The following is a 57,671-nucleotide window of genomic DNA, read 5'->3' as shown; positions in this document are numbered from 1 at the left end:
AGAATACTTTTTTGAAGCGATTAAAGTGATACCTGAAATCAAAAAGGTAAAAGGAAGAGGACTGATGTTAGGAGTTGAATTTGACTTTGACGTGAGTGCTTTGAGAAAGAAAATGATTATCGAAAAATATATTTTTACGGGTGGAGCCAACAATAAAAACTTGTTGAGAATCCTTCCTCCGCTAACGATTACTACTGACGCTATTGATACTTTTATCGTGGCCTTACAGGAATCATTAGCTGAATTACAAGCATAAGTTTTTTTAAACTTAAAAAACAAAAAACAATGAACACAATACTTCCAATCGAAAAAAGAAATGCCGTTTTAACCACAATGGCAGCTTTGTTAGAGCAAGAAAGAGAAGCGTTAAAAAGCATCAACCAACAGGATTTAGCCAATTATAATGGTGAAGATTTAGCAATGGAAAAACGTTTGCTGGTTGACGATGCTAAGGTTGACGGCATGATTCTTTCTGTACAACAATTAGCCGGTCAGGAAGATCCTGTGGGACAGGTTCGTTATGAATTTACTCATGACAACGGCATGAGAATCAGCAATAAAACCGCTGCTTTTGGAACTATTTTAATCATATACGAATCCCGTCCGGATGTAACCGTTGAAGCGGGAGGAATTGCTTTTAAATCAGGAAACAAAATCCTTTTAAAAGGCGGAAAAGAATCTTTGCTTTCTAATCAAAAGATTGTTAGTCTTTGGCATCAGGCCTTAGAAAGCAATGGAGTTTCGACTGACTGGGTAGAATATTTGAATTATGACCGAGTTCAAACTCAGGCTTTTCTTGAAAAACCAACACAAAGAGTCGATTTAATCGTTCCTCGCGGTGGTGAAAAACTGATTGAATTTACTAAAAAACACGCCAGCTGTCCGGTAATTGTAAGTGGTCGTGGAAATAATTTTGTGTATGTCAATGCCGATGCCGATTTAGACAAAGCAATGAACATTGTTATCAATGGAAAAACCTCAAACATATCAGTTTGCAACGCTTTAGATAAAGTTTTAATTGATACGAATTTGCCAAATTGGGAAGCTTTTGCAAAACAATTAGTAAGCGAATTAGAGAAATTTAAAGTTACAGTTTTGGGTGATGATTCAGTTGCCAAAGCTACAGGAATACAAGCCATTGAAAACGATTTGATTTGGTACGAAGAATTTTTGGATTACAAAATTGTTATCGGAACAGTAAACTCTAATCAGGAAGCAATTGCTAAAATCAATAAATACTGCGGCGGACACTCTGCTTCCATTATAACTGAAGACAAAGCAATTGCTCAGGAATTTATGGAAAGTATTGATGCTTCATCTGTTTACCATAATGCCTCTACCCGATTTACTGACGGTGGACAGTTTGGTCTTGGAGGAGAGTTAGCAATCAGTACCGATAAATTACACCAACGCGGACCAATTGGTTTACAGCATTTGGTAACCAATAAATGGTATATTTACGGCGAAGGACAAATTCGTTAGTTTGCAGTGTTCGGTTGTCAGTTGTGAGTTGTCAGTTCGAGCGCAATCGAGAACAAAAAAGATTTAAATACTACTTTGTGAACCTTGTTTTATAAAGTAAAAGAAATAAAAAACTTTGTGCACTTTGCGATTAGCTTTGTGTACTTTGTGGTTAAAAAAGCCCTTTGCGGTTAAAACGATGGCTAAAAAAAGAATTTTATTAAAATTAGGAAGCAACACCTTAACCAAAGAAACCAATCATATTTCGAGAGGAAAGATTGAGGATATTGGTATGCAAATAGCGGCTTTAAACGATGAATATGAATTTATCATTGTAAGTTCCGGAGCCATTGCTGCAGCCAAACAATTTGTAAAATTAGACAATAACGACAAAGATGTTTTTGTAAAACAGGCTTTGGCTTCTATTGGTCAGCCACATTTGATGCGGATTTACAATGAAAACTTCAAGGATTTAGGCTTGAATACTTCGCAATGTTTGCTTTCGTATTCTGATTTTGAAAAAGAACAAACCAAGAAGAACATCGTAAACACCATCAATGTATTAGTCAAAAACAATTACATCCCGATTATCAATGAAAATGACACCGTTGCTACGGATGAAATTAAATTTGGTGACAACGATAAATTAGCTGCTTTAACAGCAGTTTTGCTGAAAGTAGATATTTTAATTATTGCCACGAATACTAACGGTATTTACACCAAAGCATCGATTCACGATGAATTTCCTGAAACCATTGAATTAGTAAATGATTTAAAGGTTTTGCAAAAAGAAATTGGGGATTCAAAATCTTCCCATGGAACCGGCGGAATGCAGTCTAAAATTGATTCGGCTGCCATTGCCAAAGAAGCAAAAATCGAAACCTGGGTGGTAAACGGCTTAGAAGATAATTTTATCTTAAAAGCTTTAAAAAACGAAATTGCATTTACGAAGATTGTATAGAAAATGTTGATTCGGTTAATCGTTAATTCGGTTAATCGATTAAACAAATAACCGATTAAACTATAAGATAATGAACTTTTTATCCATACAAGACATAGACTCACTCGACAAATGGGTGAAACAAGCGCTCAAAATCAAAAAAAATCCGCTTAAAAAGAAAAAATTAGGAAAGAACAAAACCTTAGGGATGTTGTTTTTTAATTCCAGTTTAAGAACCCGTTTGAGTACGCAAAAAGCAGCTATGAATTTGGGTATGAACGTAATTGTAATGAATTTTAACAGCGAAGGCTGGACACTGGAATTCGAAGACGGAGCCGTGATGAATCAGGGTTCGTCAGAGCATATCAAAGAAGCCGCAGCCGTTGTTTCTCAATATTGTGATATCATAGCTATCAGAGCTTTTGCAGGATTGGTAGACAAAGAAAAAGACAATGCTGAAACGGTAATTTCCGGTTTCATGAAATACGCTTCTGTGCCGGTTGTGAACATGGAAAGTGCTACAGGACATCCAATGCAATCTCTTGCTGATGCGATTACAATGGCGGAACACAAAACCAAACACAGAGCAAAAGTGGTTTTAACCTGGGCTCCGCATCCAAGAGCTTTGCCTCAGGCAGTTCCAAATTCTTTTGTGGAAATGATGCAAAAGCAAAAAGACATGGATTTTGTAATTACGCATCCGGAAGGCTACGAACTGAATCCTGAAATCACTAAAGATTCAGTAATTGAATACGATCAAAATAAGGCTTTTGAAAATGCTGATTTTATCTATGCCAAAAACTGGAGCAATTACAAAGAATACGGAAAAATCACTAATACTGATCCAAACTGGACCGTTACTGCTGAGAAAATGGCTTTAACTAACAATGCTAAATTCATGCACTGTTTGCCTGTTAGAAGAAATGTAATTGTTACTGATGAAGTAATCGACAGCGAGAATTCAGTTGTTATCGAACAAGCTAATAACAGAACGTATTCAGCTCAGTTAGTTCTACAAAAAATATTAGAAAATGGAAAAAAATAAGCAACCATTATCTATCATAAAAATCGGTGGAAACATCATTGATAATCCTGCAGAATTAACTAATTTCTTAGCAGATTTTTCTAAGATTGAAGGCAATAAAATCTTGGTTCACGGTGGCGGAAAATCAGCTACTAAAATGGCGCAAAGCATCGGCTTAGTCCCTCAAATGATTGAAGGAAGAAGAATTACCGATAAACCAATGCTGGATGTAGTGGTTATGATTTACGCTGGAGAAATCAACAAAAATATAGTAGCCCAATTACAGGCTAATAACACCAATGCAATGGGATTTTCGGGTGCTGACGGAAATTTAATCCAATCCACCAAAAGAAATCATCCAACCATTGATTACGGTTTTGTAGGCGATGTTCAAAAAGTAAATACCCCTTTATTGCAAACTTTAATCAATAGCGGAATTGTTCCTGTTTTTTGTGCCATTACGCACGATAAAAACGGGCAATTATTAAATACTAATGCTGACACTATTGCCAGCGAATTGGCCATTGCAGCTTCAGAAGTTTTTGAAGTTACTCTGAATTATTGTTTTGAAAAAGCCGGTGTTTTAACAGATGTTGAGGATGAGGATTCAGTAATTCAGCAAATCAATTCTGAACTTTATTCGCAATTAAAAGAAGAAGGTGCCATTCATTCGGGAATGATTCCAAAATTAGACAACTGCTTCAACAGCCTGTCCAAAGGAGTGCAAAAAATAAAAATTGGTCATCACAGAATGTTACAAAATAAAGCGGCATTGCATACTACAATAACTTTATGAAAAACATAGCAACTCTTACCCAAGAAGCCATTGCGTTATTAAAGGCGCTAATTGAAACCCCTTCCTTTTCGAGTGAAGAAGATCAAACAGCACTTTTAATCGAAAATTGGTTTACTCAAAATAACATTCCTTTCGAAAGAGAAAACAATAACATTTGGGCTTTCAATAAAAATTTTGACAAAAACAAACCAACTATACTTTTAAACTCCCATCACGATACGGTAAGACCTAATAAATCGTACACTAAAGATCCATTTAAAGCCATCGTTGAAGACGGTAAATTATTTGGTTTAGGAAGTAATGATGCCGGAGGTTGTCTGGTTTCTTTGATTGCAACTTTTACACATTTTTATGCCAGCGAAAATTTACCTTACAATATCGTAGTGGTAGCTTCGGCAGAAGAAGAAAGCAGTGGTAAAAATGGATTGAACAGTGTTTTAAAACATTTACCGGAATTAGAATGCGCCATTGTAGGGGAACCAACATTAATGCAATTAGCAGTAGCCGAAAAAGGTTTATTAGTTTTGGATGTTAAAGTAAACGGAACAGCCAGTCACGCGGCCCACAATAATCCTGACAATCCAATTTATAATACATTGCCGATAATCGAATGGTTTAAAAACTACCAATTCGAAAAAATATCCGAGGTTTTAGGTCCTGTAAAAATGACCGTAACTCAGATCAATGCAGGAAAACAACACAACGTAGTTCCGTCAGAATGCGAATTAGTGGTAGATATCCGCGTAAACGACTGCTACAATAACACCGAAATTTTAGCGACTGTCAGAGAAAATGTGAATGCCGAAGTAAATCCGCGTTCAATGCACTTAAATGCTTCTTCTATCCCGGTATCTCACGGATTAGTACAGGCAGGAATTGCATTAGGCCGCACTACTTATGGCTCTCCTACCCTTTCAGATCAATCCGTTTTATATTGTAAATCCCTAAAATTAGGACCTGGAGACAGTTTACGTTCACACTCAGCGGATGAATTTATTTATATCAATGAAATCGAAGAAGGAATCGAATTGTACATCAAAATACTTTCTGATTTCTTTAAAAATATTTAGTAGCTAATCCCGCTATCAGCTTTATCTTTCCCTGCTTAAAGAAAGCAGGAAAAGGATATCGCTTCTATCGGGGCTAAGGATTTAGGAAACTAAGTCAATTTATAAAAATAAAAACTTTTTGAATCTTTGAGCTTCCTTTGCGAAACTCTGAGAAACAAAAAAATTACAGTTTGCATTTTTAAACACTATAAAAAATGACCCAACTTAATTACATTCAGGAAATTAAGCAAATACTTGCCAAAGCAAGATTTAATGCCTACCAAACCATCAATTCGGTAATGGTCGAGGCATATTGGGAAATTGGAAAAAGAATAGTGGAACAGGAACAAAATGGAGATAAAAAAGCTGCTTATGGTGAGTCTGTCTTAAAAGAACTTTCCATCAGTCTTACTGCCGAATTTGGAAAAGGTTTTTCTTCTGCAAATCTTCGTAATTTCAGGCAATTTTACCTTACTTATCCTGAAAATTCAATTTGCTACGCACTGCGTAGCAAATTGAGTTGGACACATCATAGATTAATAATGAGAGTCGAAAATGAAATGGCTAGAAATTATTATCTTCAGGAGAGTAGCGCACAAAATTGGAGTTCAAGAGTTTTAGAACGCAATATCAATACACTCTATTATCAAAGATTATTGTCTTCTCAAACACATTCTGAAATAATAAAAAATGAAGATAGCTCTCCAAAAATAGGCGATTTCATAAAAGACCCTTATGTTTTTGAATTTTTGAATATTACGCCAGCATCAAATGAATCTGAAAATGAAATTGAAACTGCTTTAATAGAAAATCTGCAACAATTCCTGATGGAATTAGGAAAAGGTTTTTCTTTTGTAGCCAGACAACAACGTATAAGTACCGAAACAGATCACTTTTATATCGATTTGGTTTTTTACAATTATTTACTAAAATGCTTTGTTTTATTCGATTTGAAAATAGGGAAACTCACTCATCAAGATATCGGTCAAATGGATATGTACAGACGAATGTACGATGATGTAAAAAAACCTGAAGGAGACAATCCTACAATTGGTATTATTTTATGTACTGAAAAAAGCGAAACAGTAGTAAAATATTCGATAATGCAAGAAACACCACAGCTTTTTGCAACTAAATATATGCCTTTTTTACCTACTGAACAGGAATTGATAGAAGAAATAGAAAGAGAGAAGATTAAACTAAAATTATTAGATAAATTTAAATAATTCAAAATAAAAACTTTGCGAATCTCTGAGTAATCTCTGAGTATCTTTGCGAAACAAAAAACACAATTATGAAACTTTGGGAAAAAGGAATACCTACTGATAAACAAATCGACTTATTTACTGTTGGAAACGACCGTGAATTAGATTTGATTTTAGCCAAACATGATGTAACCGGAAATATCGCTCAGGCCAAAATGCTTGCTAAAATTGGCTTGATTACCAATCAGGAATGTGAAGATTTATTAGGAGCATTGGCAGAAATCCAGGAAGATATCAAAGCCGGAAATTTTACTATCGAAGATTCATTTGAAGACGTACATTCAAAAGTTGAATATTTACTTACCCAAAAAGTAGGTGATGCCGGAAAAAAAATCCACACTGCCCGTTCCCGTAACGACCAGGTTTTAGTGGATATGAATTTGTACTTAAAAGAAGAAGTGCTGCAATTAAAACAACAGGTGAAATCACTTTTTGATTTATTAATGGCTTCTGCAGAAAAATACCAAAACGTTTTATTACCGGGTTATACGCATTTACAAATTGCAATGCCGAGTTCGTTTGGTATGTGGTTTTCAGCTTATGCTGAAAGTTTAATAGACGATATGAGTATGCTGAATGCTGCTTTAAAAGTAGTCGATCAAAATCCTTTAGGTTCTGCTGCAGGATACGGTAGCTCCTTCCCTATTGACCGAACGTTTACCACACAGGAAATGGGTTTCAGCACTTTAAAATACAATTCAGTTGCGGCACAAATGAGCCGCGGAAAATCAGAAAAAACAGTTGCTTTTGCAATGGCAAATGTAGCAGGGACTCTTTCAAAATTTGCTTATGACGTATGTTTATACATGAGTCAGAATTTTGATTTTATTGGCTTACCGGCCAATCTGACTACAGGATCAAGCATTATGCCTCATAAAAAAAACCCTGATGTATTTGAATTAATCCGTGGAAAATGCAACAAGATTCAGGCATTACCATACGAATTAACTTTAATTACAAACAACTTACCAAGCGGTTACCACAGAGATTTACAACTTTTAAAAGAAGGTGTTTTTCCTGCCATTCAAAACTTAAAAGCTTGTTTGGATATTGCTATTTTCTCCATTCCGGATATCAAGGTTAAAGAGAATATCTTAGAAGATAAGAAATACGATTATTTGTTTACCGTTGATACTTTGAACGAAATGGTTACAGCCGGAATTCCATTTAGAGATGCTTATAAAGAAGTAGCACTACAAATCGAAGCCGGAAATTACAAATCACCAAAAGCGACCAAACACTCACACGAAGGAAGTATCAACAACCTTTGTTTGAATGAAATAAAAGAGAAAATGGAGCAGGCTTTGTAAATACGATTCTTTTCAAAACTAAAAGCCACGAATTCACTAAATAATATTGGTGAATTCGTGGCTTTCTTTTTCTATGACTAAATTATTAACTAAAGCACACAAAATAAAAATCTGTATTAATCTGTGTAATCTGTGGCAAAAAAATTAACCGCAAAGCACACAAAGCTTTCCGCAAAGAGATTAAAGAAAATTTGTATAATTTGTGGTAAAATTTTAACAGCAAAGAATATCAAAACTTAAAAATCTTTGCGAAAAAACTTTGTACTCTTTGCGTTAAAAAAACAGCTAAACAAACTCCTTCAATCTTTCTGCATCAATATCAGAGTGCGAAGCATCATAAACTGCCTTTCCGTCTTTAATTAAAAGAATTTGTGGCGATTCGTGGTAAACATTAAATCGATTGGCTATTTCATTTGAAATCTCACGATAATTTAATAAATCTAAAAAATACGGCGTAACTATATCCTGTAAAGCAAATTCACTTTCAAATTGCTTCAGAGCCATTCTACTGATACTGCATCGGGTACTGTGTTTAAAAATAACCGCTGGTTTTTCATTAGAATTAAAAATAATTTCGCCTAATTGATTTAAATCGGTTAGATTTTCCCAATTAATTTTGGATTCCTGTTGTTTTGGAGCTTCATCGCTCCCGAAGATATTTTTTAAAAAACTCATATTTCGACTTATTTTCTGACTTTTTGACATTTGAAACTGATAAAAATCAGCTTTTAAATGCCTTTTTGTCCTTAAATTTACTATGGAATATAATTTGTCCCAACCTCTTGCAAAGTTAAGTAATATTAGTTGAAACAAAATCTATAAAACAAAATGAACATCAATAAATTTACAATCAAATCGCAGGAAGCCATTCAGCATTCGCAACAATTGGCTCAAAGTAATGGTCAGCAACAAATAGAAAACGAACACATTTTCAAAGCTATTTTTGAAGTCGATGAAAATGTGGCTCCTTTTATTTTGAAAAAACTCAATGTCAATGTGCCATTGTTTTTGCAAATTCTGGACAGTACTATTCAAAGTTTTCCTAAAGTTTCCGGAGGTGATATTATGCTTTCCAGAGAAGCAAATAAAGCCTTAACCGAAGCCGAAATTATCGCTAAAAAAATGAACGACGAATACGTTTCTATCGAACATTTAATCTTGTCTATTTTTGCTTCAAAATCGAAAGTAGCTCAAATCTTAAAAGATCAGGGCGTTACCGAAAAAGCATTAAAAGCCGCCATTGAAGAATTACGAAAAGGCGAAAGAGTAACTTCTGCTTCTGCCGAAGAAACTTATAATTCTTTGAATAAATACGCTAAAAACCTCAACGAATTAGCCCGATCAGGAAAACTGGATCCGGTTATTGGCCGTGATGAAGAAATTCGACGTGTATTGCAAATTTTAACCCGAAGAACTAAAAACAACCCAATGCTTGTGGGTGAACCCGGTGTGGGTAAAACAGCCATTGCTGAAGGTTTGGCACATCGTATTGTAGATGGTGACGTACCGGAAAATCTGAAAGAAAAAATCGTGTATTCTCTCGATATGGGAGCATTAATTGCGGGAGCCAAATACAAAGGAGAATTTGAAGAACGTTTGAAATCGGTGGTGAAAGAAGTAACTTCTGCCGAAGGGGATATTGTTTTATTTATTGACGAAATTCACACGCTTGTAGGTGCCGGAGGTGGCGAAGGTGCTATGGATGCGGCTAATATTTTGAAACCGGCTTTGGCTCGTGGTGAACTGCGCGCTATTGGGGCTACCACTTTGGACGAATACCAAAAATATTTCGAAAAAGACAAAGCCCTTGAAAGACGTTTCCAAAAAGTAATCATTGAAGAGCCGGATACCGAAAGTGCTATTTCGATTTTGCGTGGTATCAAAGAAAAATACGAAACACACCATCAGGTACAAATTAAAGACGAAGCGATTATAGCTGCGGTAGAATTGTCGCAACGCTACATTACCAATCGTTTTTTGCCGGATAAAGCCATCGACTTAATGGACGAAGCCGCTTCAAAAATCCGAATGGAAATCAACTCAAAACCTGAGGAATTAGATGTTTTGGATAGAAAAGTAATGCAGCTCGAAATCGAAATTGAGGCGATTAAACGTGAAAATGATGAAAATAAACTCAAAATTCTTGGCTTGGAATTGGCCAATTTAAAAGAAGAACGCAACAAGATTTTTGCCAAATGGAAATCAGAAAAAGACATCGTTGAAAACATTCAGGCGGTTAAAAAAGAAATTGAAGATTTTAAATACGAGGCTGAACGTGCCGAACGTGAAGGTGATTACGGAAAGGTAGCCGAAATCAGATACGGAAAAATCAAAGAAGCTCAGGAACGTCTGGAAGCTTTTAGTAAAGAATTACAGGAAAATCAATCAGGAGGAAGCTCTTTGATAAAAGAAGAAGTAACCCGTGAAGACATTGCCGAAGTGGTGGCCAAATGGACCGGAATTCCGGTGGTGAAAATGTTGCAGGGCGAAAGAGAAAAACTCCTGCATCTGGAAGAAGAACTACACCGTCGTGTGGTAGGTCAGGAAGAAGCCATAGAAGCCGTGAGTGATGCTGTACGCCGTAGCCGCGCCGGATTGCAGGATATGAAAAAACCGGTTGGTACTTTCTTATTCCTTGGAACCACGGGTGTGGGGAAAACCGAATTGGCAAAAGCTTTGGCCGAATACCTGTTTGACGACGAAAACGCCATGACCCGTATCGATATGAGCGAATATCAGGAACGTCACGCTGTGAGCCGTTTGGTAGGTGCGCCTCCGGGATATGTGGGTTATGATGAAGGTGGACAATTGACCGAAGCCGTGCGTAGAAAACCGTATTCAGTAATTTTGTTGGACGAAATTGAAAAAGCGCATCCGGACACCTTTAACATCCTGTTGCAGGTTTTGGACGAAGGACGTTTGACAGACAACAAAGGACGTTTGGCTGATTTTAAAAACTCCATTATCATCATGACTTCTAATATGGGAAGCCAGATTATTCAGGAGAAATTTGAAAACCTTAAAGGCGGAATTGAAGCCGCTACTGAGGCTGCTAAAACAGAAGTATTGGGATTATTGAAACAAACCGTTCGTCCGGAATTCATTAACCGTATTGATGAAATCGTGATGTTTACGCCGTTGACCAATGCCAATATTGCGCAAATTGTAGGATTGCAACTGAAATCGGTGACTAAAATGCTGGCACAACAAGGTATTACGATGGATGCTACTCCGGAAGCGATTGCTTACTTATCCGAAAAAGGATTCGACCCGCAGTTTGGCGCCCGTCCTGTAAAACGTGTGATTCAAAGAGAGGTTATGAACCAGTTGTCTAAGGAAATCCTTGCCGGTAAAATCACTACCGACAGTATCATCCTTTTAGATGCCTTTGACGGTCAATTGGTTTTCAGAAACCAAAGTGAGGCAGTCAATTAATAGTCATTGCGAGCGATAGCGAAGCACCCGAGCGCAGCGAATTGAGCTTTAGCTAATCTCACTAAGTAGCTCAACTTTTTGTGATTGCTTCGTTCCTCGCAATGACAGACAAGAAACATAATTTTCATAACACCAGTCCTAACCGATTGGTGTTTTTTTTTATTTAGGAGCAGAACGATGGTTTTTCATAACAGCTTCCCTCCTGCTGTACGCTCTATCTCTTGCGTCCGCTATCGCTTCCTCAAGAGGATGCCGCTTCCATCAGAGCTATTTAGAACTTTTGTTTTTCGAAGAAATAAATTATCTAGATTGTCCCGTGTTCCTTAATTTACAAAGTCAGAAACATTAATATAGCAAAAAACCTGAGTGGTAAAGACCGGCTCAGGTTTAAATAACTAGTTATTGATTTCGAGAGGTTGCCGAAGCAAAGTAGTCTTAAAATATCTTTTATACCGCAGATCACCGACCCACCATATTCTAATCCTTCTTTTGTTGTTTTATTCCCAATACCTCCTATGGGAACTACAAAATTAACCAAAAAATTCAAATAAAAATTATATTTTTGGATTATGGAAAAAGCATTTATAAAATCAAAAAATATTACAAAACTAGATTTATCAAATTCTGGTTTAAAAGAATTTCCAAAAGAAATTTTTGAATTAAAAAATTTAAGAAAATTAAATTTAAGCAATAACAATATAAAAGCTATTCCCAAAGAAATATCTAATCTTAAATTATTAGAAGTTTTAGATTTATCAAATAACAGAATTACAAATTTCTATGCCAAAATATGTGAATTAAAAAAACTTAAATCACTGAATTTAAACAACAATAAAATAAGTTCTATACCAAAGCAAATTTCAAATCTTAAAAAATTAAGAAATTTAAGTATCGCAAACAATAAAATAACAGCATTACCAGAAGAATTCTCTTGCCTAGATAATTTAAATTCACTCAATATATCAAAAAATTTATTGACTGAATTTCCAAATCCAATATACTTTTTAAAAAATATAGAATCTTTGTGGATAACAAACCTACCCATAAAAAAATTTAACATTCCTTTTATTACAGAAAATCTTAAAAAGCTAAAATCTATATTTGCCTATACTTTTATTATTGATAAATCTAACATTGATTATGATTATCTTGAAATTTCAAAAATAAAAGGCAACTGTATTGATAAAGTAAAAGAAATAAGTTCAAACTATAAAATTAGAACATATTCTAGCCCTGCAAGTAGCAACAAAATGATTGCTAGTATAGAGAAAACAGAAAAACCAATGATCTTTATAAGTTATTCTCATAAAGACAAGAAAGATTGGTTATCAAAAGTACAAACTCACCTAAAAGTTTTAAATCATCAAAATATAGATTTTGATTTTTGGGACGATACAAGAATAAAAGCTGGGCAAAAATGGAAAGAAGAAATAGAAAAAGCACTTAATAGGTCTATTGCTGCTATATTAATAATTTCCACAGATTTTCTTGCTTCAGACTTTGTCCAAAAAAAAGAAATTCCTCAATTATTGAATAGTGCTAATGAAAAAGGAACAAAACTGATTTCACTAATAATAAAACCATGTAGATTTAAAAATCAAATTGGTTTAAATGATTTGCAAGCAATTAATGACCCTGATAATTCTTTAATTAATTTATCCGAAGGAAAACAAGAAGAAATATTAGTTAAATTGACAGACAGAATTGAAGAAATAATTCTTGAAAACCGATAAAGGCAGATTGCCCCGATAGCGGAAATGTTTTCCGCAACAGTGAGCTAATAAAATCAACCAACGTAAATCTTGTGGAGATGCTTCCTTCGTCAGCATGACAAGTTTGTGGATAATTGAGATGTTAGAAAAACCGAAACAAAAATACTTCCCGGCTCTGCATTCTATGATAAAAAACAACTTACAAAAAATAACTTATGCCACTTATCAATCCCTCAGCTAGCGCAAGCGTCCCGCTTGTGCCCGAAAAGAAAAGACAGTTAAGTAACTTTTTCAACAACATAAAAAATAATCTATGGCACTTATCAATCCGCACATTAATTTTAACGGAAATGCCGAAGAAGCATTTCTTTTTTACCAATCAGTATTTGGTGGAACGTTTACAAAAATTATCCGTTTCAAAGATTTAGCAAGTGATGCATTTCCTGTTCCGGAAAAGGAGTTAAATAAGATTATGCACATTGCTTTACCCATTGGCAATAACATTTTAATGGCTAATGATGTTCCGGAAAGTATGGGACGGGTAAACGAAAATGAAAACAGGTCTAAAATATCCATTAGTGCCGAAAGCCGTGAAGAAGCAGAAAAATTATTCAACGATCTTTCAGCAGGAGGAACCATTGAATGTCCAATCGATGACAGTCCCTGGGGTTCTTATTTTGGAATGTTTAGGGATAAATTTGGCATTGAATGGATGGTGGATTATACTCCAAAAATATAAAAGCATGTTTCAATTTATATGAAAAACAGCTTAGAATTATAAAAACTCACAGATAAATCGGTTTTATCTTTACGCATCACTTCGCATAACGGACAGTCATAAAAAATCACTGACAGCAAGGAAACACTTCGACTAACTGCATTTCATTTGGGACAAATTATCTGCAATCAAAACAAACAAAAAAGCTTAGTCAAACATTACATTGTTTGGCTAAGCTTTTTTTATTTTGATTAATTTATCGTTTTCAATAAATTACCTAATGTAGTGGATTACAAAAATTCTCCGTGTTGAGAAATATCCAAACCTAATTCTTCTTTATCTTCAGTAACTCTTAATGGAGTGATTTTGTTAACAATAAAGAATAATGCGTAAGAAGCACAGAATGCAAAGATAGATACAATTACTAATGCAGTTAATTGGTTGACAAATAAAGTAGATTCACCAAAAATAAGACCTTGATCAACAACAGCAGCATTTACATCTTTAGAAGCAAAAACTCCAGTTAACAACATACCTACCATACCACCAACACCGTGACAAGCAAATACATCTAAAGCATCATCAATTTTACCTTTAGGGAATTTGCTCACCATAAAGTTACTTGCAATACTACTGAATAAACCGATGAAGATAGCATGTGGTAAACTTACAAATCCGGCAGCAGGAGTAATCGCAACTAAACCTACAACAGTTCCAATACAAGCTCCCATAGCAGATAATTTATGACCTAATATTTTATCCATAAATACCCAAGCCATACCAGCAGCAGCAGCAGCAACTGTAGTTGTTCCTAAAGCCTGAACAGCTAATCCGTTAGATCCCAAAGCAGAACCAGCGTTGAAACCAAACCATCCAAACCACAATAAACCTGTTCCTAATAATACATAAGTAATACGAGCAGGATTAACTTTTTGTATTTTTCTTTTTCCTAAAAATATAGCTCCAGCTAATGCAGCCCATCCTGCACTCATGTGTACTACTGTACCTCCGGCAAAATCTAATACTCCCATTTTGAAGAATAATCCATCAGGATGCCAAGTCATATGACATAATGGTGCATAGATTACTAAAATGAACAAAACCATGAACAACATATATGCCCAAAAACGTACTCTTTCTGCAAATGCTCCTGTAATTAAAGCAGGAGTAATGATAGCAAATTTAGCCTGAAACAAAGCAAATAACATAAAAGGAATAGTTCCTGCTAAACTCCATGCTGTATTAACACCAACACCTTGAAAAAACGGATATGATGTAGGATCACCTATGATTCCGCCAATTGTCGTTCCAAAAGACAAACTAAATCCTACTACAATCCATAAAACTGTTACAATAATCATTGCCATAAAACTTTGCAACATTGTACTGATAACATTTTTCTTACCAACCATACCACCATAGAAAAATCCTAATCCAGGAGTCATGATTAATACTAAAGCTGTAGCTACGATCATCCAGGCAGTATCTCCTGTGTCAAATTTAACAGCTTCTGAAGGAACTGGATTTCCAGTTAAAATAAAACTTGAAAATAGTGTAACGACTAATAAAGCAATCATTATCACACTTAAACTAATTTTTCTCATATTGTTTTGGTTTAAATTTTTACCAAAAATATAAAACTACTAACACACCCCCCAAAAAACCACGGTAAATGTTTTCACTTTTATTATTAATTCATTTTATACCCTATTATTTTACGGGTACACCCTTCAAAATATATAAAAAATAACGATTTGTTAAATTCGAATACTTAATTTTTTAAGATTTTCAGAGAAAAAATCAATTTTACTCAATAATTTTTAAAGTAAAATCTTATTGTTTTTTATTTTTCGCAAAATAAAATCTATTTAAGCTGTTTTTGTATTCGCAAAATCAAAATTTTAAAAACAAATTGCAGTAAATATTCAAATCATTGAATAATCGTCAAAATTGCTTCTTGAATAAAATCAACAAACCTCATTAAGAAGTATTTACATTTTTTTAGTAAATTATAAAGCTAAAATATTCTTGTATTTCAAAATTTATTATTTTTAATAAAAAATATCCTATATGCTAGTAAAAGTCTATGGAAGTGCCGTTTTTGGAGTAGAAGCCACAACTATAACAGTTGAAGTAAATATCGATAAAGGAATAGGCTACCACTTAGTTGGTTTACCTGACAATGCCATCAAAGAAAGCAGTTACCGAATTGCAGCCGCATTAAAAAATAACGGTTATATCTTACCCGGTAAAAAAATCACCATCAATATGGCTCCTGCCGATTTACGCAAAGAAGGCTCTGCCTACGACCTTACTCTTACTCTGGGCATTCTCGTTGCTTCAGGACAAATTCAAGGAGATGAAATTGACCAATACATTATTATGGGTGAATTATCTCTTGATGGTAGTTTGCAACCAATAAAAGGCGCTTTACCAATAGCCATTAAAGCCAAAGAAGAAGGTTTTAAAGGTTTCTTTCTTCCGAAACAAAATGTAAAAGAAGCAGCTATAGTAAAAGGACTGGATGTTTATGGTATTGAAAACGTACAGGAAATCATTGATTTCTTTCAAGGAAAAGGAAATCTGGAACCCACAAGAATCGACACCAGAGCCGAATTTTACAAAGATTTGGATTTCCCTGAATTTGACTTTTCCGATGTTAAAGGTCAGGATAGTATAAAAAGATGTATGGAAATTGCCGCGGCCGGTGGACATAACATTATTTTAATAGGTCCTCCCGGAGCAGGAAAAACCATGCTTGCCAAACGCCTGCCCAGCATCCTCCCTCCTATGACATTGCACGAAGCACTGGAAACCACTAAAATTCACAGTGTGGCGGGAAAACTCAAAGAAGTAGGATTGATGAATCAACGCCCTTTTAGAAGTCCTCATCATACAATTTCAAATGTAGCGCTTGTTGGCGGCGGTAGTTACCCCCAACCGGGTGAAATATCAATGGCTCATAATGGTGTACTATTTTTAGACGAACTACCTGAATTCAAACGGGATGTTTTAGAAGTCATGCGCCAACCTCTGGAAGACAGAGAAGTAACCATTTCGAGAGCCAAATTCACCGTAACCTATCCTTCCTCATTTATGTTAGTTGCCAGTATGAACCCAAGTCCGAGTGGATTTTTTAACGATCCAAATGCCGCTCAAACTGCTTCTCCTTATGAAATGCAACGCTATTTAAGTAAAATTTCCGGTCCATTATTAGACCGAATTGACATTCATATAGAAGTAACCCCTGTTCCTTTCGAAAAATTATCCGACAATCAAAAAACCGAAAATAGCATGAGCATTCGAAAAAGAGTGACCGCGGCCAGAGAAATTCAATCGGTACGATTCGAAAAAATGCACAGCATTCACTACAATGCACAAATGAGTACTAAACACATTCGCGAATATTGTGTTTTGGATGAAGATTCTAAAACTTTACTAAAAAACGCTATGGAACGTTTAAATCTTTCGGCCCGGGCTTATGACCGGATTTTGAAAGTAGCCAGAACTATCGCCGATTTAGATGCTTCTGAAGATGTAGTTTCCAATCATATTGCAGAGGCTATACAATATAGAAGCCTTGATCGTGATGGCTGGTTGGGCTAGTCCTTCTGTAAAGATAAAACACAAGCCGACTTTAACTTCTAACTCCTGATACTACTTCCCAATACAGAAATTAGCAAAGATATTTCCAAGTAATTCATCATTAGTCACCTGTCCGGTAATCATTCCGAATTGATACAAAGCTTCTTTGATATCAAGAGCCATGAGGTCGCTGGAAAGATTGGTTTCCAGTCCGTATTTTACTTTTTGGATTTCTTCTAAAGCTTTTAATAAAGAATCATAATGTCTTGTGTTGGTCACAATAGTTTCGTTGTTGCGTAAAGCTCCGGTGTTGACAAAAGACAACAATTGGTTTTTGAGTTCTTCGACTCCGATGTTTTGTTTAGCAGAAATTAATAGAATATTTTGGATTTCAGATTTTAAATTTTGGATTTGAGATTCTGAAAGTAAATCCTTTTTGTTACCAATAATAACTAATGGTTTTAGTGGAAACTGATTTTTTATTTTTTCGAGTTCCAGCTGAACATTTTTAATACTGCTTTCTGAACACTGAACACTGTCCACTAAATAGACAACCACCTGAGCCTGTTCGATTTTTTCAAAAGTTTTTTTGATTCCGATGCTTTCTACTACGTCTTGAGTTTCACGAATTCCGGCCGTATCGATAAAACGAAATCCGATTCCTCCAATGACTAATTCGTCTTCGATAGTATCACGTGTTGTTCCGGCAATATCCGAAACGATGGCGCGTTCTTCGTTCAACAAAGCGTTTAAAAGTGTTGATTTCCCAACATTTGGTTCGCCTACAATGGCTACAGGAATACCGTTTTTGATGACGTTTCCAACAGCAAAGGAGTCGATCAGTCGTTTTAAAACAAATTCGATTCGGTTGATTAATTCGTTGAACTGAGTTCTGTCAGCAAATTCCACATCTTCTTCGGCAAAGTCTAATTCGAGTTCGATTAAAGAAGCAAAATTCAATAGTTCTTCACGTAGTTTGGCAATTTCATTCGAAAATCCACCGCGCATTTGCTGCATTGCAATTTGGTGACTGGCTTCATTATCTGAAGCAATCAAATCGGCAACGGCTTCAGCTTGCGATAAATCGAGTTTCCCGTTTAAAAAAGCGCGCAGCGTAAATTCGCCCGCATCGGCCATGCGACAGCCTTTTCGGAGCAATAACTGAATAATTTGTTGCTGGATATAAGTAGAACCGTGACAGGAAATTTCAACGGTATTTTCTCCTGTATAAGAATTAGGACCTTTGAATACAGAAACCAATACCTGATCCAGTGTTTTAGCGCCATCAACAATATGTCCTAAATGCAAAGTATGCGTTTTTTGCTTAGTTAAGTCTTTTTCCTTAATTGATTTAAAAACAGAGTTGGCAATACCTATCGCATCCTGACCTGAAATACGAATAATAGCTATAGCTCCGGCACCCGAAGCTGTAGCCAGTGCTACTATAGAATCCTTGTTTAGCATTTTCTTAATTATTGGCTGCAAAGGTACTAAATCTAATGAAGTATTATTGAAAGGCTTAATATAAAAGCACATTTTGTTGGGAATTAAAGCGTTAAAATTGTATCTTTATTCAATCAGTCGATGTCTAATTTTTTAAGTTGTTTACAATGAAACGCATCTTATTTCCTACCGATTTTTCCGAAGCAGCAACCAATGCTTTTGTACACGCCTTAGAGTTTGCTAAAAGTGTTGATGGTGAGTTAATATTGTTGCACGCTTTTGATTTGCCTGTTTTTGACAGTCAGTATTTCCCTGAAAATTACATGCTGATATACGAATCAGTAGAATTGACGGAGTTTGAGGTTTTCAAGGAAGAGTTGCCTAAACTGCATGCAATTGCTCAACAACGTAATTTGAGTTCTATTAAAATGACACACCGACTCATGGATGGCAATTTATTAGCAACTATTGAAAGAGCGATCAAAGAAGATCATATTGATTATATCATTATGGGAACCGAAGGAGCTAAGAATTGGTCGGATTTATTGTTAGGCACTCAAACTACAGCAGTAATCTCTGATGTGAGTATTCCTGTTTTGAGTATTCCTGCCAATGCAGCATTTAAACCCATAAAAAATATTGTTTTTACCACCCGTTTCAGACCCAAAGATAAAATTGCTTTGAGAGAAGTTTTAGTAATTGCTAAAAAAATGAAAGCAAAAATTAAATGCCTTTACGTTAAAAAAGACAGTTCTGATGTGACTAAAGAAACCATTAAAGAATGGGAAACTGAATTTGCCAATGAACCAATTGATTTTAATGTGATTTTTAGTGAAGAAGTCAAAGAAAGTATTTTGGATTTTATAATGTTTAAAGAGGTAGATGTTTTGGTGATGTTAACCTATAAACGCAATTTTTTCGAAAATTTATTTCATCATAGCCTGACCAATGATTGTGCGGCTCATTTGGACATACCTGTTTTGGCGATTCCAATAAACTGATTCGTTTTGATAATTATTTTTAGCTATTAATTTACGATTTTTTAACCGCAGATTCACAGATTTGTTTTTAATATGCGAATCTGCGGTAATTTTTTAAATAACAATTAGCTAAAATTGGTCAATTTGCGATTGAGCTAGTTTATATTTGTGTCTCATTTGATAGATTATGGATATTTATAAGCATAAGGCTGAATTTTTTACGGCTGAATTAAGCAAAATCAATACCAAGTACAATACAATCAGTTTGTTTCGGTTGTTGAGTGTCTTTTTGTTTTTAACTTCACTTTATTTTTATTTTCAAAAAACTCAAATTTTATGGCTGTTTTTGGCAGCATTATTTTTTGCTGTTTTTTTGATTTTAATGCGAATCCATTCCCGATTGTCTTTTCAGCGACTTTTAAAGAAGGCATTATTAAATATCAACGAAGATGAAATTTCGTTTCTGAAAAGAGAAAAAATCCCTTTTGAAAATGGTGTGGAATTTCAGGATTTGCATCATCCTTATGCTTATGATTTGGATATTTTTGGAGCACATTCTTTGTTTCAGAATCTAAACAGAACTGCTACTTTTATTGGTAAAAAAACATTAGCTGAAACTTTATTGCATAAAGCAACAAATGATGAGATTCTGGAAAATCAGCAGGCTATAAAAGAATTAACTGAAAAGTTAGACTGGCGGCAGGAGTTTTTGGCTTTCGCCAAAGTAAGTCAGGATAATCAATCCAGTTATGAAGGTTTGTTAAAGTGGAGTAAAAACTCTGGTTCAACATTATCTAAAAGTACAATTGTATTGTCTTATGTGAGTCCTGCTTTATTTTTTGCAGCATTTCTAGGTTATTTGATAACCGATAATCTGGTTTGGGTAAAGTGTCTTTCGTATTTGTTTATTTTCAATTTAATTATCCTTGGAAAATTTGTGAAACGAATTCAGTTAGAAATTGCTAATTCGGGAAAAATAGATTCCATCATTCATCAATACAGTTTATTAGTAAAAAAGATTGAATCGGAAACATTTCATTCTCAAAAATTAATCGATTTACAGCAAAGACTCCAATTCAAATCGGCTAACGCCAGCACACATTTGAAAAAACTGTCAGAGTTGTTTTCGAGAATGGATACTATTTCGAATTTGATTACCGCAACATTGTTCAACGGAACTTTTCTTTTTAATCTTCATGTGTTAAAAGCATTGCTGGAATGGAAAAAAGAACATGCTGAAGTTCTTGAGGACTGGCTGATGGTTATTGGTGAATTTGAAAAATTAAACAGCCTGGCTAATTTTTCATATAACAATCCTGATTTTGTTTTCCCAACAATTAATTCCGACTATAAAATTGGCTTTTCTAATTTGAGTCATCCTTTATTGAATCCAAAGACCAGAATAGGTAATGATGTTCATTTTTATCCGCAGTCGTTTATGATTTTGACGGGTTCTAATATGTCCGGGAAAAGTACTTTTCTGAGAAGTTTAGGAATCAATATGGTTTTAGTAGGTACTGGTTCAGTAGTTTGTGCTACTCAGGCCGATATCCATCCGTTGCCGGTTTTAGTTTCGATGCGATTATCAGATTCCTTATCGGACAGCGAATCCTATTTCTTTGCTGAAATAAAACGCTTGAAGCAAATTATGGACGCTTTAGAAGAACAGCCTGCTTTTGTTTTGCTGGACGAAATTTTAAGAGGAACCAATTCGGATGATAAACGCAACGGAACAATAGAAGTGCTTAAAAAAGTAATTGCTAAAAAAGCCATAGGAGCTATTGCTACCCATGATATCGAGGTTTGTTTGACTACCAATGATTATCCCGGTATTTTAAGTAATAATTGCTTTGAGGTCGAAATCATAGATAATGATTTGCATTTTGATTATAAATTACGCGAAGGAATTTGCCGAAATAAAAGCGCTACTTTTTTAATGAAAAAAATGGAGGTTATTTGATTTTATTTAGCCACTAATTCACGAATGTTTTTTTTAAATATTTATGTTCATTGTATTACACAAAAAAAATGGGCATTCATAAACTTTTCTGATTACTGTAGATTAATGGTTAAAACGATTTTAGAGATTTGAATTCATTACTGCATTTACGACTATTGGAAATAAAAGTGTCGTAGCATTTAATGAATTAGTGGAATTAAAAGAAAAGATTTGTTTTTTCGTGTATTCGTGGCTGTCAAAAACGAAAAAAAACCGCTTTTCTAGGAGGAATCGCGGTTTTTTAAATATAAAAAATGGTTGGTTAATAGTTCGCAATGATAAGTATTATATTTGAAAATCAAAAATAAAACCTGTTTTTTTCTTAAATATTTCTTAACTATTTAGCATTACCGGCATCACCAGCATGGTAACTGTTTCACCTTCTTCTAATCCGTCAACAGGAGTTAAAATCCCGGCACGGTTAGGTAAGGACATTTCCAGCATAATCATATCTGATTGTAAGTTAGTTAGCATCTCAGTCAGAAAACGAGAGTTGTAACCTATTTGCATATCATCACCCTGATAATCACAAGTCAGTCTTTCTTCGGCTTTGTTTGAGTAATCAATATCTTCAGCAGAAACATTCAATTCAGCTCCGGCAATTTTTAAACGAATCTGATGAGTTGTTTTGTTCGAAAAGATAGCCACACGACGTACAGAACTCAAAAACTGAGAACGGTCAATCATTAATTTATTTGGATTTTCTTTTGGAATAACCGCTTCGTAATTTGGATATTTCCCATCAATCAAACGACACATTAATACGTAGTTGTCAAAAGAAAAAGTAGCATTCGAATCGTTGTATTCGATTTTTACTTCAGCATCAGATGTTGACAGAATATTTTTTAAAATAGTCAAAGGTTTTTTGGGCATAATAAAATCAGCAACATGAGATGCGGTAACATCCGTACGGGCATATTTTACTAATTTGTGAGCATCTGTAGCCACAAAAGTTAAACCTTGTGGAGAAAACTGGAAGAATACTCCTGACATCACCGGACGTAAATCATCGTTTCCGGCAGCAAAAATGGTTTTGCTTACCGCTGTCGCTAATACATCAGCAGGAACTAAAGTTACAGATGGTTCGTCTAAGTTTACTGCTTTAGGGAATTCTTCTCCAGGAGCATAAGCTAAAGCATATTTTCCTGAATTAGAGCTGATTTCTATAGTGCTGTTTTCTTCAACGGTAAAAGTAAGTGGTTGTTCCGGGAATGTTTTTAAGATTTCCAAAAGTAATTTAGCCGGTACAGCAACGCTTCCTTTACTGGTAGAATCGATAGATAAAGTCGCCGACATGGTAGTTTCTAAATCAGAAGCAGAAACGGTCAATTCATTGTTGTCTAATTCAAATAAGAAGTTGTCCAGAATAGGCAGGGTATTGCTACTATTGATAACGCTTCCTAAAACTTGTAACTGCTTTAATAAGTACGAACTCGATACTATAAATTTCATATGAAGATTATATTTGTTTTTTATTGAAAATGGTATCCTTTATCAGAATTTGCAAATGATACATTTTTACAAATATATCGTAAACAAATCTAGTTTAGAAAAATTTTTATTAACATCTATCTGCTGTATTTACGCTTTCTTAAAAAGCTAAATACGGCTCCAAAAATGCCTAAAATTAGAATTGGAAGCCCGATAGTTATGACTTGCGTCTGGGTGTAGTTTTCAAAAACCTTCTCTTTGTCTAACAAAGGCAAATCTAAATCCTTGCTTCGAATGTTAATAAGTCCGCTGTCATCAAGGAGATAATTCACAGAGTTAAGCAGGAAATCTTTGTTGTCGTATAAATTCCCCGAACGTTGATCAAATCCTAATTCTACAGGAGCATAATTTTTATCCAATTGATTTTTGATGATATCACCATCCGAAATCACAATCATTTTATTCTCTTTCCCTTCGGTTTCAAAATTGTTTTGTTTGAAAGCTAAAACCCTGTTTTCAAATGCCGAATGAAAGTTGCCTTCTAATAAAACCGCCATCGGAATATTTCCGGTATTGATGTAATGATTCGGACTGGTTTCTTCGGCTACAATATTCAAATTAATTTCAGAAGGCGTCCCTGTTTTTTTAGAATATTGTGAAGATTGTAACAAAACCGTTTTCTTGATTCCGTTTTTCAAAGTATCAATTGCATTAGCAAAATCAAATTTAATTCCGCCCAGATTTTTTACAATCGGATGCTGACTTACAGGGTAAACTAAAGGTGCAAATTTCCAGTTGAAAGTTTGGTACTGTGTTGCGCTGCCTTGTTCACCTGTTGCCAGTTTTATTGGGCTGCCTTGTTCGTCTTTTACAATATCAGGATTAATTCTGATTCCGTATTTAAAGAACATATCGTTCAGATTCAAATTTCTGGGAAAAGCCAGTGTGGCGCCTGCGTCATTGTACAAACTATCCATTTCTGCTGTTGTTTGGTCTATAAGCCACATACTTTTTCCGCCATTGATGACAAACTGGTCTAAGACTTGTTTTTCGGCATCCGTAAACGCTTCCGTTGGTTTGGCAATAATGGCTAAATCGTATTTTTTTAAAGCGTCTAATGTTCCAATTGGATTTTGGGCAACCGAATCCAAAGTAAATGGTCCAATGTGGTAACTTTCCCTTATTTGTAAAAGAAATTTAGCAATTAAAACATCCTGAATTTCGCCGTTTCCTTTAATTACGGCTATCTTTTTTTGTTTCTCTTTAGTGATTTTATTTAAAGCGTCGGCAATGGAGTATTCCAAATGTTGTACTGAACCAATTACTTTTTCGGTAGTTGAGACTCCCATAATGTTTTTTAACAATGGGATATTCACCTCTTTGTTGTGATAGACAGCTATTGCCCACGGAAAAACCATCGCTTGCGATTGTTTTCCTTTGTCGTCAACGGTAATGTTTACAGGAGTCAGACCTTTCATGTACAACGCTTTGATGTTATTCATGCTATCGTCTTCATTTTCTAAAGGATTCACAAATTCGAAAACAATATTCGAATTGTAAGCCTGAAATTCTTCCAGTAATTCTTTGGTTTCCTGTTGTAATCTTTTGAATTCAGCAGGCAAATCGCCTTCCATGTAAATTTTTATCGAAAGCGGCTCTTTGACCTCTTTGATAATGTTCAAAGAAGTTTGCGATAAGGTATATCTTTTGTCTTTGGTTAAATCAAAACGATGAAAAAAGTAATTACCAACAATATTTAGTACTAACAGAATAGCTATTGTAATTACAACTGATTTTAAGTTTCTTTTTTTAGCAGTTATCATTACAATTTAAAAGATTTAAGTTGGTAAACAGTAAACGAAAGAAAAGCCAGTGTAAGACTTATGAAATAAATTAAATCGCGGGTGTCAATAACACCACGGCTCATACTTTTAAAGTGATTTTGCATTCCTAAAACTGAAATTTTTGAAGAAAATGACGGAATAACTGAAGCAAATCCTTCCAAGCCAAAATAGAAAAAGAAGCATAAAAACACGGCTAGTATAAAAGCTACAATCTGATTGTCAGATAAGGAAGAAGTGAATATTCCAATTGAAGAATAAGCGCCAATTAAGAACAAAAGTCCAAAATAAGAACCGATTGTGCTTCCCATATCGATATTTCCTTCCGGCATTCCTAAATTGGAAATTACCCAAACATATATAAAGGTTGGTACAATAGCGATGATGATTAACAACATTGCACCAAGGAATTTCCCATTAGCGATTTGCCAAACAGAAAGAGGTTTTGTTAACAATAATTCCAAAGTTCCCTGTTTTCTTTCGTCAGAGAAAGAGCGCATGGTTACCGCCGGAATCAGGAAAATTAAAATCCATGGTGCCAAAGTGAAAAACGGGGTCATATCGGCAAATCCTGAATTTGGAATGTTGTAATCGCCTTCAAAAACCCAAAGAAATAATCCATTGGTAATTAGAAAAATAGCGATAACTAAATAACCTATGGGCGAACCAAAAAAGGATTTAATTTCACGTAATAATAGGGTTTTCATATATGTTTATTCGTGTATTTGTTAATTTGGTTATTTGATTTTTTTAATTCTTAAATTCAATAGTTACGGCATCACGATAATTCAATCCCAATAAGCTATTAGCCGAACCAATTTTGGAGGGATTACTTCTGAAAATGGCAATTTCAAGATAACCAGCTTCGTTAAAAATGGCCAGTTTTTCTCCTTCGTAATTCTTAATAGGGTATTTGTCAGATATGGCAATCGCAGAATAATTCGGTAAAATGGTTTTGATGTTTTTAGTCTTCATCTGGATTTCATAAGGACGTCCTTTGGCTACTTCCAGAAATTGTTTTTTAGTGATATTGGTCACTACATTTCCAAAATGATCGATATAGATAACATGTCCTTTCAGACTGTTGGAATCATTAGCAACTACCGCTTTCATTTCGGTTATTTCTTTTAAAGAGCTGATTTCTTTTCCAATAACATTCAGTAAACCGCCTCGGGCAATATGACAGGCTACGGTAACAAAAACATCCAGTCCCGAAGCGTCACTTGGTAAACGGTCGTGGATATTAATGGCTACAATTTTTTGCGGGACAATCTTTTGCGAAAGCATACTTAAAATCCCGTTATCGGCTGCAATAAAGTACGAATCGTTCCATTGCATTACAATGTGTTGATTTTCTTTATTCAATTCCATATCCACACCAATAAGATGAACGGTTCCTTTGGGAAAACTGGAATAAGAAGCTCCAATAATGTAACTGGCTTCTACTATATTAAACGGATCTATATCATGCGAAATATCAATAATTTGGGCTTCCGGATACTCGGATAAAATTTTCCCTTTCAACGAACCAACAAAGTGATCTTTCAAGCCGTAATCGGTAGTAAGGGTAATTATTGACATATTTTTGTTTATAACTATTGGTGAAATCTAAAATTAATTTTCATTAAATTTGAGATATGCAAAGCTAATAATTAGTAAATTCATACAAAGCAAAAAAGCAAAAACAAATTCGAAATAGTAACCAAATAAAACCTAAGGTCCGGGAGCCTTTTGGATTAGATTTTTAATTGATTTAGTAATATTCTAAAATTATACCTTTTGAACGAAAGAATCATCGAGCTCATAGACATCGCTCCAAAAGAGTTTTGGGGTGCTCAAGACACTCATCTTGAAACCATTAAAAAATACTATCCAAAATTAAAAATAGTTGCCAGAGGAACAACTTTAAAAGCATTTGGAGAAAAAGACATTCTGGACGAGTTCGAAAGGCGTTTTCAAAGATTAATGCTTCATTTTACACGTTACAATAATATTGATGATAATGTGATTGAACGCGTAATTTTAGGAGATATTCAGGACGACCGAAAAATGAGTCCTAATGACAAAATTTTAGTACATGGAGTAGGAGGAAAAATTGTAAAAGCAATGACTCCTAACCAACAATTATTGGTTGACACCATCAACAAAAACGACATGGTTTTTGCTGTGGGACCGGCAGGAACAGGAAAGACGTACACCGGAGTAGCGATGGCTGTAAAAGCATTGAAAGAAAAACAGGTAAAACGTATCATCCTTACCCGTCCGGCAGTAGAAGCCGGGGAAAATTTAGGTTTTCTTCCGGGAGATATGAAAGAAAAACTGGATCCGTACATGCAGCCACTTTATGATGCTTTGCGCGATATGATTCCCAACGAAAAACTGGAAGATCATATTGCCAAAGGAATTATCCAGATTGCACCATTGGCATTTATGCGGGGACGAACACTGGATAATGCTTTTGTAATTCTGGATGAAGCTCAAAACACGACTCACTCGCAGATGAAGATGTTTTTAACCCGTATGGGAAAAAATGCCAAATTCATGGTTACCGGAGATCCTGGTCAGGTTGATTTGCCTCGCAGAACCATTTCAGGTCTAAAAGAAGCTTTATTAGTCTTAAAAGACATTGAAGGCATTGGAATTATTTATCTGGATGACAAAGACATTGTACGTCACCGATTAGTTAAAAAAGTAATTGATGCTTATAAATACACTGAGAACGTTGATTAATCAATAAAAAACTACGACTTTAAATTGAGTCGTAGTTTTTTATGGAATTTTTTAGGCACAAAAAAATCCCTGACGTGAAGTTAGGGATTTTTTTTGTGAGATAATTTTAGCTTAACCGTTCATTTTGAATAATCCTTTGTAATTTTCCCAGTGTGAATATATTAGAAAGATATTACCCAAAAGAATACCAATACCAATAGGAAGATTATTTGGAGTTAAGAAGTAATTGATTAGTACAATATTAATAATTACCGGAAAAATTACAATATTAGCTAAAGTGGTAAATTTTCCTAACAGAAAAGAAAGACCACATAAAAATTCAACTGATTTTGCCAATGGCATCAGGTAAGTTGAAGCAATAAGCCCCACCTGAAATGCTTTGAAATCACCTGTTGAAACGGGCTCAGGGCTTGGCATAAAAAAGTAGCTTAGAGAAGTACAAAGGAATATAGCTCCCATTAACGTACGAACAATTAGGGTTGCGATTTTCATGATATATTGGTTTTATGGGTTAACAAATCAAAAAATTCTGTCGCGGTTCAGCACTTTCATTGTTAGCAAAAACTCATTCCCCAAAACCGTTTCAATCAGAAAAACTGGCATTTTTTATTATTCAACACGATGAGTATCGTATTGGATTTTATAACGTATAGTAAATTTACAAAAAAATAAACTGATTTTTCTGATATACGGAAAATATTATTTATAAAAATGTTAATTTAATAATCAATTATATGTTTCTTATGAAAAAAGCAGAGAATTAAGTCTATATTCACCTTTGTTTACTGATATGAAAATCATTTTTGTTTACTCTTTTATGTAATACTTTTTATAAATAAAAAATCCTCCCCAACCGATTAACAACAACCACCAAATTTGAAATAAAAACACAATAATATCCATAAAAACATTCCATCCTACTTTTAGTGAATCCAGTAGGCGTATTCCAATATTAGGTTTGTAATAATTGTAATCTCTGGTATTAGCAATCATTTCCTGTTTCACTGATTCACGTTGGTATATTTGAATCGTTAAGGTGCTGAAATTAATTTGATCCTGTATGGATAGATTTTCTAATTTAGCTAAATCTTTTTGCTCTTTTTGGTTTGCCAAATTGTTTTCGGCATCTATAACATCGTTGATTTTTTTACCTTTTGTATCAATGGCTTTTTCAACTCTTTTTTCTTGAGTAGCACTTCTTTTTTGTGCGAGTTGGTTTGAAAGCATTTTTATGGAAACATCGTCAGCTTTGATCACGCGATAATCCAGAAAATCAATTTGTTTTGCAATACACTTGATCACGGTATCCAAACGTTTATTAGGTACTCTAATGGTGATATTGTTTTCAATATTATATCGGGTTGTTTCCAGAGTACTGTCCTGGCTGATTTTAGTTTCAAATTGGTCAATAATATTGCTTTGTAAATTAGTATAAGCGACAAATCCATCAAATTTATGGGTGATATTTTCAATGGTGTAGGTGGTTTGAGGAACATATTTTACTCTGAATTTTATATCGGCAGTACGGACGAATTTTCGGGTACTGTCCTGTTTTTCTACTGCAGCAGAGGAAGAAACTGCTGCTTCTGCAACAACATCGTTTGTTGATTGTTCTTCTAAGGATTCACTTTTTTTACAGCTTATCAATAATGATGTAAAGGTGAGAACCATTAAACTACTTTTTACCATTTTGTTCATAGATTTGATTGATTTAAAGGAGATGATTTTTAATTGTTTGTTTTCCAAATTTCATGCTTAAATACGCTATCAAATATAAGAGTTTTAGGTAAGAAAAATCTTTTTCAATAATTATTTAACCAAACTGTAGTTTTGTATAATTTCTTCTGTAGAAGCTGTTTTTTTTTATTGTAATTTTACTTTTTAAAATTTTACCTTGAGAACATCCTTTAAACAAGACATAACGCATCTCGTTGCTATTAAAAAACAGCTTTTATTATGGTCACAACAATTTCGGGAAGTGACTTTTTTAGATAGTAACCAATACCAGCAAGAGCATACCAGTTACGATTGGATTTTGGCTGTAGATGCTTTTACTTCAATAAAAACAGATTATTTTAATGCTTTTGAAGATTTAAAACAATACCAACAATCCGTTAGAGATTGGATTTTTGGCTATTTGTCTTATGATTTAAAAAATGATACAGAAAATTTAGTTTCGAATAATTTTGACGGTTTAGATTTTCCGGATTTGTTTTTCTTTCAACCTAAAAAACTCTTTTTAGCCAAAGGAAATCAACTCGAAATTAGGTATTTGAATTTTTGTGATGATGAATTTGAAATTGATTGGGAAGAAATCAATTCTATTACAGCTGATTTTGATACATTGAATATCGATATTAATATTCAGCAACGAATTTCAGCAGAAAGTTATCAGGAAAAAGTATCTAAAATGCTGGAACATATCCATCATGGCGATTTGTATGAGGCTAATTTTTGTATGGAATTTTATGCCGAAAATGCTCAAATAGATCCTTTAGATGTCTTTTGGAAGCTGAATAAAATTTCCAAACCGCCTTTTGCAGTGTTCTTTAAAAATTATAAGCAATTTTTACTATCAGCATCACCCGAGCGTTATCTGAAAAAAGAAGGCAATTTGTTGATTTCGCAACCTATAAAAGGAACAGCAAAGCGATTTTTAGATCCAATTGAAGACGAAGCATCAAAAAATAAATTAGCCAACGATAACAAAGAGCGTGCTGAAAATATTATGATTACCGATTTGGTGCGAAATGATTTATCACATACGGCGCAAAAAGGTTCGGTTCAGGTAACTGAATTATGCGGGATTTATTCCTTTTTACAAGTGCATCAGATGATTTCCACCATTACTTCAAAACTCGATGTACAATACACCGCAGTAGATGCTTTGAAACATACTTTTCCAATGGGGAGTATGACCGGAGCTCCTAAGATTTCAGTGATGAAAATTATCGAAGAACTGGAAGAAACTAAAAGAGGTTTGTACAGCGGAGCTGTGGGCTATTTTACTCCTGAAGGCGATTTTGATTTTAATGTCGTTATCCGAAGTATTTTGTACAATCAGCAAAATCAATATTTGTCATTTTCGGTAGGAAGTGCAATTACGTCACTTTCTGTTCCTGAAAAAGAATACGAAGAATGTTTGCTGAAAGCCAAAGCCATGTTTGAAGTTTTAAAATAAATGCGATGCTCGATAAACTCAAAAAACATATCAGTCAAAATTTTCCTTTTTTAGCAAAGACTAAACTTCTTTTGGCTACCAGCGGAGGAATTGACAGCATGGTAATGGTGCATTTATTCCGGGAATTAAATTTTTCAGTCGCACTGGCTCATTGTAATTTTCAGTTGCGGGGATTTGAGAGTTTTGGAGATCAAAATTTTATTCAGGAATACGCTAATGCAAATGAAATTCCGCTTTTTTTAACACAGTTTGATACCGAAGCTTTTGCAAAAGATTATAAGCTTTCGACTCAAATTGCCGCTCGTGAACTGCGTTACAATTGGTTCTATGAGCTTTTAGAAACCGAACAATACGATTATATTCTGACTGCTCATCATGCAGATGATGCTATCGAAACTTTTCTAATTAATCTGAGTCGGGGAACCGGTTTGGAGGGTTTGGTTGGGATTCCGGCTCAAAATGATAAAGTGGTTCGTCCGCTTTTGCCTTTTAGCAGAGAAGAAATTCTAGCTTATGCCCAAGAAAATAAAATTCAGTGGCGGGAAGACAGCAGTAATGCTTCTGATAAATACCTACGAAATACAATCAGGCACCATTTGGTTCCTTTGTTGAAAGAATTGAATCCACAATTCATGGAGTCTTTTCAAAAAACACAATCTTATTTGAAAGAATCTCAGGAATTAGTGGAAGATGCTGCTATTATGGTTTACCAACAAGTGGCAAAAGAAGAAGGAGAAACTATTGTTTTTGATTTGAATCAGCTGCTACGATTACCTAATTACCAATCCTATTTGTACCAATGGTTACATGAATTTGGTTTTACCGCCTGGAAGGATATTTATGCCTTAGTTCAAAGTCAATCCGGTAAACAGGTTTTTTCGGCTGATTTTCGATTACTGAAAGACAGAAACCAACTAATATTAAGTCCAATAGTTGATGAAACAAATGATGAACAGTATTTTATAGAAAAAAATGTTAGAGAAGTTAATATTCCCTTAAATCTTACTTTTTGCGAAGCAGATGCTATTTTAGAAGCTTCAAATTCAATTATATTTGTTGACGAAGATAAATTAGTGTATCCTTTAGTTTTGAAACAATGGGAAGAAGGTGATTCTTTTCAGCCTTTTGGGATGAACGGAAAGACTAAAAAACTGAGTAAACTTTTTAAAGACGAAAAATTATCTTTACTGGAAAAAGGAAATTGTTGGGTTTTATGGTCGGCAAATCAGATTGTTTGGGTGGTTGGCATACGGCAGGACGAACGATTTAAAATCAATAATTCCACAAAAAATATATTAAAAATAGCATTGCAACAATGAAAAAACTATTATTTCTACTTACCGCTTTTTTGGTTTTTATCAATGTAAATTCACAAATTTTAGATCCTGTAAAATGGACCACTAAAATGGAACAAAAGTCAGAAGGTGTTTTCGTATTGACTTTTAATGCGGTAATTGAGAAAGAATGGCACATGTATTCTCAGTTTACTCCCGATGGCGGTCCACTGCCTATGGAAGTTGTTTTTAAAAATCAGTCGGGAAATTATAATTTGGTTGGCAAAGCCAAAGAGAGTAAAACCAAAACGGCTTATAACGATATTTTTGAGGTTAATGAAACTTTTTTTGAAGGTAAAGCTCAAATTCAGCAAGAAATTAAAATAATAAATCCAAAGTTAGATAAAATCGAAGTTGAATTGAATTATCAGGCTTGTAAAGAGGTTTGTATTAATTTGAAGAAGAATTTTACGTTCTCAATTCCTTCGAATGTAATTGCAGCTGCGGTTCCAAATCAAAATAAGAATGTTTTGGAAGCAGTAGCTCAGAACACAAATACTGTTGATACTATAAAAGCCGACTCGATAACTCCCGGTCTTGGTGCCAGTAATGTTATTGAAACTCCCGAAAAAGAAGCTGTGACTACAACAACTGCAACAGCTTCAAGAAGTCTTTGGTCTATCTTTTTTGTTGCTTTTTTGTTTGGTTTTACAGCTTTGTTAACACCTTGTGTTTTTCCGATGATTCCAATGACCGTTAGTTTTTTTACCAAACAGAGTAAAACACGAGCAAAAGGAATTCGAAATGCCATTATTTACGGAATTTCAATTATTGTAATTTATGTTTTATTAGGTTCTATTATTACCGCTGTTTTTGGAGCAGGAGCTTTAAATGCTTTATCAACCAATGTTTGGTTTAATCTGTTGTTTTTTGTGCTATTGGTTGTTTTTGCAGCTTCATTTTTAGGAGCTTTCGAATTGGTATTACCTAATTCCTGGGCAAATAAATTAGACAGTCAGGCCGACAGAGGAGGAATAATAGGAATTGTATTTATGGCATTAGCCCTGGCGGTCGTGTCGTTTTCCTGTACAGGACCTATAGTAGGAAGTTTACTGGTTGAAGCAGCGTCTAATGGAGGTTTAGCACCAATTGTAGGGATGCTTGGTTTTTCTACAGCATTGGCTTTGCCATTTATGTTGTTTGCTTTTTTCCCGGGTTGGCTGCAATCGTTACCTAAATCAGGTGGTTGGTTAAATACCGTGAAAGTAGTTTTAGGATTCCTGGAATTGGCTTTGGCTTTTAAATTTTTATCGAATGCCGATTTGGTTTTGCAATTGCATCTATTGGAAAGAGAAGTGTTTTTAGCGATTTGGATTGCTATTTTTGGAACTTTAGCATTGTATTTATTTGGAAAGATAAGTTTGCCGCATGATAGTCCGATTACACATATTTCAGTTGGACGATTAGGAATGGGATTATTGGTGTTGACTTTTACTATTTATTTAATTCCCGGACTTTGGGGTGCTCCTTTGAAAATAATCAGCGCATTTCCTCCACCAATGGAATACAGTGAAAGTCCAATGGGATTGAGTGTTTCCGGTGGGAATTCGACTAAAATTGATTTGCCCGAAGGAGGAAAAATAGGTCCTCATGGTTTGCTGGTTTTTGATAATTACCAATATGGATTGGCTTATGCTAAAAAAGTAAATAAACCCATTATGCTTGATTTTACAGGATTTGCCTGTGTAAATTGCCGAAAAATGGAAAACAATGTTTGGTCTGATAAAAAGGTTTTACCTATTTTAAAAGATAAAATTGTGCTTATATCATTGTATGTCGATGATAAAAGAGCATTGCCAAAAGCACAACAGTTTGTTTCTCCAACCACAGGTGCTGAAATTGAGACCATCGGTGATAAATGGACTGATTTTATGATATCCAGATACAAAACCAATACCCAGCCTTTGTATGTATTAACCGATTTAGAAGGGAATAGTTTAAATACAGAGCAGCAAACAATTAGCTATGTAGGTGTTGATGAATATTACAATTGGTTGAATGCAGGAATCGCGAAGTTTAAATAAAAAATACCCCAAATAGTGTCTAACTTTTTGGGGCATGTTCATTTTTAATCGGATTCTATTTTATTGTAACAACCCTACTCTGCTTTCCATCCTTTTTATTAATTCAAAAAATGCCCTCAAAATAGTTACACCTTTACAAGGAACATCTAAATTTGCATCTATTAAAAAATCCTCAGTACAAATCAACAGATACAAATGATAACAATAAATCCAACCCACAAATATTCATTAGAAAATATACTTTTTGTATTTGCTTTAGAAATGGAAGCAGGCGAAATTTTTCACCATCACAACAAGTTGTTCACTGGTATTGGAAAACTCAATGCCTCTTACGAATTAACTAAGGCTATTCATCAAAAAAAGCCGGAATTAATTGTGAATTTAGGATCTGCCGGAAGCAGTCAATTTAGCAAAGGAGATGTAGTTTGCTGTACCCAGTTTGTACAACGCGATATGGATGTGAGAGGTTTGGGTTACGAATTGTATGAAACTCCTTTTTCGGGTGTGCCAACGGTATTACAATATGGTTTACCTATGGAAAGTCTTCCTGCGGGAATTTGCGGTACCGGTGATAGTTTTGAAATGGGACATAGCGAAACGAAATATGACGTTGTGGATATGGAAGCCTATGCTCTGGCAACCATAGCTATGAAAGAAAAGATTCCATTTTTATGTTTGAAATACATCTCAGATGGTGCTGATGACAATGCAGCCGACGACTGGACGGTTTTAGTACACAAAGCTGCTGTTGCTTTTGGTGAAATTCTCCAAATTAATCGCTACTAATAGTAAATCAAAATGATTGCTGCTTTGTAATTTTCCCTTTGAAAGTCAATTCTATTACTCATAGTACAATACAAAAATGGACGCAGCTGTTTTAAAAACAATAGAAGAAATTATTAAAATTCCATTTGTTGAAGAGGAATTTGAAGTTGGTGCTGTTTGTTTTGAAACTGACGAAGATCTACGACCTGATTTCAAACTTCAGTTTACTATTGATGATGTTGTCAATTATATTTATGCTATTGTTTTTCGGTTGTATTCGAAAGAAAATACAAAAAACTTATCCATTTTAGACTTAAAAATTCCTTATCCTAAAAACGCTGCTTCTTTTTGGGAAGATAGCAGTATTGGAAAGAAATTCCGCCAGCAACAAATCATCAAAGAGCTTGAATTTACTGCTGTCAGCCAATTGAATTGGGAGAGCATTTAATCTTATTTATTACAGTTTTATGATTTGCATCATAAAAGCAAATTACTGTTCTAAGTTAGTTTTGAAAAAAATTAAATAGACTCTTATGAACAGTGAACAAAAACAATTAATTAAAGCGACAATCCCCATTTTACAATCTTCCGGTGCAATTCTTACCGACTATTTTTACAAGCGAATGTTTGAACATAACCCCGAATTAAAATCGGTTTTCAATATGGGAAATCAGGCTAATGGCAAACAAAAGCACGCACTTGCCGGAGCTGTTTTGGCTTATGCTTCGCATATCGATAATCCGTCTGTATTGATTGATATTTTAAAAGGAATTGGAAACAAACACGTAAGTTTAAACATTCAGGCTCAGGATTATGCTATTGTTGGCAAGCATTTAATTGCTTCGATACAGGAAGTTTTAGGAGATGTAGCCACTCCAGAATTAGTAGAAGCCTGGACAACGGCTTACAATGAACTGGCAAAAATAATGATTGACATTGAAGCCGGTTTTTATCTTAAAAACACCCAAACTACGGGAGCCTGGAACGGCTGGAGAAGTTTTGTAATTAAAGACATCGTAAACGAATCCGAAGAAATAAAATCATTTTATTTATATCCGTCGGATGGCAAAGAAATTGTTTCTTATACCGCAGGACAATACATCAGCGTACAGTTTTTTGTTGAACAATTAGGACTGTTACAACCACGACAATACAGTCTTTCTACAGCTTTTAATCCAGAATATTACCGAATTTCTGTAAAAAGAGAAAACGCCATTTCAGAACAACCAGAAGGGATGGTTTCTAACACATTGCATCAGTTAAATGTGGGTGATACGGTAAATGTATCGGCTCCGGCAGGAAATTTTTATTTGCAGGATGATAAAGCACCGATAGTTTTAATAAGTGGCGGAGTAGGAATAACACCTTTATTGAGCATGCTGGAGACCAATGAAAAAAATACCAAAAACAAAACTGTTTGGGTGCATGGCTGTCGAAACAATGCCGTTCATGCTTTTAAAGATAGTGTAGCTACTATCGAAAAAGAATCCGATTGGTTGGAAACCTATATCTTTAATGAAAATCCGGATGAAAATACCGAACATAAAATCATAAAAGGAAGAGTGGATTTGAAAAAATGCAAAGAAGCAATTTTACTAGAAAATGCCCGCTACTATTTATGCGGACCAGCTCCTTTCATCAAAGCACATTATGAAACTCTGATTGAGTTTGATGTTGATAAAGCGAATATTTTCTATGAAGAATTTGGTCCTCAATCTGTTTCCTTAAATTAAAATAGAAGTAAATGAAGAAAGCCGTTTCAAAATTAATATTGAAACGGCTTTATTTTTACAATTAGCTTAGTTCATAACTCCTGATGATTTCTCTTTATTCCCAATTTCAAAATTCCTAATTTGCGGCTTCAAATTTAGAAAGAGAAAATGAAGGTCTGTATTGCCGAAAAACCAAGTGTAGCAAGAGAAATAGCAGCCGTTTTGGGTGCTAACACCAAACATGACGGCTATTTTGAAGGCAACGGCTATGCAGTAACTTACACCTTTGGGCATTTATGTACGCTAAAAGAACCTAATGATTACAAGCCCCACTGGAAAAGTTGGGATTTGAACAACCTCCCGATGCTTCCCGAAAAATTCGAAACTAAGGTGGTGGAAAATTCCGGAATCCAAAAGCAGTTTAAAATTATAAAAAGTTTGTTTGACAAAGCCGAATTGGTTATCAATTGCGGGGATGCCGGACAGGAAGGAGAATTAATTCAACGCTGGGTGATGAACGAAGCCAACTATAAAGGCGAAGTACAACGACTGTGGATTTCCTCCTTAACAACTGAAGCCATAAAAGAAGGTTTTGAAAATTTAAAACCAGCCACAAATTACGACAACTTATTCTATGCCGGTTTTTCCAGAGCCATTGGCGACTGGCTATTAGGAATGAATGCGACGCGTTTGTACACCCTAAAACACGGTGGTTACAAACAGGTTTTGTCCATTGGTCGGGTGCAAACACCTACATTAGCAATGGTGGTGGAACGTTTTAAGGAAATCGAAAATTTCGTTCCTCAGCCTTATTGGGAATTACAAACTTTGTACAGAGAAACACTTTTTAGTTATGAAGAAGGTCGTTTTCTTAAAAAAGAAGATGGAGAACTTTTAGCCAACAAAGTAAAAGAAAGCGAGTTCGAAATTGTTGCTGTCGAAAAAAAGAATGGAAATGAATATGCTCCAAAATTATTTGATTTAACAGGTTTACAAGTGTATTGCAATACTAAGTTTGGATTTTCGGCAGATGAAACCCTGAAAATTGTCCAGACTTTGTACGAACAAAAAGTAGTAACCTATCCCAGAGTAGATACTACTTTTTTGCCTGGTGATATTTATCCAAAAGTACCCGGAATTCTTCAAAAACTAACTAATTATTCAGCATTGACAGAACCGCTTTTAGGAAAGAAAATTAAAAAATCGCCTAAGGTTTTCAATGATAAAAAAGTCACCGATCACCATGCTATAATTCCAACAGGAATACAAAATAACCTGCCGCACAACCAGCAACAGGTGTATGATATTATTGTAAAGCGTTTTATTGCTGTTTTTTATGATGATTGTCTGGTTGCCAACACCACAGTAATTGGAAAAGCAGCTGATGTAACTTTTAAAACAACCGGAAAAGAAATTCTGAAAAAAGGATTCCGAGTTGTTTTTGAAGATCCTAACGCAAAAGAAAAAGAAGCTGATTTGTTACCGAGTTTTATTGTGGGAGAAAAAGGACCGCACGAACCTTCATTTCTTCAAAAAGAAACCAAACCGCCCAATCAGTTTACCGAGGCAACTTTACTGCGTGCTATGGAAACTGCAGGAAAGCAGGTCGATGATGAAGATTTACGCGAATTGATGAAAGAAAATGGTATTGGACGCCCATCAACACGGGCGAATATTATCGAAACACTTTTTAAGCGCCAGTACATCGTTCGAAATAAAAAACAGGTATTGCCAACGCCAACGGGAATTCAGCTGATTGATATCATCCAAAACGATTTATTAAAATCGGCGGAGTTGACCGGTTCTTGGGAAAAGCAGCTAAAAGATATCGAAAAAAGCACTTTTACCGCTGCTGCGTTTATCAATAATATGAAACGAATGGTGGATGCTTTGGTGTATGAAGTTCGAAGTGAGACTACCCGGGCTAATATTTCGCATGCCGGAAATATTCAAAAACAAGAAGCAGCTGTCGAGAAAAAGAAAGCCGCCGGAATTACAGCTGAATCCTGTCCGAAATGTAAAAAAGGAACATTGTTAAAAGGAAAATCAGCTTTCGGTTGTAGTTCCTACAAATCCGGTTGCGATTTTGTATTGCCTTTTGCTTTTGCAGATAAAAAAATATCCGAAAACCAATACTTACGATTGCTTCAAAAAGGTTCTACCGTAAATTTAAAAGACTTTAAAACCGATACTGGTATTATCGAAGGTTTATTACGATTTGATGAAAATTTCCAATTGGTATTAGAACCTAAAAAAACTATCGAAAAAGTACCATCGGATGTATTATCCTGTCCAAAATGTCAAAAAGGAACCATCATAAAAGGCAACACAGCTTATGGTTGCAGTGAATATAAATCTGGCTGTGATTTTAAAGTTACTTTTGAAGTTGTCAGAGAAAAACTTCAGAATCAAAAAGCTACAAAAGAATTAGTTTATGCTATTTTATGTAAAGAAGCCCGATAAAACAACTACTCATACATAAAATAGCAATAAGCTCCATTTCTCTTTTTTTATTTACCAATCCAATTTAACTAATGCCACGGCTTGTCGCATTAATTGCAAAGGCACATTCATTTTTCCCGAACGAATTTCCACTTTTTTGGTAGTCACACATTTCAATTTTCCTGACTTTTCCAAAACAGCAATTTGTTCCGAAGTTGGATTTTGTGGTGAACCCATTTTTTTCCAAACCTCGTAGGAATTACTATTTTCTCTGTCGATAAGATAAACGTTTAAAGTAGCTTTTCTGGCAGGAATGTTATTCAGAGTCACCTCAACCGTTTCGGCCGAACCTTTTTCATCTTTATCATGGTAATTCCAAACCATCACAGCCGTAGATGTAGCATCAGCACTGGCTAATGCCCCTATATCTGATTGATTGTCACGGATACTCTTAGTAAGTACCGTTTCCAAAGGATACATTCGGTTACTCATAGCTTCAATTCGTTGTCCTTTCATCATCCCAAACATTCTGAACACATTCAAAACCGGTTTATCCACTCCGTTTGTTGCCAAATCCCTGAAACCATAAAACCAGGGTTGGTTTTCAAATTCGAAAGACCAGGAAACAGCTCCTAAAAAATTAGCTTTGGTTTTATCAGCTAATAAATATTTACGTGCAAAAGAAGCAGCGGTATAACTCGAATACATGGTTCCGTTTCGATAGGCATTTTCAGGATTTGTAGCCATACCGCAGGCAGCACAACCTTCAGGATCCGACTCTCCAATAATAACCGGTAAATCCTTAGTCTCAGGATAAGACATTGTAATATTAAAACCTGCCTGAATATCTCTCAACTGTGGAGCCATATCCATAATAACTGTTCCATCCACTAATCTGGGACGACCTTTAGCATGAAAAAGAATCGCTTCTAATGGCGAACCCACTTTTCCCGTGGCATAATTAGTTCCTGAAATACAATGTTTGATAAAATTATTCATCCATTCTGTAGCTCCTTTTCCGGAAGTTCCCGCAATATTCAAACCACCTATTTTTGCTGTTGGCAATGCTCTTTTAACCCCATCAGCTGCATAATCATACAATTTAAAAAACTCTTCCTGAGTTCCTTTCCAATAATGCCCGTTAGCCTCGTTCCACACTTCCCAATACCAACTCTCTACTTCTTTCTTTCCATAACGCTCAACAGAATGTTTCACCCATTCGTAAACAAGATTTCTCCATTTATCATAATCCTTTGGCGGATAAGCCCAACCGGTAATAATATCGGTATAAGGGTCTCCGGGCTTCCAATAATGTCTGTACGGACTCGGATGAGTAGATAAAGCTTCGGGCATAAACCCTATTTGTGCCAAAGGCTTCATTCCTCTTTTTACATAAGTATCAAAAATACTGTCTACAATTTTCCAATTATACACCGGATTTCCATTAGCATCTTCGGTATAAGCATTAGTAGAACCCCATTTCAAAGCTGCCACACCATCACCACTAACAAGCAAACTATGCGTCCGAACATAAACAGGAACCGGACTCAAATCAGCAATTTCAGAAAGTAGCTTTTTACCGTCTTTCATATAGGTGTAATTGGGCTCGTCATAGCCAAACCAAGCCCAAACGGGTTTCATCGGTGCTATTGCTTTTTTTAGATCAACTGTTATTAAAGCTTTGTTTTCTTGTACAGCCTGAGCATTACTGGACAAGAACGAAAAAGCACATACAGCCAGCAAAAGGTAATTGGAGATTTTTAGCATAGTTAAATTGGTTTTGGTAGAATAGAAAACTAAAATAGTACTTTTTATTTAAAATCATAAAACCATTTGGATATTAATCCATTACAAAATTTATTTCCTTTAGAAAAGGACAAAAAAAAAACTCCGGATTGCTCCGGAGTTTTATATAGTTTAAATAGAAAATCTATTTTATCATTTCAATTTTTTGTACTTCTTCTTCGTTAATACTATCAAAGAAACCTTGCTCATTCATCCAGTCATCGCTGAAAACTTTACTCATGTAACGAGAACCGTGATCAGGGAAAATAGCAATTACATTACTGTTTGCATCAAATTCTCCTTCTTCGGCATATTGTTTTATTGCTTGCAAAACTGCTCCTGAAGTATAACCTACAAACAAACCTTCTTTTCTGGTGATTTCTCTTGCTGAATGCGCACTTTCTTCATCTGTTACCTTCATGAATTTATCGATAACATCAAAATCTGTTGCTGATGGGATTAAATTTTTACCCAAACCTTCAATTCGGTAAGGATATATTTCTTCTGTATCGAATTCTCTGGTTTCGTGGTATTTTTTCAATACCGAACCAAAAGCATCTACTCCAAGAACTTTAATATTTGGGTTTTGTTCTTTTAAGAATTTAGCTGTTCCTGAAATTGTTCCTCCTGTTCCGCTGCAGGCAACCAAGTGTGTAATTTTACCGTTGGTTTGTTTCCAAATTTCCGGCCCTGTACTATTGTAATGGGCATCAATATTCAATTCGTTAAAATACTGATTGATATAAACGGAACCTTTTGTTTCTTCGTGTAATCGCTTAGCAACACTGTAGTAAGAACGCTCATCATCAGCCGAAACGTGTGCGGGACAAACATAAACCTTTGCTCCTAAACTACGAAGCATATCTATTTTATCTCTTGATGATTTAGAGCTTACCGCTAATATGCAATTATATCCTTTTATGATGCTCACCATGGCTAAACTAAAACCGGTATTCCCGGATGTAGTTTCGATTATGGTGTCTCCAGGAGATAATATCCCTTTTTTTTCTGCTTCTTCAATAATGTATAAAGCAATCCTATCTTTTGAGGAATGTCCCGGATTAAAAGCTTCTACCTTAGCATAGAAATTACCTTCTAAATTTTCGGTGACTTTGTTTATCTTGATAAGAGGTGTATTTCCTATCAGTTCTAAAACATTATTATAAGCATTTATTTCTTCTTTCATAAAAAAATAGTTAATCAAGATTAAGTTTTATTTAACCTGGATACGCAGCAAATTTAACAAAAAAAAACTAATTAGATTTTAATTTTTTCCAAATCTAGTAAAAAACTAAATTCTTTAGCTAATTCTTTTAACGCTTCAAACCTTCCCGAAGCTCCTCCGTGACCTGCATCCATGTTGGTATCCAAATACAAAACATTCTCATCTGTTTTGTATTCTCTTAACTTAGCTACCCATTTAGCTGGTTCCCAATACTGTACCTGCGAATCATGCAAGCCCGTTGAAACATACATATTGGGGTATTTTTGTTTTTTTACATTATCATAAGGAGAATACGATCTCATATATTGATAGTATTTTTTAACATTTGGATTTCCCCATTCGTCATACTCACCCGTAGTCAATGGTATCGTATCGTCCAGCATTGTAGTCATCACATCTACAAAAGGAACCTGAGCAATTACTCCATTGTACAACTCCGGCGCTTCGTTGATAATCACTCCCATCAACAATCCTCCTGCCGAACCGCCTTCGGCATACAAATGTGCTGCGGAAGTATATTTTTGCTCAATTACATATTTAGAACAATCAATAAAATCAGTGAAAGTATTTTTCTTATGAAGCAACTTTCCGTCTTCATACCAATGCCTTCCTAAATCTTCTCCACCTCGAATGTGCGCAATAGCATAGATAAATCCTCTGTCTAACAATGACAAACGCGTTGACGAAAAATAAGCATCCATCGAATGACCGTAAGAGCCATAAGCATAAAGTAATAACGGATTTTTTCCGTCTTTATTGAGCTCTTTTCTGTAAACCATCGAAATAGGAATCTTCGTCCCGTCCTGAGCTGTTGCCCAAATACGCTCTTCGGTATAGTTATTCTTATCGAATTTGCCTCCCAAGACCTCCTGCTCCTTCTTGATTTCTTTCTCTTTGGTACGCATATTGAAATCAATCACCGACGAAGGCGTTGCCATCGATTGATAGCAGTAACGCAGAATTTCGGTTTCAAAATCAACATTAGTTGACGTATAAGCAGTGTAAGTTTCGCTGCCAAAAGGCAAATAATATTCTTCTTTTCCGTCCCAGGTCATGATTCGAATTTTATTCAATCCTCCTTCACGCTCTTCAACAACCAAATAATTGGCAAAAATTTCAATATCTTCCAATAAAACATCTTCTCGATGCCCAATAATTTCAACCCAATTTTCTACTGATGTCGCATCTTCATGGGTTTTCATCAATTTAAAATTCTCAGCATCATCTTTATTGGTCAGAATATAAAAACTGTCTTTGTAATGGTTGATACTGTACTCTACTCCTCTTTTTCGCTTTTGAAAAATCTTGAATTTCCCATCCGGATTATCGGCATTTAAAATACGGTATTCGGTTGTTAATGTACTTCCTGATTCGATTGCCAGGTATTTTCTGGATTTCGATTTGGAAATATCAACATTAAAAGTATCGTCTTTTTCAAAATAAACCAGCACATCCTCTTCCTGTTTGGTTCCAAGTTTGTGCTTGAAAATCTTATCTGAACGCAAGGTTTGCTCATCCTGTTTCGAATAGAAAATTGTCTTATTATCATTAGCCCAAACCGCCGAACCCGTAACTTTTTCAATTTTATCTTCCAGAATTTCACCGGTTTCCAAATTCTTAACCTGAATGGTATAAATTCTCCTTCCAACAATGTCTGTACTAAAAATAGCCAGTTTATTATCCGGGCTGATACTCATTCCGCCCAGTTTGAAATAAGCCTGTCCTTCGGCCAATACATTACAATCGAAAAGAATTTCTTCTTTTGCCGTAAGACTTCCTTTTTTTCGGGAATAAATAGGGTAATTTTTGGCAGTTTCAAATCGGGTGATGTAGTAATAACCATTGTATAAATAAGGAACCGACTCATCATCTTCCTTAATTCTTGCTTTCATCTCCTCATACAATTCTGTTTGAAAATCCTGCGTATGAGCCGTCATCTGTTGGTAATACTCATTTTCTTTGTTGAGATAATCTATAACCTCCGGATTTTCGCGATCTTTCAACCAGAAATAATTATCGATTCGTACATCACCAAACTTTTCAAATTTGGTAGCTATCTTTTTAGCAACAGGCGGTTGTAATTTTTCTATCATCTGGTAATTCTTCACATTTATGTAAAGCTCGCACAAAAATAGTTGAAACAAGCTCTTGTTCAAAAACGTTTTTCATCAATTTTAACATTGTAATCTGTGTAAAAATAATACTTTTGTAGTTAAATTTTTAAAAAATAAAAAAATGGATTTAATGGGAATGATGGGTAAATTGAAAGAAACCCAAAATAAAATTGAAGCAACTAAAAAACGCTTAGATACTGTTCTTGTTGACGAACAAAGTACGGATGGTTTATTAAAAGTAACTATTACTGCCAACAGAAAAATAAAATCCATCACTATTGCGGATGAATTATTAGAGGACAAAGAACAATTGGAAGATTACATGATTTTAGTGCTTAACAAAGCCATTGAAAAAGCAACTAAAGTAAACGAAGCCGAACTGGATGCCGTGGCAAAAATGGATATGCCGATGATTCCGGGAATGGATAATCTTTTTAAGTAATTTGATGAAATTAAAAAAATCAATTCTAAGCTTAAGCATAATTGCTGCATGTTTATTTATCTCATGCAGCAATAACAGCTCAACAGAAACAGAAATTATAACTGATGATTTTAGTTATACAACTGTAAATGACAATGGAGAAATTTACACTATTGGTAATAAATCAGGAAAAATAACTTTCTCTACTAAATTCAATGGATTAACTGCTACTCCAATCAATCTAAATACCATCTGCTCAAATAGTACTAGTATTTTTACTATCGAACACAAATCTCCTTTAGACAAACTTTATATTTTTGACAAAAACTCAAAAACTACGTCCTCTGTAACACTTTCTTATCCGGAAAAAATAACCGGTTTTGAACCAATGCTATATGTTCTTGAATGGAATGAATCAAAAAAATTACTTTACGGTATCATAGCTTCTGATCCTTATAGTGAAACTAACAATATCAATTATTTTGTTACCATAAACCCGACAACACATGAAGTAAGCTACAATGATATTTCCTTTTCGCAAAAAAAGATTTATTCTTCTTTTACTATCGGAACTAAACTTTATTGTGCCAGCTATACCGATCATCTTTTTGAAATTAATCCTGATGCAAATACTGCAACCGCGATACCTTTAAATGATACCAAAATACCTTTAATACACACAATAGCCTATTCAAACACTATTGCTTACGGATTAAAAATAAACGCATCATATCTATTTAATCCGATAAGTATTAACACTACAAACAATACCTATACAGATTTATCTCTAAATGAAAGTTATAAAACTGCGAATTATTATGGCAAAGGATTTATTGACAAAACAAACAACCAATACATCAATTTATCCTATAATAATGACAACCAATTAGGGGTTTTAAAATACAACATCTTAACTCAAACTTCAGATTTTATCCCTCTTACCAGCACCAATAGTTTCAATACAAACACGATAATAATAGAATAATAAAAAAAGCATGAATTAATATAAATTCATGCTTTTTTTATTACTGGTCAATAATTTAAATCACATCAGAATTCATCTGACAACTTTTAAAAGCCTGTCAGATGTAATTAACCAACTTTACATCTTCGCCAAAGTCTCAATCACATAAGTGTGCATCACTTCGCGATAATCTAAATGGGTCACGATACGCAACTTTCGATTTCCAATAGTACTAATCGAAATATTCTTCTGTTTGAGTTGTTCTATCAAAACTTCCTCTTTGTATTCCGGAACTAAAGAAAAAACTAAAATATTCGTTTCGACAGCTTCTACTGAAGCTACCCAGCTTTTTTTCTTCAAAACATTAGCTAATTCTTTAGCCCTTCTATGATCTTCGGTTAATAATTTGATATTGTTTTCCAAAGCATAAATAGCTCCGGCAGCCAAATAACCCGATTGACGCATGGCACCTCCCAATACTTTCCTGATTCGCAAAGCACGCTGAATGGTCTTTTTATCACCCAATAAAACCGAACCAACCGGCGCTCCTAATCCTTTTGAAAAACAAACCGAAATGGTATCGAAAATTTTTCCGAAATCTTTTGGGTTTTGTCTTTTGGCAACCAAAGCATTCCAAATTCGGGCACCATCAAGGTGTAATTTTAAATTGTTGGTATCACAAACCGCTTTTATTTTCTGCAATTCTTCCATTTCATAACAGGCACCACCGCCAATATTGGTTGTATTTTCCAAACAAACCAAACTCGTTAACGGACTGTGGAAAAAATCCGGATTATTGATTGCTCCGGCAACCTGTTCAGCGGTAATCATCCCTCGATTTCCTTCCAGCAAACAGCAGGAAACACCACTGTTAAAAGCTACTCCACCTGCTTCATAATGAAAAATATGCGAATTTTTATCGGCTATTAATTGTTCCCCGGGTTGGGTATGCAATTTTACAGCCACCTGATTAGCCATAGTCCCCGAAGGGAAAAACAAACCGGCTTCCATTCCAAAAATGGCCGCCACTCTTTCTTCCAGTTCAGTAACCGTAGGGTCTTGTTTATAGACATCATCACCTACATCGGCGTTAAACATATATTGTAACATTTCGTAGGACGGTTTCGTTACCGTATCACTAACTAAATTTATTTGCATTTTTATATTTTATTATAGAGATACAGCCTCTGAAATCCCTATGTGATTTTTTTTACTATTTTTGCGCAACAAAATTACATAATTTATGACAACTACCGAACAAATTAAAGGTATTGTAGAACGCCTTGGTGCGTTGAGGAGGTATCTTTGACGTTGATGCCAAACTAATCGAAATTGCTAACGAAGAAGAAAAAACCTTTGCTCCGGATTTTTGGAACAACGCTAAGGAAGCCGAACTTATTGTAAAGAATCTTCGAAACAAAAAAAAGTGGATTGAAGACTACGATAAAGCCGTTGCTTTAACCGAAGAATTACAGTTAGCCTACGAATTTTACAAAGAAGGCGAACTCTCCACAGAAGAACTCGACGAACAATACCAATTGACCGAAAATCATATTGAAAGCATTGAATTTAAAAACATGCTTTCGGATGAAGGAGACACTTTAAGCGCTGTTTTGCAAATTACAGCCGGCGCCGGTGGAACCGAAAGTTGCGATTGGGCTTCGATGCTGATGCGTATGTACATGATGTGGGGTGAAAAATACGGTTTCAAAATCAAAGAGCTTAATTATCAGGAAGGCGATGTGGCGGGAATTAAAACCGTAACCTTAGAATTTGAAGGCGATTATTCTTTTGGTTACCTCAAAGGCGAAAATGGCGTACACCGTTTGGTGCGTATTTCCCCGTTTGACAGTAATGCTAAAAGACATACCTCATTTGCTTCAGTTTACGTTTATCCGTTGGTGGATGATAGTATCGAAATTGACATTAACCCTGCCGATATCGAGATTACCACTTCGCGCTCCAGTGGTGCCGGAGGGCAAAACGTAAACAAGGTAGAGACTAAAGTGCAATTGTATCACAAACCTACCGGAATCCAGATTCAGTGTTCAGAAACACGTTCGCAGCAGGACAACAGACAGCGTGCCATGCAAATGCTTCGCTCGCAGTTGTATGAAATCGAATTGAAAAAGAAACAGGCACAACGCGCCGATATTGAAGCCGGAAAAATGAAAATCGAATGGGGTTCGCAAATTCGAAATTACGTGATGCAGCCTTATAAACTGGTAAAAGACGTTCGTACAGGCTGTGAAACCAGTAACGTTGACGGCGTAATGAATGGTGAAATCGACGAATTCCTGAAAGCCTATCTGATGATGATGGGACAAAAGGAAGAAGAATAGAACTCAGATTGCAGTGGTCAGTATTTAGTGACCAGAGAGCAGAAGGCAGTAGCAGAAGGCAGAACTAAGATTTTAGATTGCAAATTTTAGAATTTAGATTTAAAAATGGTAACTAAAATATTATTGTTTACGAGATTCAGATGTCCTTAGCTGCCGCAGTCGAGTGTCAAATGTTTGAAGAATGCGTAAAAAGAAAAGCTGTCTGAGCGTAGCGAGTTCTTTTCTTTTAGCATTCGAAAACTAATTTGACCGACGAGGAAGCGCAAGACTTGATTTTTTTGTTTCTTTTTTGATCAAGCAAAAAAGAAAATGATAGAATACGATTTCAGAATGCAGAATTTAAATTTTTAATCGCTGTATTCTGAAATCTAAAGTCTATAATCTAAAATTAGAACAATGACCGAGTATTTCTTTGACCAGCACTACCACAACCTCCACTACGGACAGGAAGCGCTCAACCTCAAAGAATTTGAATCCTGTACTTTCAATAACTGTAATTTTTCCGATTGCAATTTAATAGGCGTTACCTTTATTGACTGTCGGTTTAACAACTGCATCTTTAACGATTCCAAAATCAACCACACCGCTTTTAGAACCGTATTTTTTAAGGATTGCCAAATCAAAGAAGTCAATTTTGCCATGAGTGACAAACTCATCTTCGAAATTCACTTTGAAAACTGCATATTGGATTTCTCTAAATTCTATGCCTTAAAACTCAAAGGCATCACTTTTACTAATTGCAGCCTGATTGCCGTTGACTTTATGGCGACTGACTTAACAGCAGCACAATTTACCAACTGCGATTTGTACCGCGCCGAATTTGAAAAAGCTAACGCCTCTAAAGTCGATTTCAGAACAAGTTACAACTACACTATCGACCCCACAAAAACCAAACTCAAAAAAGCACAATTCGCCCTTGAAGGTGTAAAAGGTTTGCTATACAAGTATGGGATTGTTGTTGAATAAATTTATTTTCATCTATACTATCCTGCCAGATTCTTAAACACTGACAAAGTTGAAAACTGGAAATCCAGCTCGAAACCTTAAAGGATATGATTAAGGAATAAATCATTTTGTAGGATATTTTTATATATTAGCAAAAAATAAAGTACGACTGCTATCATACATATCTACACAAAACCAGGTGGCTTTGTATGATTTTGTCATACATATAAACAAGTTATAGGGCAGTTGTGCCAAAATTACGCAGAAGAAATCAATCTGAAAATGAACATTTGTGTTCGCAGAAAGTTAACAAAACAGGAGCTACAATGATTGGACAATGCGAATTAATTTTTAAAAACACAAACTAATGAATTTCAATCTTTTTAAAATTGACACTTGGTGGAAAGCAGTTTTTATACTCGGTATTATCGCTTGTGTTGGTTCCGCAACTATTAATATTGAATTTATTGAGCGAAAACATCTTTTCGGATTTGGATTTGGGATGATACTTATTGGATTATCTCATTGGATTGCTTGGAAAACTAGAAACTCTTTTGAGCAAGGTGGTATATTAAGTTGGCAAATAATAGAACACAACTTTATTACCTTAATTCTTTTACTTGTTGGAATTGGATTAACAGGTCTTTTTAGTTTTTTTATCATTAAAGGTTTGATATGAATTATATGGAGAAAACCGAACCGTCAACACACGTTATACCTCATTTCGAATGACCTCTGAATTAATAAATAAATGTTATGAAAACTACTTAAATATTGATTTAAAGTCAATTCATTTCGAGATGAATTTATATTCGGAGTATCATACCAAGGACGGCAAAAAACTTGAACTTAAAGATTTAGACTTAATAAATCACCCAATTGAATTTACTGATGAGTCAAATGAAGTCTTTAACCTGATTAATTTTCAAGGAAACAATTATCTAATTAGCGATTCAAATTGCTATGCCTGTTCAGGAGTTAGAGAAAATTTAAATGGACGTAGATGGGTTGATATTTTAATTATTCCTAATGGAAAGAACATTAAAATATCAAATAAAAATTCATCAGTAAATTACAGCTTTTATACCCTTAAGTTGTTTGAATTTTTAAAATCAGATGAAGATATCCTAGAGTTTGACAAACTATATGTTAAAACATTTTCGGGCAACGAGTGGTTTAGCATTTTGGAGAGAATTCAATTTCTAGTTAGGTCGAAAGCCCAACCATGTGATATTTTAAATGCTTTTCAAACCTTGAAATTGCTTAACCCATTTCAATTAAGCCTTATATCAATCACAGACGGATTGGACATTAATAAGAATGACATCCAAAATTATCTACTAAATAATAACACTATACCTCTTTCAATTCCTTACATTTCAAATCCTTCATTTAAATTCCAAGTATCTGAAAGTACGAATGAAATTATCGAAACGCAAGATTTTTTGGATTTCATAAATTCATTAAATAATGAAGAAGTTAGAGATTTTTTCGAATTAAATTTTCTTGAAGATTCGTTAAAAACAGAAAATATCTACCCCGACTTTAAACTAGATATTTTAGGTATAAAAATTTTGGAAAGATGGGAAATCGATGGTATTATTGGTAATGTGTCAAACCTTGTTCGAAGTAGATTAAGTTCTGTAAATATATCGGAAAAGTTAATTCGTGAATATTATAAGAGGCTAAAAAGTAATTTAAGATCTATTGAAAATAAAATTAGGACTCAAAAAGGATTCAATATTGTTGGTAGTTTATACAATGAAAGCCTACTTTATAATTTAATTAAAGATGCTTTTCCTAAATATAAAGTCGTCACACAATACAGTCCAGACTGGTTAGGAAGACAAAGAATTGATATATTTATTAAGGAATTAAACGTAGCAATAGAATATAACGGAAAACAACACTATGAACCGGTAACATATTTCGGAGGAAAAGAGGGCTATTTGAAAACAGTTGAGAGAGATAAAATTAAAAAGCAAAAATGCAGAAAAAATGGTTGCGAATTAATAGAAGTAAAATATGATGAAGATTTAATAAAAAGTGTTGAATTAATAAAAACGAGGTACAACAATGGCTATTAATAATTGCTTCTTCTCGCTTACTTCTGAAAATCCGTGAGGATTTTCAGTTTGGTACATACTTGCAAAGTTAAGTACTAAACCCCGATAGCGCGGATTTGTAATCCGTGCCCATTCCAATTATCACTTTTTTTAAACCAACAATAACAGAACATGACTATAAAAAAACTAGCTTTATTAATAATTCTGCTTCACTCAATAATTAGTTTTTCCCAGATTAATAATAAAACTGATTTACAGGAAAGAGTTTCAGAATATTCGAATGAGGCAATAAATAGAGAACGTCAAAATCGATACTACACTGAAGCAGAATATAAATTAGTATCTGAGTTGGAGAAAAATTCATTTCAAGCCACAGCAAACCCTGATGAGAATAATGAGCTTTCACTTTTTTTAAAACAAAATTTAAGCACTCAAGATTTAAAAAAGATTGATTATCATAAAATTACATCTTCATTTCTTTTCAAATTAAATCCCTATAAATTAGACAACTATGATTACACAATTAGACTAACTTTTGAGATAGGTAAAGACAATAAAGCTCAAAATATAAAAATTCAAACAGGTAATGCTGATTTTAATAAACAAATAAAAAATGTATTCAAGACATTTCCTTTAGAAAAACTTAATATTGATACCGAAAACAAATCTGCAATAATTAGTGTTCAATTATTTTGTAGGGAAAACAAAAAAACAATAATAAAAGCAAGTACAAATGCAGTTTATGATGTCACTCCATCTCTTAATGAATGTCAAAATTTAGATTACAGCAAACGTAATAGCTGTTTCTATAACGAATTGAATAAATACATTTTGAAACATATATCCTTAGAAGCAATTTCCAAACAAAAATTAAAAGGAGAAATTTCGATTTATCCAAGATTTTCAATAGATACTAATGGAAAAATATTTAAGGTAAATTCAATTGCTCCAAATACTATCATTAAGAATGAAATTGACAGAATTATTCAATCTTTTGACAAAAAAATATTACCAGCCAAAAGAAATGATACTACAAAAGAATATTTTTACGAAACCAGCTACATCCTTTTTATCGAAAAAACCTAAAATAAACAAAAAAATGAAAACTATATTAACCCTATTTTTTGCCCCAGCTAGCGCAAGCGTCCCGCATGTGCCCGCAAAGAAAATCCAATAAAAAAGCCTTTATTTTTTTAAATAACCTTAATTAAAAAGTATGAGCAGGAAATATAAGTTTGGTGAAAAATCAGGAGCTTATTTTATTTCATTCGCTACTGTAAACTGGATCGATGTTTTTACCAGAGACATTTATTTTAGTAGTATTATTGAATCCTTGGATTTTTGCAGAAAGAATAAAGGAATGGAACTTTATGGCTATTGTATAATGCCAAGTCATATTCATCTAATTTTTCGTTCGGCATTGAACGACCCATCAGGATTAATTCGGGATTTTAAGGGCTTTACATCAAAAAAAATGCTCCAACTGATAGAAGACAACCCGCAAGAAAGCAGAAAAGAATGGATGTTATGGATGTTTTCGCGAGCCGGAATAAAAAACTCAAACAATGTTAATTACCAATTTTGGCAACAACATAACCAACCCATTGAAATTTGGTCTTTACTTTAAAAGTATTCGAACAAAAACTGAATTATATACATCAAAATCCTGTAGTGACAGGTTTTGTAACAGATCCAATAGATTGGAAATACAGTAGTGCCAGAAATTATGGCAATGATGACCATACTATTTTAAGTATCGATATGAATTAAGATTGCGGGCACAAGCGCGACGCTTGCGCTAGCTTATGACCGTTATATGCAATTTAACGAATTAAAAAAATCAAGAAAATAAGGACAAAAGAAAATAAGGACGACAAATTAGAGGCTGCAAAGCAGATTTACGACGTAAGTAATTGGCTAAATATTCATGTCAATCATTTAGGCTATTTGCGAAATCTTATTATTTTACTTTCTACGGCGGAAATAGGTTTTATACTGAGTGATTCCGTTCAAAATTTAGAGTTATCATGTTCCGTTCGTTGCGCAGTTACCGTCGCTTTAATTCTAAGTTTAATTTCAATCGGATCAGGACTTGTGTTAGCAATATTAGAAGAATGGAATTTCAGACTTAAACGCAAAATTTCGAGAATCATTGTTCGCTCTGTAAATTACAAAGAAGCCAAATCAAAGTATTCATCAATAGAAGAAACATGTACAAAGATTGAACGCGCTAACAGAATTGTCTTTTTTATACAGTTGTTTCTATTTTTTGTTGGGACTGTCCTGTTATCATCATTACTGTTTTAACAAAAAAGCGGGCACAGGCAAATGCCTGCCTAACTAATGTGGTTTAACATTAAAAACTGAAAAATTGACATTTCTTTCTTAAAAATTATTAAAATTTTCAGAAACAAAAATCCCCTACAAAAGTCAACAACTAACTTATTGTCAGTTTATTGCAATTGGTATTTTCTTTGTTATTTCAAAAGAAAAAGCAATGTTTAACTCAAAATGTATTTATTATGACAATTGTTAAGTATCAAAACCAATGGCCTAGTTTATTTGACAAATTTTTTAATAATGATTTTGAAGGTTGGAATAGAGACAATTTTTCAAAAACCAACACTACGCTACCTTCTTTGAATATCAAAGAAAACAAAGATTCTTTTTTTGTAGAAGTTGCTGCTCCGGGTTTTGAAAAATCAGATTTCAAAATTGAACTGAATAATGATTTATTAACTATTTCTTCAGAAAAAAAACTAAGCAACGAGACTAAGGATGGAGAACGAATTACCAAACAGGAATTCAGCTACCAGTCCTTCAGCAGATCTTTCACACTTCCTGAAGTGGTGAATGATGAAAAAATTTCGGCTAAATACGAAAACGGAATTTTAGCCATCACCATTCCTAAAAAAGAGGAAGCCAAGCCCAAAGCTTCTAAAATTATTGACATCAAGTAATCCAATTTTGAAAAATGAGTTAGAAAAACACTAACTCATTTTTTTATGCTGCTAAATCCGTTTCATCAGTGTTAGTCTTTTAAAAATTTGAAAAACGAGTTTTTTTCTTAATTTTACCGCTATGATTAAAATAAGCATTATCGGCTCCGGAAATGTAGCCCAACATCTTATCACTACATTTCAAAACCTTAAAAAATCGGGCAGTGAAATCGAGTTGGCACAGGTTTTTTCCAGAAAAAAAGAAACCCTGGCTGCATTACTTCATCCGGAACAAATTATTACCGAATATTCTAATTTGCAGGAAGCTGATTTATACATTATTGCCGTTTCTGACGATGCCGTCGAAACTGTTTCAAACCAACTTCCGTTTAAAAACCGTTTAGTGGTACACACTTCGGGCAGTATGGCTTTAAATGTTTTACACGACAATAACCGAAAAGGCGTTTTTTATCCCTTGCAAACTTTCTCAAAAGGAAAAACAGTCGATTTTACAACAATTCCCATTTGTTTGGAAACCGAAAATCCAACTGATTATCAGGTTTTGGATAAAATTGCCAAAAGCATTTCGGAAAAAGTCTATGCTATCAATTCCCAACAACGAAAAGCACTTCATGTCGCAGCCGTTTTTGTCAATAATTTCACCAATCATCTCTACTCCATTGGAAACGAAATTTGTCAGGAAAACCAAATCCCTTTTGATATTTTAAAACCTTTGATACAGGAAACGGTAACTAAATTAAATACCCTTTCTCCTCAGGAAGCTCAAACAGGGCCGGCTATTCGCAACGACCAGAAAACCATTGCAGCGCACGAAGCCTTTTTGACCGATGAAAAACAACTCACTATATATAAAATTCTAACCCAATCGATTCAGGATAATGGCAAAAAGTTATAAAGAAATAATGAACGACATCACTACTTTTATTTTTGATGTTGACGGTGTACTTACCGATGGTTCCGTATTTGTAAACAGCGATGGCGAAATGTTGAGAACCATGAATATTCGGGATGGTTATGCGTTGAAAGCAGCGGTTGACAGCGGCTATAATGTATGTATTATTTCGGGCGGAAGCAACGAGGGAGTACGCGTTCGTTTACGCAATCTGGGAATTACCAACATTCATTTAGGAACGCCTGACAAGGTGGAAACCTTTGACGAATACATTGATATTCACCAAATCAAACAGGAACATATTTTATACATGGGCGACGATATCCCTGATTATCAGGTGATGAAATTAGTAGCATTACCTGCTTGTCCGCAGGATGCCTGCCCTGAAATTAAAGGCATTTCCAAGTACATTTCCCATAAAAATGGCGGAAAAGGTGCTGTTCGTGATGTGATTGAACAAGTGATGAAAGTTCAGGGAAAATGGATGGAAAGTTTTGATGCTAAATATGATTAAAAGCAGGGAGTTGGAAGCTGGGAGCTATCGGGACTTCCAACTCCCAGCTCCCAGCTCCCAGCTTCCAACTCCTAACTCCTAACTCCCAACTCAACAAATGAACTTCCTAAATCTCATTCGATACAAAAACCTATTAATGCTGGCTTTGATGCAGCTTATTTTCAGGTACGGCTTTTTGAAATTACAAAAAATCGATTTGGCTCTTGCCGATTGGCAATACGGTTTATTGGTTTTAAGTACGGCTTTAATTGCAGCTGCGGGTTATGTAATTAACGATATTTTTGATCAGGAAACCGACAAAGAAAACAAAGCCGATAAGTGTATTGTAGGCAAAACCATTTCCGAAAACCGGGCTTATAACATTTATGCCTTATTAAATATTAGCGGAGTTGCCATTGGCTTTTATTTATCCAATGTGATTATGCGACCTACTTTTGCAGCTATTTTTGTTTTGATTGCTGCAACACTTTATATTTATGCAACCAGTTTGAAACAAATGCCACTTATAGGTAATATTGTTGTTGCTTTATTATTATCGTTAAGTGTTATTATTATTGGGATTTTTGATATTTTCCCCGCTACTGATACCGCTAATCAAGAAGTCATGGCAGGCATGTTTGCTATACTTATTGACTACGCCGTTTTTGCCTTTATGATTAATTTTTTACGCGAAATTGTTAAAGATTTAGAGGATTTCGAAGGCGATTCCAAACAGGGAATGCGAACATTAGCTATTGTTTTGGGCATACCAAAAACAACCAAACTAGTTTTTGCCTTGAGTTTTATTCCAACAATACTACTGTTTATTTACATCAATAATTACCTGATAGCCAATCATCTTATTGCAGCCACCATCTATGGTTTGCTGTTTGTTTCTGGACCACTACTCTATTTTAGTATCAAAACGTGGTCAGCACAATCAAAAATCGACTTTCAAAAACTAAGTAAAGTACTGAAATGGATCTTATTTTTCGGAATTTTATCCATTTTATTCATTACCCTAAACATACAATACCATGCTTCGAAATAAATTAAAAGATTACAAAATCATCTTAGCTTCTGGTTCGCCCAGAAGACAGCAATTTTTCAAGGATTTAGATTTGGATTTTGAAATTCGGTTAAAAGAAATCGAAGAAATATTTCCTCCGGAATTAAAACGGGAAGCAATCACTAATTACCTCGCCGAATTGAAAGCCGCTGCTTTTGACGGCGAGTTACAGGACAACGAAATTCTTGTTACCAGCGACACCTTAGTTTGGCACAATGAAAAAGCTTTAGGAAAACCCAAAGACAGCGAGGATGCTTTTGCTATTTTAAAATCCTTATCGAATGCTACTCACGAAGTCATTACCTCGGTTTGTTTTAAAACCAGCACAAAAACCGAAGTTATATTCGAAATAACCAAAGTTACTTTTAATGAATTAAGTGACGAAGCCATTGCTTATTATATCGAAAACTACAAACCTTTTGACAAAGCGGGCGCTTACGGAATTCAAGAATGGATTGGTTTTGTGGGAGTTTCCAAAATTGAAGGTTCTTATGCTAATGTTATTGGACTTCCGGTGGACAAAGTATATCAATATTTGAGTAATTTAGCATAAAACGAAACACATGAATTTTTTAAATAATTTCACAACCGAATCAATTGCTAGTGGTATAGTAATTATAATTCTGATGATTTTTCGAATTATATCCACCAAATTAGTACGTAAATTTGCCAAAAGCACTCATATCATTGAGAACAGAACCAATTTAGTTATTAAATACATTCATCTGCTGATAAATATTCTGGCAGCTATTGCTTTAATCTTTATTTGGGGAGTAAGCTCAAAAGAAATTATTTCAGGCATTACTTCGGTTGCAACAGTAATAGGTGTTGCAGGTGTGGTAATGATTGCCCAATGGTCTATTTTGAGTAATATTACCGCAGGGGTTCTTTTATTTTTTTCCTTCCCTTTTAAAATAGGCGATATCATTCAAATTCTGGACAAAGACTTTCCTATTGTAGGCGAAATTGAAGATATTGGAGCTTTTCATGTCACCATAAAAAATAAAGAGGGAGAACAGGTTATTTATCCTAATAATCTATTTTTTCAAAAAGGAGTTTCTATACTTCCTAATCTACATGAAGAAAAAGAATTTACCGATTAATCGTCTTTTAATAAACTACCTCGGGGCAGTGCCCCAGAGGTATTAGTGAAATAATCGCCACGAATTCACTAATTTCTTTTTTATTCGTGAATTCGTGGCAAAAACCGAAGCCGAG

General features: G+C 34.7%; 48 protein-coding genes and 1 pseudogene (1 of these 49 only partly in view). 36 read left to right on the top strand and 13 right to left on the bottom strand.

Going from position 1 to position 57,671, the window contains the following annotated elements:
* From IEV84_RS14320 to argH, 8 genes are all read left to right on the top strand, one after another.
* Window positions 1-256: the 3' end of an aspartate aminotransferase family protein gene (locus tag IEV84_RS14320; RefSeq protein WP_188495101.1), read on the top strand. Its footprint begins 884 nt before the window's first position; 256 of the gene's 1,140 nt are visible here — the last part of the coding sequence; its start codon lies off the left edge, out of view; the stop codon is at window positions 254-256.
* Window positions 257-285: 29 nt separating this feature from the next.
* Window positions 286-1,482: a glutamate-5-semialdehyde dehydrogenase gene (locus IEV84_RS14315; RefSeq protein ID WP_188495099.1), complete on the top strand. Its 1,197-nt coding sequence runs from the start codon at window positions 286-288 to the stop codon at window positions 1,480-1,482.
* A gap of 178 nt (window positions 1,483-1,660) precedes the next feature.
* Window positions 1,661-2,422, top strand: coding sequence for a glutamate 5-kinase (gene proB, locus IEV84_RS14310; RefSeq protein ID WP_066329147.1), 762 nt, complete (start codon window positions 1,661-1,663; stop codon window positions 2,420-2,422).
* A gap of 70 nt (window positions 2,423-2,492) precedes the next feature.
* Window positions 2,493-3,446, top strand: a complete 954-nt coding sequence (locus tag IEV84_RS14305; RefSeq protein WP_066329145.1) for an N-acetylornithine carbamoyltransferase — start codon at window positions 2,493-2,495, stop codon at window positions 3,444-3,446.
* Window positions 3,433-4,221, top strand: coding sequence for an acetylglutamate kinase (argB, locus tag IEV84_RS14300; RefSeq protein ID WP_188495097.1), 789 nt, complete (start codon window positions 3,433-3,435; stop codon window positions 4,219-4,221). Before IEV84_RS14305 ends, argB begins: the two co-directional genes overlap by 14 nt.
* Entirely contained in the window at window positions 4,218-5,291 is a 1,074-nt protein-coding gene (locus IEV84_RS14295; protein WP_188495096.1) for a M20 family metallo-hydrolase, read from the top strand. The genes argB and IEV84_RS14295 overlap by 4 nt, the downstream gene beginning before the upstream one ends.
* A gap of 194 nt (window positions 5,292-5,485) precedes the next feature.
* Window positions 5,486-6,496 carry a PDDEXK nuclease domain-containing protein gene (locus tag IEV84_RS14290; RefSeq protein WP_188495093.1) on the top strand — a complete coding sequence of 337 codons (1,011 nt, stop codon included), beginning with the start codon at window positions 5,486-5,488 and terminating at the stop codon, window positions 6,494-6,496.
* A 68-nt stretch (window positions 6,497-6,564) separates the two neighbouring features.
* Complete coding sequence (gene argH / locus IEV84_RS14285; RefSeq protein WP_188495091.1) at window positions 6,565-7,845, top strand: argininosuccinate lyase; 1,281 nt, start codon at window positions 6,565-6,567, stop codon at window positions 7,843-7,845.
* Between the two features lie 285 nt (window positions 7,846-8,130).
* Here the strand turns inward: argH and ytxJ are convergent, their stop codons facing one another.
* A complete protein-coding gene (gene ytxJ / locus IEV84_RS14280; RefSeq protein ID WP_188495089.1) occupies window positions 8,131-8,520 on the bottom strand; it encodes a bacillithiol system redox-active protein YtxJ in 390 nt (129 codons plus the stop codon).
* 153 nt (window positions 8,521-8,673) lie between these two features.
* Here ytxJ and clpB point away from each other — a divergent pair, with 153 nt between their 5' ends.
* From clpB to IEV84_RS14265, 3 genes are all read left to right on the top strand, one after another.
* On the top strand, window positions 8,674-11,280 hold the full coding sequence (gene clpB / locus IEV84_RS14275) for an ATP-dependent chaperone ClpB (RefSeq protein WP_188495087.1): 2,607 nt from the start codon (window positions 8,674-8,676) through the stop codon (window positions 11,278-11,280).
* Between the two features lie 569 nt (window positions 11,281-11,849).
* Window positions 11,850-13,013 carry a leucine-rich repeat domain-containing protein gene (locus tag IEV84_RS14270; protein ID WP_188495085.1) on the top strand — a complete coding sequence of 388 codons (1,164 nt, stop codon included), beginning with the start codon at window positions 11,850-11,852 and terminating at the stop codon, window positions 13,011-13,013.
* A gap of 292 nt (window positions 13,014-13,305) precedes the next feature.
* A complete protein-coding gene (locus IEV84_RS14265; RefSeq protein WP_188495083.1) occupies window positions 13,306-13,731 on the top strand; it encodes a VOC family protein in 426 nt (141 codons plus the stop codon).
* Between the two features lie 269 nt (window positions 13,732-14,000).
* Here the strand turns inward: IEV84_RS14265 and IEV84_RS14260 are convergent, their stop codons facing one another.
* Window positions 14,001-15,314, bottom strand: a complete 1,314-nt coding sequence (locus IEV84_RS14260) for an ammonium transporter (RefSeq protein ID WP_188495081.1) — start codon at window positions 15,312-15,314, stop codon at window positions 14,001-14,003.
* Between the two features lie 466 nt (window positions 15,315-15,780).
* On the opposite strand from IEV84_RS14260, the gene IEV84_RS14255 reads away from it, so the two are divergent.
* Complete coding sequence (locus IEV84_RS14255) at window positions 15,781-17,316, top strand: YifB family Mg chelatase-like AAA ATPase (protein WP_188495080.1); 1,536 nt, start codon at window positions 15,781-15,783, stop codon at window positions 17,314-17,316.
* A 51-nt stretch (window positions 17,317-17,367) separates the two neighbouring features.
* Here the strand turns inward: IEV84_RS14255 and mnmE are convergent, their stop codons facing one another.
* A complete protein-coding gene (gene mnmE, locus IEV84_RS14250) occupies window positions 17,368-18,759 on the bottom strand; it encodes a tRNA uridine-5-carboxymethylaminomethyl(34) synthesis GTPase MnmE (RefSeq protein ID WP_188495078.1) in 1,392 nt (463 codons plus the stop codon).
* A 146-nt stretch (window positions 18,760-18,905) separates the two neighbouring features.
* On the opposite strand from mnmE, the gene IEV84_RS14245 reads away from it, so the two are divergent.
* Complete coding sequence (locus IEV84_RS14245; protein ID WP_188495076.1) at window positions 18,906-19,739, top strand: universal stress protein; 834 nt, start codon at window positions 18,906-18,908, stop codon at window positions 19,737-19,739.
* Window positions 19,740-19,905: 166 nt separating this feature from the next.
* Window positions 19,906-21,678 (top strand): MutS-related protein, encoded by a 1,773-nt coding sequence (locus IEV84_RS14240; RefSeq protein ID WP_188495074.1) that lies wholly within the window; start codon window positions 19,906-19,908, stop codon window positions 21,676-21,678.
* 372 nt (window positions 21,679-22,050) lie between these two features.
* Here the strand turns inward: IEV84_RS14240 and dnaN are convergent, their stop codons facing one another.
* The 4 genes from dnaN to IEV84_RS14220 all read right to left on the bottom strand — a co-directional run bounded on the left by dnaN (window position 22,051) and on the right by IEV84_RS14220 (window position 26,570).
* On the bottom strand, window positions 22,051-23,169 hold the full coding sequence (dnaN, locus tag IEV84_RS14235) for a DNA polymerase III subunit beta (RefSeq protein ID WP_188495072.1): 1,119 nt from the start codon (window positions 23,167-23,169) through the stop codon (window positions 22,051-22,053).
* A gap of 116 nt (window positions 23,170-23,285) precedes the next feature.
* Window positions 23,286-24,971: a gliding motility-associated ABC transporter substrate-binding protein GldG gene (gldG, locus tag IEV84_RS14230; RefSeq protein WP_188495070.1), complete on the bottom strand. Its 1,686-nt coding sequence runs from the start codon at window positions 24,969-24,971 to the stop codon at window positions 23,286-23,288.
* Window positions 24,971-25,696 (bottom strand): gliding motility-associated ABC transporter permease subunit GldF, encoded by a 726-nt coding sequence (gldF, locus tag IEV84_RS14225; protein ID WP_188495068.1) that lies wholly within the window; start codon window positions 25,694-25,696, stop codon window positions 24,971-24,973. The genes gldG and gldF overlap by 1 nt, the downstream gene beginning before the upstream one ends.
* A 43-nt stretch (window positions 25,697-25,739) precedes the next feature.
* Window positions 25,740-26,570 carry an SAM hydrolase/SAM-dependent halogenase family protein gene (locus IEV84_RS14220; protein WP_188495066.1) on the bottom strand — a complete coding sequence of 277 codons (831 nt, stop codon included), beginning with the start codon at window positions 26,568-26,570 and terminating at the stop codon, window positions 25,740-25,742.
* Between the two features lie 198 nt (window positions 26,571-26,768).
* Here IEV84_RS14220 and IEV84_RS14215 point away from each other — a divergent pair, with 198 nt between their 5' ends.
* Complete coding sequence (locus IEV84_RS14215; protein ID WP_188495064.1) at window positions 26,769-27,719, top strand: PhoH family protein; 951 nt, start codon at window positions 26,769-26,771, stop codon at window positions 27,717-27,719.
* 111 nt (window positions 27,720-27,830) lie between these two features.
* Here IEV84_RS14215 and IEV84_RS14210 read toward each other — a convergent pair whose 3' ends face one another.
* Together IEV84_RS14210 and IEV84_RS14205 are read right to left on the bottom strand one after the other, a co-directional pair.
* Entirely contained in the window at window positions 27,831-28,211 is a 381-nt protein-coding gene (locus IEV84_RS14210; RefSeq protein WP_188495063.1) for a DoxX family membrane protein, read from the bottom strand.
* A gap of 315 nt (window positions 28,212-28,526) precedes the next feature.
* Entirely contained in the window at window positions 28,527-29,417 is an 891-nt protein-coding gene (locus tag IEV84_RS14205) for a DUF4349 domain-containing protein (RefSeq protein WP_188495061.1), read from the bottom strand.
* Between the two features lie 196 nt (window positions 29,418-29,613).
* On the opposite strand from IEV84_RS14205, the gene IEV84_RS14200 reads away from it, so the two are divergent.
* The 7 genes from IEV84_RS14200 to IEV84_RS14170 all read left to right on the top strand — a co-directional run bounded on the left by IEV84_RS14200 (window position 29,614) and on the right by IEV84_RS14170 (window position 39,198).
* Window positions 29,614-30,900, top strand: coding sequence for an anthranilate synthase component I family protein (locus IEV84_RS14200; protein WP_188495059.1), 1,287 nt, complete (start codon window positions 29,614-29,616; stop codon window positions 30,898-30,900).
* A gap of 5 nt (window positions 30,901-30,905) precedes the next feature.
* On the top strand, window positions 30,906-32,219 hold the full coding sequence (gene tilS, locus IEV84_RS14195) for a tRNA lysidine(34) synthetase TilS (RefSeq protein WP_188495057.1): 1,314 nt from the start codon (window positions 30,906-30,908) through the stop codon (window positions 32,217-32,219).
* Window positions 32,216-34,258 (top strand): protein-disulfide reductase DsbD family protein, encoded by a 2,043-nt coding sequence (locus IEV84_RS14190; RefSeq protein ID WP_188495052.1) that lies wholly within the window; start codon window positions 32,216-32,218, stop codon window positions 34,256-34,258. Before tilS ends, IEV84_RS14190 begins: the two co-directional genes overlap by 4 nt.
* Window positions 34,259-34,453: 195 nt before the next feature.
* Window positions 34,454-35,044 (top strand): 5'-methylthioadenosine/S-adenosylhomocysteine nucleosidase family protein, encoded by a 591-nt coding sequence (locus tag IEV84_RS14185; RefSeq protein ID WP_188495050.1) that lies wholly within the window; start codon window positions 34,454-34,456, stop codon window positions 35,042-35,044.
* A gap of 76 nt (window positions 35,045-35,120) precedes the next feature.
* Window positions 35,121-35,471: a type ISP restriction/modification enzyme gene (locus IEV84_RS14180; RefSeq protein WP_188495048.1), complete on the top strand. Its 351-nt coding sequence runs from the start codon at window positions 35,121-35,123 to the stop codon at window positions 35,469-35,471.
* A gap of 85 nt (window positions 35,472-35,556) precedes the next feature.
* On the top strand, window positions 35,557-36,756 hold the full coding sequence (gene hmpA / locus IEV84_RS14175) for an NO-inducible flavohemoprotein (protein WP_188495046.1): 1,200 nt from the start codon (window positions 35,557-35,559) through the stop codon (window positions 36,754-36,756).
* Window positions 36,757-36,903: 147 nt separating this feature from the next.
* Window positions 36,904-39,198, top strand: a complete 2,295-nt coding sequence (locus tag IEV84_RS14170; RefSeq protein ID WP_188495044.1) for a DNA topoisomerase 3 — start codon at window positions 36,904-36,906, stop codon at window positions 39,196-39,198.
* A 51-nt stretch (window positions 39,199-39,249) separates the two neighbouring features.
* On the opposite strand, the gene IEV84_RS14165 is transcribed toward IEV84_RS14170, so the two are convergent.
* From IEV84_RS14165 to IEV84_RS14155, 3 genes are all read right to left on the bottom strand, one after another.
* Window positions 39,250-40,944, bottom strand: coding sequence for a GH39 family glycosyl hydrolase (locus tag IEV84_RS14165; RefSeq protein ID WP_188495042.1), 1,695 nt, complete (start codon window positions 40,942-40,944; stop codon window positions 39,250-39,252).
* A gap of 163 nt (window positions 40,945-41,107) precedes the next feature.
* The gene (gene capA, locus IEV84_RS14160; protein ID WP_188495041.1) at window positions 41,108-42,148 is read right to left on the bottom strand and encodes a cysteate synthase; all 1,041 of its coding nucleotides are present in this window, start codon (window positions 42,146-42,148) and stop codon (window positions 41,108-41,110) included.
* 71 nt (window positions 42,149-42,219) lie between these two features.
* On the bottom strand, window positions 42,220-44,280 hold the full coding sequence (locus IEV84_RS14155) for a S9 family peptidase (protein ID WP_188495039.1): 2,061 nt from the start codon (window positions 44,278-44,280) through the stop codon (window positions 42,220-42,222).
* 142 nt (window positions 44,281-44,422) lie between these two features.
* Here IEV84_RS14155 and IEV84_RS14150 point away from each other — a divergent pair, with 142 nt between their 5' ends.
* Window positions 44,423-44,743: a YbaB/EbfC family nucleoid-associated protein gene (locus IEV84_RS14150; protein WP_066329795.1), complete on the top strand. Its 321-nt coding sequence runs from the start codon at window positions 44,423-44,425 to the stop codon at window positions 44,741-44,743.
* 4 nt (window positions 44,744-44,747) lie between these two features.
* Entirely contained in the window at window positions 44,748-45,707 is a 960-nt protein-coding gene (locus tag IEV84_RS14145; protein WP_188495037.1) for a hypothetical protein, read from the top strand.
* Window positions 45,708-45,824: 117 nt separating this feature from the next.
* Here IEV84_RS14145 and IEV84_RS14140 read toward each other — a convergent pair whose 3' ends face one another.
* Entirely contained in the window at window positions 45,825-46,844 is a 1,020-nt protein-coding gene (locus IEV84_RS14140) for a threonine aldolase family protein (RefSeq protein WP_188495035.1), read from the bottom strand.
* 85 nt (window positions 46,845-46,929) lie between these two features.
* Between IEV84_RS14140 and prfB the strand changes: the two genes are divergently transcribed.
* From prfB to IEV84_RS14080, 12 genes and pseudogenes are all read left to right on the top strand, one after another.
* Window positions 46,930-48,028, top strand: a protein-coding gene (gene prfB / locus IEV84_RS14135; RefSeq protein WP_188495033.1) for a peptide chain release factor 2 whose coding sequence is annotated in 2 segments (ribosomal slippage) — window positions 46,930-46,992 and window positions 46,994-48,028 — 1,098 coding nt in all. Because the reading frame shifts where the segments join, the coding sequence is not laid out codon by codon here.
* 396 nt (window positions 48,029-48,424) lie between these two features.
* Window positions 48,425-48,994, top strand: a complete 570-nt coding sequence (locus tag IEV84_RS14130) for a pentapeptide repeat-containing protein (RefSeq protein WP_188495031.1) — start codon at window positions 48,425-48,427, stop codon at window positions 48,992-48,994.
* A gap of 346 nt (window positions 48,995-49,340) precedes the next feature.
* Window positions 49,341-49,652, top strand: coding sequence for a hypothetical protein (locus IEV84_RS14125; protein WP_188495029.1), 312 nt, complete (start codon window positions 49,341-49,343; stop codon window positions 49,650-49,652).
* Between the two features lie 49 nt (window positions 49,653-49,701).
* Window positions 49,702-51,060, top strand: coding sequence for a putative endonuclease domain-containing protein (locus tag IEV84_RS14120; RefSeq protein ID WP_188495027.1), 1,359 nt, complete (start codon window positions 49,702-49,704; stop codon window positions 51,058-51,060).
* Window positions 51,061-51,210: 150 nt separating this feature from the next.
* A complete protein-coding gene (locus IEV84_RS14115; protein ID WP_188495024.1) occupies window positions 51,211-52,125 on the top strand; it encodes a hypothetical protein in 915 nt (304 codons plus the stop codon).
* A 130-nt stretch (window positions 52,126-52,255) separates the two neighbouring features.
* Window positions 52,256-52,809: pseudogene (locus tag IEV84_RS14110) on the top strand (transposase).
* A gap of 752 nt (window positions 52,810-53,561) precedes the next feature.
* Window positions 53,562-53,999 carry an Hsp20/alpha crystallin family protein gene (locus IEV84_RS14105; RefSeq protein WP_188495022.1) on the top strand — a complete coding sequence of 146 codons (438 nt, stop codon included), beginning with the start codon at window positions 53,562-53,564 and terminating at the stop codon, window positions 53,997-53,999.
* Between the two features lie 121 nt (window positions 54,000-54,120).
* Entirely contained in the window at window positions 54,121-54,894 is a 774-nt protein-coding gene (locus IEV84_RS14100) for a Rossmann-like and DUF2520 domain-containing protein (protein ID WP_188495020.1), read from the top strand.
* Window positions 54,878-55,405, top strand: coding sequence for a KdsC family phosphatase (locus IEV84_RS14095; protein WP_188495018.1), 528 nt, complete (start codon window positions 54,878-54,880; stop codon window positions 55,403-55,405). The genes IEV84_RS14100 and IEV84_RS14095 overlap by 17 nt, the downstream gene beginning before the upstream one ends.
* A gap of 97 nt (window positions 55,406-55,502) precedes the next feature.
* Window positions 55,503-56,435 (top strand): geranylgeranylglycerol-phosphate geranylgeranyltransferase, encoded by a 933-nt coding sequence (locus IEV84_RS14090; RefSeq protein WP_188495016.1) that lies wholly within the window; start codon window positions 55,503-55,505, stop codon window positions 56,433-56,435.
* Window positions 56,422-57,006, top strand: coding sequence for a Maf-like protein (locus IEV84_RS14085; RefSeq protein ID WP_188495014.1), 585 nt, complete (start codon window positions 56,422-56,424; stop codon window positions 57,004-57,006). Before IEV84_RS14090 ends, IEV84_RS14085 begins: the two co-directional genes overlap by 14 nt.
* Before the next feature lie 10 nt (window positions 57,007-57,016).
* On the top strand, window positions 57,017-57,556 hold the full coding sequence (locus tag IEV84_RS14080) for a mechanosensitive ion channel domain-containing protein (RefSeq protein ID WP_188495012.1): 540 nt from the start codon (window positions 57,017-57,019) through the stop codon (window positions 57,554-57,556).
* Window positions 57,557-57,671 lie beyond the last annotated feature (115 nt).

Source organism: Flavobacterium palustre, assembly GCF_014639535.1.
Lineage (GTDB): Bacteria > Bacteroidota > Bacteroidia > Flavobacteriales > Flavobacteriaceae > Flavobacterium > Flavobacterium palustre.
This window is presented reverse-complemented; position numbering and strand designations above follow the sequence as displayed.

Coding starts and splice junctions, on each gene's coding strand:
- IEV84_RS14315 (WP_188495099.1), top strand. CDS start 286: ATGAACACAATACTTCCAATCGAAAAAAGAAATGCCGTTTTAACCACA.
- proB (WP_066329147.1), top strand. CDS start 1,661: ATGGCTAAAAAAAGAATTTTATTAAAATTAGGAAGCAACACCTTAACC.
- IEV84_RS14305 (WP_066329145.1), top strand. CDS start 2,493: ATGAACTTTTTATCCATACAAGACATAGACTCACTCGACAAATGGGTG.
- argB (WP_188495097.1), top strand. CDS start 3,433: ATGGAAAAAAATAAGCAACCATTATCTATCATAAAAATCGGTGGAAAC.
- IEV84_RS14295 (WP_188495096.1), top strand. CDS start 4,218: ATGAAAAACATAGCAACTCTTACCCAAGAAGCCATTGCGTTATTAAAG.
- IEV84_RS14290 (WP_188495093.1), top strand. CDS start 5,486: ATGACCCAACTTAATTACATTCAGGAAATTAAGCAAATACTTGCCAAA.
- argH (WP_188495091.1), top strand. CDS start 6,565: ATGAAACTTTGGGAAAAAGGAATACCTACTGATAAACAAATCGACTTA.
- ytxJ (WP_188495089.1), bottom strand. CDS start 8,520: ATGAGTTTTTTAAAAAATATCTTCGGGAGCGATGAAGCTCCAAAACAA.
- clpB (WP_188495087.1), top strand. CDS start 8,674: ATGAACATCAATAAATTTACAATCAAATCGCAGGAAGCCATTCAGCAT.
- IEV84_RS14270 (WP_188495085.1), top strand. CDS start 11,850: ATGGAAAAAGCATTTATAAAATCAAAAAATATTACAAAACTAGATTTA.
- IEV84_RS14265 (WP_188495083.1), top strand. CDS start 13,306: ATGGCACTTATCAATCCGCACATTAATTTTAACGGAAATGCCGAAGAA.
- IEV84_RS14260 (WP_188495081.1), bottom strand. CDS start 15,314: ATGAGAAAAATTAGTTTAAGTGTGATAATGATTGCTTTATTAGTCGTT.
- IEV84_RS14255 (WP_188495080.1), top strand. CDS start 15,781: ATGCTAGTAAAAGTCTATGGAAGTGCCGTTTTTGGAGTAGAAGCCACA.
- mnmE (WP_188495078.1), bottom strand. CDS start 18,759: ATGCTAAACAAGGATTCTATAGTAGCACTGGCTACAGCTTCGGGTGCC.
- IEV84_RS14245 (WP_188495076.1), top strand. CDS start 18,906: ATGAAACGCATCTTATTTCCTACCGATTTTTCCGAAGCAGCAACCAAT.
- IEV84_RS14240 (WP_188495074.1), top strand. CDS start 19,906: ATGGATATTTATAAGCATAAGGCTGAATTTTTTACGGCTGAATTAAGC.
- dnaN (WP_188495072.1), bottom strand. CDS start 23,169: ATGAAATTTATAGTATCGAGTTCGTACTTATTAAAGCAGTTACAAGTT.
- gldG (WP_188495070.1), bottom strand. CDS start 24,971: ATGATAACTGCTAAAAAAAGAAACTTAAAATCAGTTGTAATTACAATA.
- gldF (WP_188495068.1), bottom strand. CDS start 25,696: ATGAAAACCCTATTATTACGTGAAATTAAATCCTTTTTTGGTTCGCCC.
- IEV84_RS14220 (WP_188495066.1), bottom strand. CDS start 26,570: ATGTCAATAATTACCCTTACTACCGATTACGGCTTGAAAGATCACTTT.
- IEV84_RS14210 (WP_188495063.1), bottom strand. CDS start 28,211: ATGAAAATCGCAACCCTAATTGTTCGTACGTTAATGGGAGCTATATTC.
- IEV84_RS14205 (WP_188495061.1), bottom strand. CDS start 29,417: ATGAACAAAATGGTAAAAAGTAGTTTAATGGTTCTCACCTTTACATCA.
- tilS (WP_188495057.1), top strand. CDS start 30,906: ATGCTCGATAAACTCAAAAAACATATCAGTCAAAATTTTCCTTTTTTA.
- IEV84_RS14190 (WP_188495052.1), top strand. CDS start 32,216: ATGAAAAAACTATTATTTCTACTTACCGCTTTTTTGGTTTTTATCAAT.
- IEV84_RS14185 (WP_188495050.1), top strand. CDS start 34,454: ATGATAACAATAAATCCAACCCACAAATATTCATTAGAAAATATACTT.
- IEV84_RS14180 (WP_188495048.1), top strand. CDS start 35,121: ATGGACGCAGCTGTTTTAAAAACAATAGAAGAAATTATTAAAATTCCA.
- hmpA (WP_188495046.1), top strand. CDS start 35,557: ATGAACAGTGAACAAAAACAATTAATTAAAGCGACAATCCCCATTTTA.
- IEV84_RS14170 (WP_188495044.1), top strand. CDS start 36,904: ATGAAGGTCTGTATTGCCGAAAAACCAAGTGTAGCAAGAGAAATAGCA.
- IEV84_RS14165 (WP_188495042.1), bottom strand. CDS start 40,944: ATGCTAAAAATCTCCAATTACCTTTTGCTGGCTGTATGTGCTTTTTCG.
- capA (WP_188495041.1), bottom strand. CDS start 42,148: ATGAAAGAAGAAATAAATGCTTATAATAATGTTTTAGAACTGATAGGA.
- IEV84_RS14155 (WP_188495039.1), bottom strand. CDS start 44,280: ATGATAGAAAAATTACAACCGCCTGTTGCTAAAAAGATAGCTACCAAA.
- IEV84_RS14150 (WP_066329795.1), top strand. CDS start 44,423: ATGGATTTAATGGGAATGATGGGTAAATTGAAAGAAACCCAAAATAAA.
- IEV84_RS14145 (WP_188495037.1), top strand. CDS start 44,748: ATGAAATTAAAAAAATCAATTCTAAGCTTAAGCATAATTGCTGCATGT.
- IEV84_RS14140 (WP_188495035.1), bottom strand. CDS start 46,844: ATGCAAATAAATTTAGTTAGTGATACGGTAACGAAACCGTCCTACGAA.
- IEV84_RS14130 (WP_188495031.1), top strand. CDS start 48,425: ATGACCGAGTATTTCTTTGACCAGCACTACCACAACCTCCACTACGGA.
- IEV84_RS14125 (WP_188495029.1), top strand. CDS start 49,341: ATGAATTTCAATCTTTTTAAAATTGACACTTGGTGGAAAGCAGTTTTT.
- IEV84_RS14120 (WP_188495027.1), top strand. CDS start 49,702: ATGACCTCTGAATTAATAAATAAATGTTATGAAAACTACTTAAATATT.
- IEV84_RS14115 (WP_188495024.1), top strand. CDS start 51,211: ATGACTATAAAAAAACTAGCTTTATTAATAATTCTGCTTCACTCAATA.
- IEV84_RS14105 (WP_188495022.1), top strand. CDS start 53,562: ATGACAATTGTTAAGTATCAAAACCAATGGCCTAGTTTATTTGACAAA.
- IEV84_RS14100 (WP_188495020.1), top strand. CDS start 54,121: ATGATTAAAATAAGCATTATCGGCTCCGGAAATGTAGCCCAACATCTT.
- IEV84_RS14095 (WP_188495018.1), top strand. CDS start 54,878: ATGGCAAAAAGTTATAAAGAAATAATGAACGACATCACTACTTTTATT.
- IEV84_RS14090 (WP_188495016.1), top strand. CDS start 55,503: ATGAACTTCCTAAATCTCATTCGATACAAAAACCTATTAATGCTGGCT.
- IEV84_RS14085 (WP_188495014.1), top strand. CDS start 56,422: ATGCTTCGAAATAAATTAAAAGATTACAAAATCATCTTAGCTTCTGGT.
- IEV84_RS14080 (WP_188495012.1), top strand. CDS start 57,017: ATGAATTTTTTAAATAATTTCACAACCGAATCAATTGCTAGTGGTATA.